This is a genomic window from Escherichia sp. WS1118 (assembly GCF_046487695.1).
Lineage (GTDB): Bacteria > Pseudomonadota > Gammaproteobacteria > Enterobacterales > Enterobacteriaceae > Escherichia > Escherichia coli.
This window is the reverse complement of record NZ_JBJQIZ010000003.1, coordinates 57672-114564: the sequence shown is the minus strand read 5'-3', so window position 1 is coordinate 114564 and position 56893 is coordinate 57672. Positions and strand designations below refer to the sequence as shown.

Here is a 56893-nt window from a genome sequence, read left to right as displayed (position 1 = left end):
TTCCGCAGAATAAAGTCGACTGGGCCTTTGAACCGCAACGTGCCGCGTTGTTAATCCATGATATGCAGGACTATTTTGTCAGCTTCTGGGGTGAGAACTGCCCGATGATGGAGCAGGTGATCGCGAATATTGCGGCACTACGCGACTACTGCAAACAGCACAATATCCCGGTTTATTACACCGCCCAGCCGAAAGAGCAGAGCGATGAAGATCGGGCGCTGTTGAATGATATGTGGGGGCCTGGCCTGACCCGTTCGCCGGAACAGCAAAAGGTGGTGGATCGCCTGACGCCAGATGCCGACGACACGGTGCTGGTGAAATGGCGCTACAGCGCATTTCATCGTTCTCCGCTGGAGCAAATGCTCAAAGAGAGTGGACGTAACCAGCTGATTATTACCGGGGTATATGCCCACATTGGCTGTATGACCACCGCAACGGACGCATTTATGCGCGATATTAAACCGTTTATGGTGGCGGATGCGCTGGCCGATTTCAGCCGTGACGAGCATTTGATGTCGCTGAAATATGTGGCCGGACGTTCTGGTCGGGTGGTGATGACCGAAGAATTGCTGCCAGCACCTATCCCCGCCAGCAAAGCGGCGCTGCGTGAGGTGATCCTGCCGTTGCTGGACGAGTCCGATGAACCCTTCGATGACGACAACCTGATCGACTACGGTCTGGATTCGGTGCGGATGATGGCGCTGGCGGCGCGCTGGCGCAAAGTGCATGGCGATATCGACTTTGTCATGCTGGCGAAAAACCCGACCATCGACGCCTGGTGGAAGCTACTCTCCCGCGAGGTGAAATAATGGATTTCAGCGGTAAAAATGTCTGGATAACTGGCGCGGGGAAAGGTATCGGCTATGCCACGGCGCTGGCATTTGTTGAGGCGGGGGCGAAAGTTACAGGTTTTGATCAAGCGTTTACTCAGGAGCAATATCCTTTTGCGACCGAAGTAATGGATGTTGCCGATGCTGCGCAGGTGGCGCAGGTATGTCAGCGACTGTTAGCTGAAACGGAGCGACTGGACGTGCTGGTCAATGCGGCGGGAATTTTGCGCATGGGCGCGACCGATCAGCTCAGTAAAGAGGACTGGCAGCAGACTTTTGCGGTCAACGTCGGCGGTGCATTTAACCTGTTTCAGCAGACCATGAACCAGTTTCGCCGTCAGCGGGGCGGGGCGATTGTTACTGTTGCGTCCGACGCCGCACACACGCCGCGCATTGGTATGAGTGCTTATGGCGCGTCGAAAGCGGCGCTGAAAAGCCTGGCGTTGAGCGTCGGGCTGGAACTGGCGGGTAGCGGCGTGCGCTGTAATGTGGTTTCGCCGGGCTCCACCGACACTGATATGCAACGCACGCTGTGGGTGAGCGATGACGCCGAAGAGCAGCGTATTCGCGGCTTTGGCGAGCAGTTTAAACTCGGCATTCCGCTGGGGAAAATCGCCCGTCCGCAGGAGATTGCCAATACGATTTTGTTCCTCGCCTCTGACCTCGCCAGCCATATTACCCTACAGGATATTGTGGTCGATGGCGGCTCAACGCTGGGGGCATAAGCATGATCTGGAAACGCCATTTAACGCTCGACGAGCTGAACGCCACCAGCGATAACACAATGGTGGCGCATCTGGGAATTGTGTATACCCGTCTGGGCGATGATGTACTCGAAGCCGAAATGCCGGTTGATACCCGTACTCATCAGCCGTTTGGCCTGCTGCATGGCGGCGCGTCGGCGGCGCTGGCGGAAACGCTGGGATCGATGGCCGGATTTATGATGACCCGCGACGGACAGTGTGTGGTGGGCACGGAACTTAACGCCACACATCATCGCCCGGTGTCTGAGGGAAAGGTGCGCGGTGTCTGCCAGCCGCTGCATCTTGGACGACAAAATCAGAGCTGGGAAATCGTCGTTTTCGATGAACAGGGGCGGCGTTGCTGCACCTGTCGGCTGGGCACAGCGGTTTTGGGATGAACCCGACAGAATAAAATGAGATTGCAGGAAAATTCGGTTAACGGAGTGATCGAGTTAACATTGTTAAGTTAAATATTGGTTTCAACTCCGATTTACATGGTTGCTGTGTTGTTAAATTGTACAAAGATGTTATAGAAACAAAATGTAACATCTCTATGGACACGCACACGGATAACAACTATGAACAAATCAGGGAAATACCTCGTCTGGACAGTGCTCTCTGTAATGGGAGCATTTGCTCTGGGATACATTGCTTTAAATCGTGGGGAACAGATCAACGCGCTGTGGATTGTGGTGGCGTCGGTCTGTATCTATCTGATCGCTTACCGTTTTTATGGGCTGTATATCGCCAAAAATGTGCTGGCGGTTGACCCGACGCGTATGACGCCAGCGGTGCGCCATAACGACGGGCTGGACTATGTGCCGACGGACAAAAAAGTGCTGTTCGGTCACCATTTTGCGGCCATTGCCGGAGCAGGTCCGTTGGTTGGGCCGGTACTGGCGGCGCAAATGGGTTACCTGCCAGGGATGATCTGGCTGCTCGCAGGGGTGGTTCTCGCCGGTGCGGTGCAGGATTTCATGGTGCTGTTTGTTTCCACGCGCCGTGACGGTCGCTCGCTGGGTGAGCTGGTCAAAGAAGAGATGGGGCCAACCGCCGGGGTGATAGCGCTGGTGGCCTGCTTTATGATCATGGTCATTATCCTTGCCGTGCTGGCGATGATCGTGGTTAAAGCCCTGACTCATAGCCCGTGGGGAACGTATACCGTTGCGTTCACCATTCCGCTGGCGCTGTTTATGGGGATCTACTTGCGTTATCTGCGTCCGGGGCGTATTGGCGAAGTGTCGGTGATTGGTCTGGTGTTCCTGATTTTCGCCATTATCTCTGGCGGCTGGGTGGCAGAAAGTCCGACTTGGGCACCGTACTTTGACTTTACCGGCGTGCAGCTGACCTGGATGCTGGTGGGTTACGGTTTTGTGGCGGCGGTGCTGCCGGTGTGGTTGCTGCTGGCTCCGCGTGACTACCTCTCAACCTTCCTGAAAATCGGGACTATCGTCGGTCTGGCGGTGGGCATTTTGATTATGCGCCCGACGCTGACCATGCCTGCGCTAACTAAATTTGTCGATGGCACTGGCCCGGTATGGACCGGTAACCTGTTCCCGTTCCTGTTTATCACCATCGCCTGTGGCGCGGTGTCTGGCTTCCATGCGCTGATCTCTTCCGGCACTACACCGAAGATGCTGGCGAACGAAGGGCAGGCGTGCTTTATCGGCTACGGTGGGATGTTGATGGAATCCTTCGTGGCGATTATGGCGCTGGTTTCCGCCTGTATCATCGATCCGGGTGTGTACTTCGCCATGAACAGCCCGATGGCGGTGCTGGCTCCGGCAGGGACGGCGGATGTGGTTGCTTCTGCCGCGCAGGTGGTGAGTAGCTGGGGCTTTGCGATTACCCCGGATACGCTAAACCAGATTGCCAGCGAAGTGGGTGAACAGTCGATCATTTCTCGTGCGGGCGGTGCGCCGACCCTGGCGGTGGGGATGGCCTACATTCTGCACGGTGCGCTGGGCGGCATGATGGATGTGGCGTTCTGGTATCACTTCGCCATTCTGTTTGAAGCACTGTTTATTCTTACGGCGGTGGATGCGGGTACGCGTGCTGCGCGCTTTATGTTGCAGGATCTGCTGGGCGTGGTGTCTCCGGGCCTGAAACGGACCGATTCACTGCCTGCTAACCTGCTGGCAACGGCGCTGTGCGTGCTGGCGTGGGGCTACTTCCTGCATCAGGGCGTGGTCGATCCGCTGGGCGGTATTAACACCTTGTGGCCGCTGTTTGGTATTGCCAACCAGATGCTGGCAGGGATGGCGCTGATGCTTTGTGCTGTGGTGCTGTTCAAAATGAAACGTCAACGTTACGCCTGGGTGGCGCTGGTACCAACGGCCTGGCTGCTGATTTGTACCTTGACCGCAGGCTGGCAGAAAGCGTTTAGCCCGGATGCGAAAGTCGGCTTCCTGGCGATTGCTAACAAGTTCCAGGCAATGATCGACAGCGGCAATATTCCATCGCAGTATACTGAGTCACAACTGGCGCAACTGGTGTTCAACAACCGTCTTGATGCCGGGTTAACCATCTTCTTTATGGTGGTTGTGGTGGTTCTGGCGCTGTTCTCGATTAAGACGGCACTGGCAGCATTGAAAGAGCCGAAGCCAACGGCGAAAGAAACGCCGTATGAGCCAATGCCGGAAAATGTCGAGGAGATCGTGGCGCAGGCGAAAGGCGCGCACTAAAGTCAGAGTGAGGGGGGATGTTGGCATAGTGCCGAGGGTTCCCCCTCACCCTAACCCTCTCCCCGGTGGGGCGAGGGGACTGACCGAGCGCGTTGATAGCTATTAATGCACTCTCTCAGCAACCTGATTACCGGAGGTATTGATGTTTGATTCACTGGCAAAAGCCGGAAAATATTTAGGTCAGGCGGCGAAGCTGATGATTGGTATGCCTGATTACGACAACTATGTCGAACATATGCGGGTTAACCATCCCGATCAAACGCCGATGACCTACGAGGAGTTTTTCCGTGAGCGGCAGGACGCGCGCTACGGTGGAAAAGGCGGCGCGCGCTGCTGCTAAATTTGTACGTCAGGCTTTAAACGATTCCACTTTTTCGAACGCTGCACGCAAGGTATCTGGTGTCAGCGTGACTGGCAGGTAATGAATGGATTCCACCGGACGTAGGGTGTGGGCAATCATTTTGTCGATCTCCACCTGATTATTGATATCCACTTCCAGCTCCGCCAGCGTAGTCGGCAGATGAAAACGCTGATACGCCCCGGTTAATTGCGCCAGCACATCATCCTGACCCAGCAAGGCGCTTTGCACCAGAATTCCGTAGGCGACTTTGGTGCCGTGGAGAAACTTCTCGGTTTGTGGCAAAACGGTAAGACCGTTATGCACGGCATGGGCCGCCGCCACACGCGTAAAACGATCGCCCAGACCACCGACCATCCCACCACCAGCAATAATGGCATCCACCACATCGCAAAATGATTGCGTTAATTGCTGATTTTGCTGATCGGCAAGCGCCTGTTCGCTACTGTTTAACAAGACGTCGCGAATGGCCTGCGCATTATTGATTCCCAGCCGCACGGTTAGTGGCAACGTTTCTGGTTGCGGAGCCAGCACCACCGCTTCATACCATTTCGCCAGCGTGTCACCGATCCCCGCCAGCAGATATTCTTGCGGCGCATTGAGGATAATCTCTGGCTCCAGCAGCACCATAAAATTGGCGTCGTCGAAAATCTCATAATGCAGCGCCTGTCCGGCATCGTTATACCAGACGGAGAGCGGTGTCCAGGCGGCGCAGGTGGCGGCGATCGTCGGAACGGCAACAAACGGCAGACCGAGACGGCGGGCGAGGGCTTTTGCGGTGTCGAGCAGTGCGCCGCCGCCGACGCCAATCACCACGCTGCGATCGTCACCGGACTCAGCCGCCAGTTGTTGTACATCGCTTTCGCTGCAATGGCCGCGAAACAAAATATGCTTTACCCCTGGCAGTTCAAACGCTGGCGGCAGTTTGGTTTGTGCCGCAGCAATGGCGCGTTCGCCGTAGATCCACACCGCGCGAGAAAGTTGTTCATCAGTGAAAAAATCGTGCAGGTGATTGAAACTTCCGGGATGTGAAAAGTAGTTAGCCGGGCCGACTACCACGCGGATAGGATTGTGAGGCATGTTGTGTTGTCCTTATTGTTTTATTTAGACATCTAAACGTCTTGATTGCCAAATACTAGCATCGTGTTATAGTGCCTTCAACACGCAACCAACACGCAACTTCGTCAGGTACAATAAAAATGACAAATAACCCTCTGATTCCACAAAGCAAACTTCCACAACTTGGCACCACTATTTTCACCCGGATGAGCGCGCTGGCGCAGCAACACCAGGCGATTAACCTTTCGCAAGGCTTTCCTGATTTTGATGGTCCGCGCTATTTACAGGAGCGGCTGGCGTACCACGTTGCCCAGGGGGCAAACCAATACGCGCCCATGACCGGCGTGCAGGCCTTGCGCGAGGCGATTGCTCAGAAAACGGAACGTCTGTATGGCTATCAACCGGATGTCGACAGCAATATCACCGTGACGGCAGGGGCGACGGAGGCGTTATACGCGGCGATAACCGCATTGGTGCGCAATGGCGACGAAGTGATTTGTTTTGATCCCAGCTATGACAGTTACGCCCCCGCCATCGCACTTTCGGGGGGAATAGTGAAACGTATTGCACTGCAACCGCCGCATTTTCGCGTTGACTGGCAGGAATTTGCCGCATTGTTAAGCGAGCGCACCCGACTGGTGATCCTCAACACCCCGCATAACCCCAGTGCAACTGTCTGGCAGCAGACTGATTTCGCCGCTCTGTGGCAGGCGATCGCCGGGCACGAGATTTTTGTCATTAGCGATGAAGTCTACGAGCACATCAATTTTTCACAACAGGGCCATGCCAGCGTGCTGGCGCATCCGCAATTGCGTGAGCGAGCGGTGGCGGTGTCATCGTTTGGCAAGACCTATCATATGACCGGCTGGAAAGTGGGTTATTGCGTTGCGCCTGCGCCCATCAGCGCCGAGATCCGCAAAGTGCATCAGTATCTGACCTTTTCGGTGAATACCCCGGCACAACTGGCGCTTGCCGATATGCTACGTGCAGAACCTGAGCATTATCTTGCGTTACCGGACTTTTATCGCCAGAAGCGCGATATTCTGGTGAATGCCTTAAATGAAAGTCGGCTGGAGATTTTACCGTGCGAAGGTACATACTTTTTGCTGGTGGATTACAGCGCCGTATCTACGATGGATGATGTTGAGTTTTGCCAGTGGCTGACGCGGGAGCACGGTGTAGCGGCGATTCCGCTGTCGGTGTTTTGCGCCGATCCCTTCCCACATAAACTGATTCGTCTCTGTTTTGCCAAGAAGGAATCGACGTTGCTGGCAGCAGCAGAACGCCTGCGCCAGCTGTAGTTATTTAACCGTCCAGGCGCGGGAAAATTGACGGTCGGCAAACAACTCTTGCAGGCCGTTAATTTGCTTCAGGCGCAACACTTCGTCGCTGTCCATTCCCAGCTCTTTGCCAATTTTATTATCGTCCCATCCCAACTGGCTGAGTTCTCGGACGATTTCTGACATGGCAGTGATTTGGTGACGTCCACGAGCGCGATTATGACGAATAGTCGCGGCGATGCGTTGATTACGCGTACCTTCCAGACAGGTCACCGGCAAATAACCTTTTAAGCGTAATTTTAACGATGATGAGCCTTTACCAATTTCATGGCGGTGAAAACCATCTACGATTTCCAGGGCATTTTTATCCGTATGCGTGACCACAATGGGTTGGGTAAAACCATCTATTTCAATGGATTTTTTCAGCAGTTTTTTTTCGGGTGGTGCCACGTTGTTTGGGTTGTAATCATTAGGCATAAGTTGGCTGTTTTTAACCCACAGAACGCAATCCACTGGCTCTTCACGAAAGGGGCTAACCTGATGGATCGCCATGCGGATTTCATTAATCGCTTTGATGCGATCATCTTCCGGCAAGCTGGCGAGAAATTGGGTTAAATCCTGCGTTAATCGTTGTTGCATAGTATCCCCCATTCCTGACGTTTTCCTTTTATCCGTTCGTTATAACGCTGATAGTTCTTCGCTTTCGTAGGACTAAATGATAATGCCCGGCACCAGTAATCGTTATTGAGTAAAACTTTGCATATTCGCCGCCAGGAGGGGATATCTTTCGCGCCAATGTCCCCTTGCTGGGTTTGTGGAACTTCGATGCCTTTTTTCTGATACCAGTGCAAATAAATGGCGATTTTATTGCGGTAATGCTCAGCTGTTTTTTCCGGCATGCTATTGAGCAGCAATAATGCATATTCTTGCCAGTCTAAATGTTCTGGCTTGAGGATTTTCCGATGACCATAAAAATGATTATCATGTCCGGCGTAAATGCCGCCACTTTTTACCCCGCTGACTCGTGCGCACATAGCAGCCCAGCGATCCGGTTCGATAACGTGATAGAGCCATAATCCTTGCCGTTGCTCCGGGCCAAAAGGTTCGCAAATTCGCATATGACGCAGAGGAACGCCTGCCTGATACATTATATTATACAGTGGGTTACAGAGCTGTTGATGGTTAGCATACCAGGTCCAGATATCAGCCACTTTCCAGTCGTAGATGGGGTAAATGTACCAGCTATGACCGCCTGGTGCGGCGGTGGTCCAGGGCTTATCATCGGCAAAACGTTGTTTATTTAAACTGGCGATGGCGACAAAACGGTTGTAGGACTCATCTGCACGGATGCCGATCATCATCGCCGCCGGACGCTTTTGCGAAAACCATTCGGCAAACTCACGCACAAATTGTTCGAAGGTCATACCAGGCTGGTAAAAGGAGAAAAAGTCAGGATCGGTTATCGCATCTTGCGGGGGCTGACGCACCCATTCGACATCAGATTCCCAGCACTGCCATTCGGGTTGGTATTGAGAAAGGGAATTTTGCGTCGTAAGCGGGAGCGCAACCCAGTAAAACTCTTCGATGACATCGGCGTAAAACTCACGTAATGACTGAACATAGTTAATAGTGCATGAGAACTGCGCTTCCCAGTCGATAAACAAAACGCAGATTTTTTTGCCCATTTGTCGGGCAATTTCAGCTGTCAGATGCAGCATTAATCCGGAATCTTTACCACCCGAAAAAGAAACACAGATACGGGGTAGGGTATTAAGTGTCCAGGTAATACGTTCTTTTGCAGCTTCCAGAATATTCAGTGGAAGCGGGATTTTATAAATAGACATCTAAAAACGCTCTCTGAACGTTACGGGGTGACTCGTGAGATGAATCCGCTAATTATAGGATAAACGAAGCAAGATAGAGCACATTATTTTATATTCACACAATGAATTAATTGATGCGTAATATATTATTTGTCAGTGGTAATGAATCAGAAGCTATCATTTAAACGATCTATGAATCGGGAGAAGACAAGGTTGTTCAACGAAGCCTTGTTATAGGAAATATAAAGTTTAACCGCAGGAAGAGGTTGTTCCAGTTTTATTTCTTTTAACTTCAAAAAGTCACGATGTAAATCGTACAGTTCGGTGGGCACAATGCCTAATAAGTCAGTAACAGAAATACTATTAATTATAGTCATCAAAGAAGAACTGCGAAATGAAACTTTACGGTTCATAAAACGTTCATCTATGTCCATTTGAATTTCGTCAATCCCTGCTGATTTAGATATCAACAGGGTGAATTCTTCGGCGATAATTTGTTCATAGTTACTGGTATCAGTAATACGAGGATGTTTGTTGCTACATATAAGGGAATTGCGAATAGTGTGTAACGGCATGCAGATGACAGAGCGACTAATTACTGGTTGCAGCGTAATTGCCAGGTCAGTTTTGCGTTGAACCAACAGTTCTTCGGCATTTTCAGCTGAAAGCAGTATGTCATGGCATTCTATATCGATTGAAGTATCTTGTCTAAGACAGCGGATTAGCATGTTGTTATTAGTACAAGAAATAAGCTGAGGACCGTAGATAATAAAATTTTTCTTTAGTTCAGACTTATTAACGATATTGATCGTTTGTTCAAGGCCTCTGAGATTTTTCTCAAGATGGTGATGCAGGTTTAACCCTGTTGTAGTCGGCGCGATACCTTTCCCTGAGCGAATGAATAACGGGTCATTAAATTGCGCACGTAAACGTTGTAACGACTGACTAACAGCAGAGGGCGTTATATATAATGATTCTGCCGCTTTACTAATGCTGAGATGTTGATAAATACATTCAAATATGACCAGTAAATTGAGGTCAAATTTTTTTAGATCATAAAGATTAGCCATAACATACTCCGTTGTATTGTCTCTTCCATAAATCATTCACTTGATCAATAATGTTGTTGTATTTATATGTATTATGTTTTTCTGCTTAACTTTGGATTAAGATTTTCTAAAATAGCATAGCTGTCAGGTGGGTTACGAGCAATTCATGCGTTTTTAGGATGGTTGAAAAGCAGAGAGAGATTTCAACCATCGATGAATTATATTCTATTTATTCCCCATAATGATATTAAGTGTTTTCTGATCGGGTAATCCGACGGCTTGTTGCAGGGTATTTTCCTTACTCATGTAATAGATAGCTGGTGTGACATTTGCCCCCAGATCGTCCATGAGTTTCTCGTTGTCGCTTAACACTTTCATTTGCTCTGTGCTTACGTTTGCAGGCACGCTTAGCTTAAGCTTGCCACCAGAGGCTTCATATTGTTGCCAGGTTTTTGCGGGATCTTTGGAGGCAAGAATTGCCGCTGCTGTCGCCGGGCTTTCTGGCTTGATAACCCCAACCAACAATGTTCTCAATTGCACTTTGCCAGAATCTACCCACGGACGAGCCTGCTGCCAGAACTGTTTACAATATGGGCAGAACGGATCGGCGAAGACGTAGACAATGACCGGCGCGTCTTTTTTACCGTCGAGGAGCCAGTGGGATTGTTCCATCCGTTGCCACATTTCACGTCCGGCGGGTGCGTAAATTTCTTTTTCGATAAGCGTGTTACTCAGGTTTTCACCTTTTTCGTTGTACATGTAACCAGAGATAGCGTGCTTACCATCTGGAGTCAGGTAGATGGTGACGCCCATATCCTGATACTTACCGAGATAACCTTTCATTCCTCCAGGGGCATCGAACGTTTTGATGATTGTAATACCCTGTTTTTCAATCGCTTTTACTGGGGCAGGAAGTTCCTCTGCGAAGGCGATTGCAGGAAGCAGAGCCAGTAAAAGTATCTTTTTTAACATTAATTTGTCCTTTTCAGTCAGTGCAAAAGTCGAGTAAAAGGCATAACCTATCACTGTCATAGGTAAGAGCTTAGATCAGGTGATTGCCCTTTGTTTATGAGGGTGTTGTAATCCATGTCGTTGTTGCATTTGTAAGGGCAACACCTCAGCCTGCAGGCAGGCGCTGAAGATACCAAAGGGTAGTTCAGATTACACGGTCACCTGGAAAGGGGGCCATTTTACTTTTTATCGCCGCTGGCGGTGCAAAGTTCACAAAGTTGTCTTACGAAGGTTGTAAGGTAAAACTTATCGATTTGATAATGGAAACGCATTAGCCGAATCGGCAAAAATTGGTTACCTTACATCTCATCGAAAACACGGAGGAAGTATAGATGTCCTTGATTAACACCAAAATTAAACCTTTTAAAAACCAGGCATTCAAAAACGGCGAATTCATCGAAATCACCGAAAAAGATACCGAAGGCCGCTGGAGCGTCTTCTTCTTCTACCCGGCTGACTTTACTTTCGTATGCCCGACCGAACTGGGTGACGTTGCTGACCATTACGAAGAATTGCAGAAACTGGGCGTAGACGTATACGCAGTATCTACCGATACTCACTTCACCCACAAAGCATGGCACAGCAGCTCTGAAACCATCGCTAAAATCAAATATGCGATGATCGGCGACCCGACTGGCGCCCTGACCCGTAACTTCGACAACATGCGTGAAGATGAAGGTCTGGCTGACCGTGCGACCTTCGTTGTTGACCCGCAGGGTATCATCCAGGCAATCGAAGTTACCGCTGAAGGCATTGGCCGTGACGCGTCTGACCTGCTGCGTAAAATCAAAGCAGCACAGTACGTAGCTTCTCACCCAGGTGAAGTTTGCCCGGCTAAATGGAAAGAAGGTGAAGCAACTCTGGCTCCGTCTCTGGACCTGGTTGGTAAAATCTAAATTTCCTTTGTCTTTCGCGCTACTAACTCCGGCGCGAGATACTTCGGAAATTCACCTAATTCTTCGGGTGCTGCGGCACCCGATTTTCTTCCCCGCACCATGATGCAAGCTGCATCCAGCTAGCCGCAGAGGCCGCTTGCATGATGATGTTTAAAGCCCAGGAGATAAACATGCTCGACACAAATATGAAAACTCAACTCAAGGCTTACCTTGAGAAATTGACCAAGCCTGTTGAGTTAATTGCCACGCTGGATGACAGCGCTAAATCGGCAGAAATCAAGGAACTGTTGGCTGAAATCGCAGAACTGTCAGACAAAGTCACCTTTAAAGAAGATAACAGCTTGCCGGTGCGTAAGCCGTCTTTCCTGATCACCAACCCAGGTTCCAACCAGGGACCACGTTTTGCAGGCTCCCCGCTGGGCCACGAGTTCACCTCGCTGGTACTGGCGTTGCTGTGGACCGGTGGTCATCCGTCGAAAGAAGCGCAGTCTCTGCTGGAGCAGATTCGCCATATTGACGGTGATTTTGAATTCGAAACCTATTACTCGCTCTCTTGCCACAACTGCCCTGACGTGGTGCAGGCGCTGAACCTGATGAGCGTACTGAACCCGCGCATCAAGCACACTGCAATTGACGGCGGCACCTTCCAGAACGAAATCACCGATCGCAACGTGATGGGCGTTCCGGCAGTGTTCGTAAACGGGAAAGAGTTTGGTCAGGGCCGCATGACGTTGACTGAAATCGTTGCCAAAATTGATACTGGTGCGGAAAAACGTGCGGCAGAAGAGCTGAACAAGCGTGATGCTTATGACGTATTAATCGTTGGTTCCGGCCCGGCGGGTGCAGCGGCAGCAATTTACTCCGCACGTAAAGGCATCCGTACCGGTCTGATGGGCGAACGTTTTGGTGGTCAGATCCTCGATACCGTTGATATCGAAAACTACATTTCTGTACCGAAGACCGAAGGCCAGAAACTGGCAGGTGCGCTGAAAGTTCATGTTGATGAATACGACGTTGATGTGATCGACAGCCAGAGCGCGAGCAAACTGATCCCGGCAGCGGTTGAAGGCGGCCTGCATCAGATTGAAACAGCTTCTGGCGCGGTACTGAAAGCACGCAGCATTATCGTGGCGACTGGTGCAAAATGGCGCAACATGAACGTTCCTGGCGAAGATCAGTATCGCACCAAAGGCGTGACCTACTGCCCGCACTGCGACGGCCCGCTGTTTAAAGGCAAACGCGTAGCGGTTATCGGCGGCGGTAACTCCGGCGTGGAAGCGGCAATTGACCTGGCGGGTATCGTTGAGCACGTAACGCTGCTGGAATTTGCGCCAGAAATGAAAGCCGACCAGGTTCTGCAGGACAAACTACGCAGCCTGAAAAACGTCGACATTATTCTGAATGCGCAAACCACGGAAGTGAAAGGCGACGGTAGCAAAGTCGTAGGTCTGGAATATCGCGATCGTGTCAGCGGCAATATTCACAACATCGAACTGGCCGGTATTTTCGTCCAGATTGGTCTGCTGCCGAACACCAACTGGCTGGAAGGCGCAGTCGAACGTAATCGCATGGGCGAGATTATCATTGATGCGAAATGCGAAACCAACGTCAAAGGCGTGTTCGCAGCGGGTGACTGTACGACGGTTCCGTACAAGCAGATCATCATCGCCACTGGCGAAGGTGCCAAAGCCTCTCTGAGTGCTTTTGACTACCTGATTCGCACCAAAACTGCATAAGAAGAAGTAAGATTCACCTGTAATTGCTTAGCCGCCGGGGTCAAACCTGGCGGCTTTTTTATTGCATTAAAAAGCCCTGCAGGGATGGCTCCGGGCAGGGCGGGAGACTTATTCTGGCAATTAACGCACAACCAGCACCGGCAAATTGGCGTGGCGGATCACGCTCGAGGCGTTAGAACCCAACAGATGAGTTGAAATTGATGGGTTACGCGAACCAATCACTACTACATCTGCATCAAGTTCTTTCGCTAACTCGTTAACTTCATCCCGCACACTACCAAAACGGACATGTTGCTTAATGCGGGAAGGATCGATGGTGAAGTGGCTGACCATCGTTTGTAAACGTTCTTCTGCTTCATGTTGCAGATGCTCTTCAAAACGACGTACATCAGCGGCAAAACGGTGCAGGCTCAGGCTGGCTGACCCCGGTAGTACGTGAAGTAGATGAATAACTCCGTCATCCTGGGCGAGGAATTCAGCGTGGCGAATCGCTTTGTCGCTCAATTCCATTTCGAAAACATCCACTGGCATGATGATTGTTTTGTACATAAGCATTCTCTCCTTGTTTTTGCATGTATACATAACAGCACATTATTGGTTATGAATCTATGATTTGCGAGGCTGATTTGATCTGAATTTGCTATTGAGCTGGAAAATAAATAAAACCAGGCGCTACCAGCGTTGTTCAAGGTATAGCACTGCAGCAACAATAATTGCGGCTATGAATATATAAAATGCAGTGATACCGAGAGCTTCGCTCATATGAGGTTCCGCAGATGAATAACCAGTTCAGATTAGAATGCTGCGCTTAAGCGCAAAATGATAAATCTGGTTGATATTTGAGCGGAAAGAGGATGCGAGTGCATCCTCTGGGCAAAGCGAGTTATCGCTTGTGCAGATGGGATTAAAGCAGGTAGTCGCCAGCAGCTTCTGGCTGGTATTCGAGTTCCAGCACTTCAAGGTGGGTTGCAACGCCGCCCGGAAGTTCCCAGTGAATGGAATCGCCAACGCGCAGCCCCAGCAGTGCGGCACCTACCGGAGCCATAACGGAAAGCTGAGTATTGCTGTCGGTCATTTTTGCCGGATACACCAGCGTGCGCACACGCACTTCGCCATCGCTAAGATTGCGGAATTTAACCCGGCTGTTCATTGTCACCACGTCGTGTGGCATCTCTTCTGGCGAACACATTTGGGCGCGATCCAACTCTGCGTTTAACGCGTCGGCGATTGGCAAACCAGCATAGGCGGGTTGCTCCAGCAGAATATCGATGCGTTCGGCATCCAGGTCGTTAATGATGATAGTTGGTCTGGACATTTTTACTCCATGTCGTCGGTACTGCGAGTGTCGCAGATAAACATACCCAAAAGAAAACCCTCACCGTCAGGCGGCGAGGGTTTAACTCACATGATGATACTGACTGTTGCTCACTCTTTGAAGTGATTTGCGTCACATTCAGGGAATTCCTCAATGTAGCGCATTATGTATAAATCTTAATCGTCATGGTTTATGGAAGACGAATTAGCGTGTTTTGTAAATCAGAGGATTAATAACCTGCTTTATCAATCACAAAGGTTTTGCCACAGTTGCCTGGGTGTGGTTGTGGCAAGAATGAGTTGGCAGAAAGCGGAGCGTTGATGGCGTCAGCTTTGATCGAGATCTGAATTTCAGTTAAATACGCAGGGTTACCCTGGCACGTTAGCTTAACTGCTTTCACGTTCTCTTTTCCCCAGCTTTTGGCAAAGGCGGCATCAAAGTCACGGCGGCTCACTGTTTTACCGTAATTATCCGCAAGGAATTTTCCGGCTTCGCTCTCTTTAATTTCTTGATTCAGGCGTACCATCGTACCGAAGTATGCGTCCGGATCAAAACCAAAGCAGGCACCGTGTTTGGCATATTCGTAGCGTTCCAGGCAGGAACGTCCGCCAGCTCCTGGCATGACTTCACTTAGTTTAGCGGCCGTTTCCAGTGATAATCCGGTTTCCGGCGATGAACACATCCGGCTGGCGCGCGCTTCTGGTAGATTCGGGATTGGGCGAGTAGCGCAACCGAAGCGCATCCAGCGGCGTTCATCAACACCACGGGCAGCAACCGATTTAGGCAATCCTGGCCACAGACCATGTACGGTCAGAAAATCAGCTTTGTTGGCCGTTTCGGTTTGCAGGCGACATTCATCTCGTTCGTTACGATTTCGATCGTGTTGACTCTGGCAAAATCCGGTTTGCCAGGAGAGGGCCAGGACATAGCGATCAAAATCGCCATACTGTTTTGCCTGCAACGCTACGGCGTTGGCAGAAGAGAAGGGAAGCAGAGAAACCGCGAGCAACGCGGCGTTACGCCAGAATGCTTTCATAATGGGTGTGGAACTCATACATACACTGAATATTATCTATTAAATCATAAAAAAGCCCGCCAGGTGGGCTTACCTGGCGGGCGTGATGATTTATTCAGCGTTTGGCGAACGTATTAGTTCCACATGGCGAGAATCGGCCAGCCAACCAACAGCAGCATAGAGATGTAAATCACCCCGAAGATTGCGCCAAGACGCCAGTAATCTTTTGATTTCACATAGCCACAGCCGTAAATAATCACCCCAGGACCGGTTGCATACGGCGTCAGACAGCCCATGATACCGATAGACAGCACCAGCAGGATACACAGTTGTTCCATTGGTACGCCCGGAATCCCTTTACCGACGGCCAGAATAACCGGCAGCATGGTTGCGGTGTGCGCAGACAGGCTGGCAAACAGGTAGTGTGCAAAGTAGAACACCAGAACCAGTACAATCACCGTTGCGTTTGGTGAGAAGCCTTCCAGGTGTGTACTCATCGTGTTGGCGAACCAGTCGATAAAGCCAGAACGGGTCAGGCCATTCGCCATAACAACCAGCGTTGCCAGGTTGACCAGCGTGTTCCATGCGCTGTTATAGCGAGTAATGTCTTTCCACGGCACAACGTGCAGCGCCAGCATCAGCGAAACTGCCAGCAGACCTACCGCAGTAGCATTAATGACTTCACTGCCAAATACCCACAAACCTAAGCTGAGCAATACAAGGCCAATCAGCGTCCACTCTCTGCGCGTCAGCGCACCCATGGTTTTTAGTTCATCACCCGCCCAGGTTGCCACTTCTTCACTGTGTGTGATTTCCGGTTTGTACAGCACGTAGGAAAGCCACGGCGCAATGATAAGCAAGATAACCCCAACCGGCAGGAAGCAGAGGAACCACTGCAACCAGCTAATCTGGATACCGGCAATTTTGCTGACGAACTCCAGACCCAGCACGTTTGGTGCCGCACCGGTGACAAACATGGACGAACTCAGACTGGTACTAATGACCATCATCCACATCAAATAGCCGCCAATACGACGCGCGGACGGATCGTTCGGGAATGATTTAAACAGCGGCGGCAGGTTTTTAATGACCGGAAAAACCGTACCCCCGGTACGCGCGGTGTTGGACGGTGTAAACGGTGCCAGCAGAATGTCGATAATGACAATCGCATAACCCAACGTCAGCGTGCGTTTGCCCATGAATTTCACCAGGAAAAGGGCAATACGACGGCCTAACCCGGAAACTTCATACCCTAATGCAAAAATAAATGCGCCAAATACCAGCCATACCGTGGTGCTGGAAAAACCAGCCAGACCCCATTTCAGCGCCTGTTTTTGCGCATTAAACGCTGGGTCAGCTAATTCTTTGGCATCAAAGAGCAGGTAATTACTGCCAATAACGCAAATAGTAACCGCAATAAAACTGATCGCCGTTGCCGGAATTGGCTCGAGGATCATGCCGACAATCATTGCCACAAACACTGCAAAGTAATGCCACGCCTGCGGCGGCATACCGTCAGGTACAGGGATAAGAAACATGACACCCATCACCACCAGGGGCGCCAATAATTTCCATATATTATCTTTTGCTAAAGACATACGGGTTCTCCGAAAATTAATATTTCCAAATTTATCAAGTGCTTAAATAATTAAATCTGTGCTAAAAACCAGGTAAGGATCAGCAGGTCGGCACTGCCGCCTGGACTGAGATTTCGTTCGATACACTCCCTGTCGAACTGCCGGAGATAATCGAGATCGGCGGGGGTTCGAATGCCCCCTTTTTGCAATAATGTTTGCGCCTCGCGCTGTAGCCAGCGCAGGCCCCCCTCGCCACCGCGCGATGCAACGTTGGTATCGCCGTTGGTAGCCATCAGTAGGAGCAAGGTATCGAGCAATGCCAGCTCAGGATCTAACCCCTGATCCAGCAGAGTGAGGTAATGCGGCAAGGCGTGGTTGATTACCAGTGGATAACCCGCTTCGGCTTCACCGCGTGCGCCGGTAAGGCCAAGCTGCTGGTACAACCGTTGACCTGCCGTCAGTCGTGAATTATTGGTACGCAGTTCGCGATCGGTCAGGCCATGGCAGAAACTTGCCGCCGTAGAACAAACGGTTGTTGGCGTTACCGGCTGGTTGAGCTGAAGCAAACGGCCAATTGCCGCACACAGTAGCCCTAAAGAAAAAATGCTTCCTTTATGCGTGTTTACGCCCGCAGTGGCGCGGAACATATCACCTTCGCAAGCCATACCAATTGGGCGTAATCCGTTGAGTACCGCTTCCGGTGCCATTTCTGCACTACAGGCACCAAATTCAATGAAACGGGGTAACCAGCCCTGAATCGCCAGCGCGCTGCGGTGGAAATCTTCCAGCGCCATATCTTTGTGCGCACCGCAGTTAATGCGATCCACGAGGCCTGGTTTCGGTGACAGGTTGACTTCAGTCAGCATGGCGCGCCAGCCCAGCAGGGCGTACTCATCGATTAATGACGTCGCAAGCTTTGTGGTTTTAGTTGACGTTGCAGGCATCGACATCGTTTAGCAGCGCCTCCATGCGGTTGAGTAAATCGGTCAGTTGATGGGTTTTTCCACGCGCGCAAACAGCTGCGCTTTGCTCGCACAACAGGCAGCGGCGAGGCGGCAGTGAATAATCGCGGCGGGAGAGAATGTCGCCTTCGGGCGTCAGGACATCGATATCCCATAACCGCCCGAGAGGATGACTATGTTCAAGCTCAATGGTGGCGAGCTTGAGGTCGCGAGCCGGGGCGGCAATGCTCAACATGCCCTCCGGCCCGCTGGCGGAAACCAGTGCAGCCTGCTCCTGAATTTGCCAGCCCTGTTTTGCGGCTAAGGCACGCAAGGCTGTCACGCCATGATTAAAAATTCGGCGTGTGACCTCGCTGTCTTTAATCGGCCCAGGCGCAACCACGGTAAAGGAGACCAGTGGAACAGGATGGCGCTTGAGCCAGGCGTGTTGCCGTGCTTGCCTTTCATCCCGGCTGACGAGCAGCTCGGGAATTGACACCGCATGGTGGCTGGCGAGTTCAGGAAGCAGGTGCATGGCTTATTCCTTCACCTGATGCACAACATCGATCACCGAGCCATCGCGGTAACGCACAACGGCAACGACGCGGTCGGTGAATTCAATCGGCTGTGGTTCACCGGTCAGCAGACGCGCACGTTCACGCAGCCACTCAATAGAAACCACTTTGATCCCCGCTTCCTGCAGACGTTCTGCCAGCTCCGGACGTGCCGGGTTAACAGCGATGCCGTGGTCTGTGACCAGAATATCGACACTGGAGCCCGGGGTGATGCAGGTCAGCACGTTATCCACCAGCGTCGGAATACGACCGCGTACCAGCGGCGCGACGATGATGGAAAGCGCAGAAGCAATCGCGGTATCGCAGTGACCACCGGAAGCACCACGCAGTACGCCGTCAGAGCCGGTCAGCACGTTAACGTTGAACTGGGTGTCAATTTCCAGCGCGCTCAGTACCACCACGTCGAGACGATCAACCGCTGCGCCTTTCGACCCCCAGTTAGCGTACTGGTTGGCGCTGATTTCGATGTGATTGGGGTTACGGGCCAGCGATTGCGCAGCATGGCTGTCAAAGCTCTGCACATCCAGCAGTTTGCGGATCAAACCTTTTTCGTGCAGATCAACCATCGTTGCGGTAATACCGCCGAGGGCGAAGTCGGCGCGAATATCGCGGCTACGCATTTTGTCTTCCAGGAAACGGGTTACCGCCAGCGAAGCGCCGCCGGTGCCGGTCTGCATGGAGAAACCTTCTTTGAAGTAGCCAGAGTTAACAATCACATCCGCAGCGCTACGGGCAATAAGCAGTTCGCGCGGGTTAGTGGTCATACGGGTAGCACCAGCGCCGATTTTTGCAGCATCGCCAACGCGATCAACTTTGACGATCAGATCAACCTGATCTTGCTCAATGCTTGCCGGATTATGCGGATAAGGCAGCAGTTCTTCGGTAAGCATCACGACCTGTTTTGCGTTGTCGGCATCAACCATTGCATAGCCGAGGGAGCCGCAGCAGGCTTTACCGGAGTAGCCGTTGGCATTACCGAATTCATCACAGGACGGGACGCCGAGGAAAGCCACATCGATATTCAGTTCGCCGCTCTGTACCAGATGCACACGTCCGCCGTGAGAGTGGATTTGCACCGGTTCCGCCAGCAGACCACGGGAGATTTCTTCCGCCAGTGGACCGCGCAGGCCAGAGGTATAAATGCGGGTAACCACGCCCTGGCGAATGTGTTCTACCAGCGGCGCATGGCAATCACTCAGGGAGCTGGAGGCCAGAGTCAGGTTTTTAAAGCCCATCTTCGCGATGACGTCCATCACCATATTGACGGTCAGGTCACCGCCACGGAAAGCGTGATGGAAGGAAACCGTCATGCCGTCCTGTAAACCAGAGCGACGAATCGCTTCTTCCAGGTTGGCGCACAGTTTGCGATCGCGCGCTTTTTCAGCCTGGTAGGTTTGCTTTGGCGAGTTCTGGAAAGCGGCAAGATCGCATTCAGCGCGACGATTCCAGGCCGCTACCCGTTCTTGTCGTTGAGATTGTTCAATTTTCTGCGTCATTTTGATTGCCTTATTCTTCGCGGATGCCGGAAAGTTCTGCGCGGGAGAGCACCAGACGGGCGCGATCGATAACCGGACCGTCCACCATCTTGCCGTTCAGGGAAACCACGCCGAGGCCTTCGCGAGCGGCGGCTTCAGCGGCTTCTACGACGCGGCGGGCGTGATCCACTTCTTTCTGGGTCGGTGCGTAGAGGTTGTGCAGCAGATCAATCTGACGCGGGTTGATCAGCGATTTGCCGTCAAAGCCCAGCTGTTTGATGTGGGCGGCTTCTTGCAGGAATCCGGCTTCGTTGTTAGCGTCGGAATAGACGGTATCGAACGCCTGAATACCCGCAGAACGCGCGGCCTGCAAAATGGAGCAGCGAGCGAACAGCAGTTCAGTTCCTTCCGGGGAGCGTTCTGTACGCAGGTTGCGCACATAGTCTTCTGCACCGAGGGCGATACCGATCAAACGCTCGGAAGCGTGAGCGATTTCTACCGCGCGGGTAATGCCCAGCGGAGATTCAATCGCCGCCAGCAGGCCGGTACTGCCGGGTTCACGACCACAGGCTTTTTCGATACGCAGGATCTCTTTTTCGATATCCAGAACATCCTGAGCGGTATCGGTTTTCGGCAGACGCACAACGTCCGCACCACCGCGAACGACGGCTTCCAGGTCGTTAACACCCCATTCGGAATCCAGCGCGTTTACACGCACAATGGTTTCAATATCGCGATAAAGCGGATGTTGCAGCGCGTGGTAAACCATGCGGCGGGCGGTGTCTTTTTCACGCAATGCAACGGAGTCTTCGAGGTCAAACATCAGGGCATCAGCCGGGTAGATGAAGGAGTTGCTGACCATCGCGGCATTAGCACCAGGCACAAACAACATACTGCGGCGGGTGCGAGTTTTACGTTGTTGCAGCGAAGCGGAAATCATTGGCAATCCTCCCATGGCAGAGCCGGGATACCGCTGGCGCGTGCCAGCAGGGCTTCCAGTCGTGCACGTAAAATGCAGTCCAGTGCGCCTTTGTCATCGACATTCAGCTGTACGCCGCGCACGTTGTAGCGGGCGAGAACGTCCAGAATGGTGGTGCGAATTGCATCGCCAAACTGTTTCTCAACGCTGCTGTTGATTTGCAGGTCGATATCCTGCGTATCGAGTGGGGCGATGCGTATCATCACATCCCCAGACTCAAGGGTGCCTGCAACGGCGGGCTGGTTTATTTTCATTTTTCACCTGTTTCTCATGCGGGGGTCTTTTGACGAGCTGCCGCGTCCTGGCGGGAGTGCTCAAGCAGGTTCTGCAAATAATGCAGCGTGACTGCAGGGACCAGCGGCGCGATAGCCGTGAGATCGTTTTTCGCCAGCAGTTGACGTACCCGGGAAGCGGATATCGGCATCTCCTGGTAACGCAGCCGCTCAATTTCAACCAGTTCGATGGGCGGTGCGGAGATAGTCGGCGTTTCCAGCCAGTAGCGCATATCCTGGTTGTACTGGGCGGTAACGCGACAAAAGGGTTCAGTACCGACAAAGCGGTGAGTTACACCCAGCGCGGGAGCGAGGTACTGACGGAAAATCTTCAGATCAATTTCGGTGTAACAATGGTTAATGACGCTCTGTTCTTTAATGAAGTAGCAAGGGAACGTAGCGCGGGAGATGATGTATTCGGAGCCGCGATGCACGGTCAGGCGTGGAATATCGGCGGTGCCTTTTAACACCAGATCCAGCCGGTCTTCATAGGGGAAGCGTGAAGAATCTTCTTTGACTAAAAACAGATGCAACCAGTCGCACTGTGCCGCAGCCTGTTGAATCAGATAACGGTGACCATTCGTAAAGGGATTGGCGTTCATCACAATGCAGCCAATCTTGTTCCCTGGATGACGAAATTTTTTCAGCGATTCGGCATAGCGTTTCAGTCGCGTGGCGCTGTTTTCCATCAGCACCATCACGCCGGGTACGCTGGTCAGCGTGGAAAAACCGCACTGGCGGAACAGCGCCTCGTATTCGGTTTTGGTATAAATAAACAGATGCGTGCTATGCCGCTCATAGGCGAGGTTTATCAGTTCAGTGGCTAATGTCAGCGCCAGTCCTTCACCGCGAACGGATTCACTGATAGCAACGCATTTAATAATATTTCCGGCAATTCCACCGCACGCGATAAGCTTTTCATCGCGGGTTACGGTAATAAATACTTCGACTGTGGTGTCAACGCTCAAATCATTTTCATGCAGGAATTGGGCGATTTCCGCCATTTTTTTATTTTCTGAACGTTTTACGCGGGTGAAAATATCATTGCCGAACATAATAAATAGTATCCTGAAGGTGCATGTTGTTATCGATTTGCAACGAATGTTGTTCAATGTTGCAAATTGATAACCTTTTATTTTCACTTGGGAGAAAGGGGGCGATCGAGGTATATCTTTTTCTCCTTTCGCTATACATCCTAAGGAGTATTTCGGCGTGAAATTTTGATTTATTTCACATAGAGTTAGTGGTTTTTTATTTATTTAATGGTTTTAAGTTTTTTAACTAATGTAATTACGAAATAACCCGCAGGTTTAAGTGATTTAATTGATTTAATGAATAAAATTTGCCACGATCATATTTAATATCTATGTATTTTGATTCAACATTTTAATTACATCCGTCAAAGAGGCTCGGGACAACCCGCAAGGAAAACAATGTTGCAGCTTAAAGAGAATAAACAGTTTGCATTTTTCCAAAGACTGGCATTTCCGCTGCGTATCTTTTTGCTGATTCTGGTGTTCTCAATATTTGTCATTGCAGCCCTGGCGCAATATTTTACAGCCAGTTTTGAGGACTATTTAACGCTTCATGTGCGCGACATGGCAATGAATCAGGCAAAAATTATTGCTTCTAATGACAGTATCATCAGTGCAGTGAAAACGCGTGACTACAAGAGGCTGGCGACCATCGCTGACAAATTACAAAGAGATACTGATTTCGATTATGTGGTGATTGGCGATCGGCACTCGATTCGTCTTTACCATCCTAATCCGGAGAAAATTGGTTATCCTATGCAGTTCACCAAACCGGGCGCGCTGGAGAAAGGGGAGAGCTACTTCATCACCGGGAAAGGGTCAATTGGCATGGCGATGCGTGCCAAAACGCCAATCTTTGATGACGATGGAAAAGTCATCGGCGTGGTGTCGATTGGCTACCTGGTGAGTAAAATCGATAGCTGGCGGGCTGAGTTTTTATTACCGATGGCAGGCGTGTTTGTCGTGCTGTTAGGGATTTTGATGTTGCTGTCGTGGTTCCTGGCCGCGCATATCCGTCGGCAGATGATGGGCATGGAGCCAAAGCAAATCGCTCGCGTAGTCCGTCAGCAAGAGGCGCTGTTTAGTTCGGTTTATGAAGGGCTGATTGCGGTGGATCCGCACGGGTACATTACCGCCATCAATCGTAACGCAAGAAAGATGCTGGGGCTGAGCTCCCCCGGACGGCAATGGTTGGGTAAACCCATTGCTGAAGTGGTCAGGCCCGCCGATTTCTTTACCGAACAGATTGATGAAAAACGTCAGGATGTGGTGGCGAACTTTAACGGTCTGAGCGTTATTGCCAACCGGGAAGCTATTCGTTCTGGCGATGATTTACTGGGGGCCATTATTAGCTTTCGTAGTAAAGACGAAATTTCCACCCTCAATGCGCAACTGACGCAAATTAAACAATACGTCGAGAGCCTTCGTACATTGCGACACGAGCATCTCAATTGGATGTCGACGCTCAATGGTCTGTTGCAGATGAAAGAGTATGATCGCGTGCTGGCGATGGTGCAGGGGGAGTCTCAGGCCCAGCAACAGCTTATTGACAGCCTGCGTGAGGCGTTTGCCGATCGCCAGGTGGCGGGGCTGCTTTTTGGTAAAGTGCAGCGCGCCCGCGAACTGGGGCTAAAAATGGTCATCGTCCCCGGTAGCCAGCTTTCGCAACTGCCGCCAGGACTGGACAGCACCGAGTTTGCAGCCATTGTTGGCAATTTACTTGATAACGCCTTCGAAGCAAGCCTGCGTAGCGATGAAGGAAACAAGATCGTTGAATTATTCCTCAGCGATGAAGGCGATGATGTGGTGATTGAAGTCGCCGATCAGGGCTGCGGCGTTCCAGAGTCTCTACGAGACAAAATATTTGAGCAGGGTGTCAGTACGCGTGCTGACGAGCCCGGTGAACATGGCATTGGGTTGTACTTGATTGCCAGCTACGTAACGCGCTGCGGTGGTGTTATCACTCTCGAAGATAATGATCCCTGCGGTACCTTATTTTCAATCTATATTCCGAAAGTGAAACCTAATGACAGCTCCATTAACCCTATTGATCGTTGAGGACGAAACGCCGCTGGCAGAGATGCATGCGGAATATATTCGTCACATTCCCGGATTCAGTCAGATATTACTGGCGGGAAACCTGGCGCAGGCCCGAATGATGATCGAGCGTTTTAAGCCGGGGCTAATCTTGCTCGATAACTATCTTCCTGACGGTAGAGGGATTAATTTACTGCATGAACTGGTGCAGGCGCATTATCCCGGCGACGTGGTGTTTACCACTGCAGCCAGCGATATGGAAACGGTGTCTGAAGCCGTACGTTGTGGTGTATTTGATTATCTCATTAAGCCCATTGCCTATGAACGGTTGGGGCAAACGCTAACCCGTTTCCGCCAGCGTAAACATATGCTGGAAAGTATTGATAGCGCCAGCCAGAAGCAAATTGATGAGATGTTTAATGCCTATGCTCGCGGTGAACCCAAAGACGAACTGCCGACCGGCATTGACCCCTTGACGCTAAACGCGGTGCGAAAACTGTTCAAAGAGCCTGGTGTGCAACATACGGCAGAAACGGTGGCGCAGGCACTGACCATCAGCCGCACCACTGCCAGGCGTTATCTTGAATATTGCGCCAGCCGCCATCTGATTATTGCTGAAATTGTTCACGGCAAAGTTGGCAGACCGCAACGCATATACCACAGTGGGTGACATGATAAAGCCGGAGGAAACTTGCCTCCGGCATTACTATTTACTTGCCTGTGACCGCTGCTGCCGTTCCTGGCACCATCAGCTCTGTAGCAACGATAACAATCACCAAACCAACAAGCACCGGCACCGAGGTGCGTTTTACGACTTCAAACGGCGAGATCTTCGCCATCCCGGCAACCGCAACGACTACGCCAGAAACGGGTGATAGGGTACGACCCAGGTTTGACGCCTGCAGCATCGGGATAGTCAAATACGCCGGGTTAATGCCGGAGGAGTGCGCCAGTTTCGGGATCATCTCAACAAACGCATAAAACGGCGCATTGCCTGAACCGGTCGTGACTGCCGCCAGCATTGTCAGGATCACCAATACCAGCATCAGGATGATACTCGCCGAACCAAACGAGGTAGCGATAGAAATCAGACTTTGAATAAAGCCGATGGTGCTAAGCCCCTGAGCGAATACCCCAGCGGCAACCAGCAGCATCACCACGTTAGCAAATGCATCTGCCATACCGCGATAAGCCACTTCCAGACCAGAGAAAACTTTCTGGGTATTAAAGCTGCGGATGAACTCCAGAATGGAGGCAATTAGCATACAAATCACCAGAATAGTGATGATGTGTAATTGCGGACCCCATTTGCCGTCAAAAATCAGCACTCCGATGATCGGCGTGAACGGCAAAATGGCATAAAACGCAGGGGCAGTGGTGGTGATTTCACTGACATCTAACATTTCATGAGAGATGTGCTCTTTTTTATCCAGATAACGTTGCCAGAAGAAGTGGGCGATCGCCATGCCGATAATTGCAGCAATTGAGATAGGCAGCGTTGTTTTGAAGGCGAAGTCAATCAGCGACATTTCGGAAGCCTGCGCTGCCAGCACCACATCCCCTGAAGTCGGTGCGAGAATAATCGCCGCCGGGGAGGCACAAATGGCAGCAGCTGCGCCACGACTGATACCAACGTTTACCATCACCGGAAACAGGGTTGCCATCAGCAAAACACCCAGACCGGTTGCGGAAGAGACGGCCAGTGACATCAGACAGGCAACAAAATAGGCGGCAATCATCAGAAGGTAAGGGGAGTTAATATACTGCAATGGTTTTGACGCCAGCTTGACCACCATATCATTCGCGCCGATATGGGTCATGTAAGCGGCAAAGCCACACAGCATCATAATCATCATGCCGAGGTCGCCGCCGCGGCTCATTAGCAATATTTTAACGTATTCAACGATATCCGTGGCGCTGTAGCCTGTTGAAGCCTGGCTGGACGGTAACACTTTGTGCCCCATAATGGCACTGATAATCAGCAATAACAGGCCACCGACAAATAACACGCCAGTGGCCGAATACCCTTTAATGATGTAGCGAGCTACACCCACAATAACCACAACCCCAATAAGGAGTTCAATGAATGTCAGCATAATTTTTCCTGTCTCCAGGCCCCAAAGTAAATAATAAAAAATTCCTAAAAGTTAAGGAAAAAATATGCCCAATAAATTGGCGGTGAATGCTGATTAAAATCAAGAAAAACTGCCATTAAGACATTGAAGTTGCTGTTTTTATACGTAGATAACAAAACGCATATTTAGCGGTTGGCAAATATCACATAATAATGTGTGTAAATTGATGGTGGATTGATGCAAATTTGTTAATTGTAAGGTGTTAGCTGCGGTTGTGTGCTCAAAAAATAATCTTCCATGAGCATGAGTTGACGATACATAATATATTTTTCGTTAAGATATTTTTATATCTTATTAAAAAATAAAGTAATTTTTATCGGTTGTATTTTGTTATCAGAAACGACTTGGTTTTTCTTTTATGACTATTCCCATCGCAGAAAACGATGCGTCGTCTTTAATCGATGCGCGGAAATATTTATCTTGAACTAGCGGAAATAAATAGGGCAGCTATTCATATTATTCTTCATGTTGGGGCTATTGAGGTTATGTTAATTGTAGCTTTGCTATGTTAGTAGTAGATTTTTGATAAATGTTTAATGGTCACAAATGAACGTGAGTAAATATGTCGCTATATTTTTCTTTGTTTTTATTCAGTTAATCAGTGTTGGTAAAGTTTTTGCTAACGCTGATGAGTGGATGACAACGTTTAGAGAAAATATTGCACAAACCTGGCAACAGCCAGAACATTATGATTTATATATTCCTGCCATCACCTGGCATGCACGTTTTGCTTACGACAAAGAAAAAACCGATCGCTATAACGAGCGACCGTGGGGCGGCGGTTTTGGTCAGTCGCGTTGGGATGAAAAAGGAAACTGGCATGGCCTGTATGCCATGGCATTTAAGGACTCGTGGAACAAATGGGAACCGATTGCCGGATACGGATGGGAAAGTACCTGGCGACCGCTGGCGGATGAAAATTTTCATTTAGGCCTGGGATTTACCGCTGGCGTAACGGCGCGCGAGAACTGGAATTACATCCCTCTTCCGGTTCTACTGCCATTGGCCTCTGTGGGGTATGGCCCCGCGACGTTTCAGATGACCTACATTCCGGGTACCTACAACAATGGCAATGTGTACTTTGCCTGGATGCGCTTTCAGTTTTGAGACAAATGAAGTTTTAGTAAATTCTTTAAAATCAACCACTAAAATAATTAACATCAAAAATAACGCGACTTTTATCACTTTTTAGTAAAGTTGCACTGGACAAAGCGTACCACAATTGGTGTACTGGTAACCGACACAGCATTTGTGTCTATTTTTCATGTAAAGGTAATTTTGATGTCTAAGATTAAAGGTAACGTTAAGTGGTTTAATGAGTCCAAAGGATTCGGTTTCATTACTCCGGAAGACGGCAGCAAAGACGTGTTCGTACACTTCTCTGCAATCCAGACTAATGGTTTTAAAACTCTTGCTGAAGGTCAGCGCGTAGAGTTCGAAATCACTAACGGTGCCAAAGGCCCTTCTGCTGCAAACGTAATCGCTCTGTAAGATACGTCAGCAAGAATTCAAAACCCGCTTAATCAGCGGGTTTTTTTTGGTCTTTAGTGTGTGGTTGAGGCCGAAAACAGCCAGAAAGCCAGTGCGGTCATGGCAAAAGACCCCAAAAGATTGACGAAAACGTTCAGTAACGCCCAGCCAAAGCGGCCCTCTTGTAACAAAAACACCACTTCTGCCGAAAATGTTGAGAAGGTTGTTAGACCGCCACAAAATCCGGTGGTGATTAATACTTTCCACACTGGATCAATGTTCGTCATCCTGCTGAACCAGGCGAATCCCATTCCTATGATGAATGCCCCAATCAGGTTTGCTGCCAGCGTCCCCAACGGAATCGCCTGATGCAGCGGGTTAAATCGCATACTTAACAGCCATCTCGCCACGCTTCCCGTACCACCGCCAATAAAAACTGCTAAAAGAAGTTGTAACACTGCAAAATCCTGCTATTTGATTTGTATGAGTGATAAGTGTAACGCCGAATAATCGCCGTTGGCGAATTTTACGACTCTGACAGGAGGTGGCAATGCTGGTTGCCGCAGGACAGTTTGCTGTTACATCTGTGTGGGAAAAGAACGCTGAGATTTGTGCCTCGTTGATGGTGCAGGCGGCGGAAAACGAGGTTTCGCTGTTTGTCCTGCCGGAAGCATTACTGGCGCGTGATGATCATGATGCGGATCTTTCGGTTAAATCAGCACAGCTGCTGGAAGGCGAATTCCTCGGCCGTTTACGGCGAGAAAGTAAACGTAACATGATGACGACAATTCTGACGATTCATGTTCCTTCAACACCGGGGCGTGCATGGAATATGCTGGTGGCGCTACAGGCAGGAAACATCGTCGCCCGTTATGCCAAACTGCATCTCTATGATGCATTTGCCATTCAGGAATCACGCCATGTTGATGCTGGTGATGAAATAGCTCCGTTACTGGAGGTGGAAGGGATGAAGGTCGGTCTGATGACCTGTTATGACTTACGCTTTCCAGAGCTGGCGCTGGCACAGGCATTACAGGGAGCTGAAATCCTGGTACTTCCTGCCGCCTGGGTTCGTGGGCCGCTCAAAGAGCATCACTGGTCAACGTTGCTTGCCGCTCGTGCGCTGGATACCACCTGTTATATGGTGGCGGCGGGGGAGTGCGGGAACAAAAATATCGGGCAAAGCCGGATTATAGATCCCTTTGGCGTCACCATTGCGGCAGCGTCAGAAATGCCTGCACTCATTATGGCGGAAGTGACGCCCGAACGTGTGCGTCAGGTACGCGCGCAACTGCCCGTCTTAAACAACCGTCGCTTTGCGCCGCCACAATTATTATGATGTTTTTTTACTCGGCGCTTGATTCACCTTGTTACAGATTGCTATTGTGTGCGCGCGTCGAATGACCGTTAATATTCTCTGGTTTTTAAGGCGCGTTCTGTTGCCGGTTATATGTCAAGAAGGTATCTATGGGTGAGATTAGTATTACCAAACTGCTGGTAGTTGCGGCGCTGGTCGTTCTGCTGTTTGGGACTAAGAAGTTACGTACGCTGGGCGGAGACCTTGGAGCGGCCATTAAAGGGTTCAAGAAGGCGATGAATGATGACGATGCTGCGGCGAAAAAAGGCGCAGACGTTGATCTTCAGGCTGAAAAGCTCTCTCATAAAGAGTGACGTGGCGAGCAGGACGCTCCCTCAATATCTTGTTCGATACAAAAACCCGCTTCAAAAAGCGGGTTTTTTATCAGACAGATGTAAGTAATTATTACAGGATTACTTAACTTCCATCCCTTTCGCCTGCAAATCGGCGTGGTAAGAAGAGCGGACAAACGGACCGCATGCAGCATGGGTAAAGCCCATCGCCAGCGCTTCGGCTTTCATTTCGTCGAACTCATCCGGGCTAACGTAACGTTGAACCGGCAGGTGATGGCGGCTTGGCTGCAAATATTGCCCCAGCGTTAGCATCGTCACACCATGACGGCGCAGGTCGCGCATTACCTCAATAATTTCTTCATTGGTTTCACCCAGTCCCACCATCAGACCAGACTTGGTCGGGATTTCCGGATGCGCTTCTTTAAAGCGTTCCAGCAGCTTAAGCGACCAGTTGTAATCTGCGCCAGGCCGTACCTGACGGTAAATACGCGGTACGTTTTCCAGGTTATGGTTGAACACATCTGGTGGCGTTGCAGTCAGAATATCCAGAGCACGATCCATACGACCGCGGAAATCCGGCACCAGAGTTTCAATTTTGATTTGCGGGCTTTTTTCCCGAATGGCAGTAATGCAATCCGCAAAGTGCTGGGCACCGCCATCGCGTAGGTCATCACGGTCAACGGAGGTGATAACCACATAACGCAGCGCCATATCGGCAATGGTCTGCGCCAGTTTCACTGGTTCATTGGCATCAGGAGCTACCGGGCGACCGTGGGCAACGTCACAGAACGGGCAACGGCGGGTACAAATAGCGCCGAGGATCATAAACGTTGCTGTGCCGTGGTTAAAGCATTCCGCCAGGTTAGGGCAGGAGGCTTCCTCGCAGACAGAATGCAGGCCATTTTTGCGCATTGCGGCTTTGATGCCCTGGATACGTGTAGAGTCCGCTGGAAGCTTGATTTTCATCCATTCCGGCTTGCGCAGCAGGGCTTCGCGCTCTGTTGCCACGTTTTTAACCGGGATAAGGGCCATCTTATCGGCATCGCGGTATTTAACACCGCGTTCCATCACAATGGGTTTACTCATAGCGTGCGTGTTCCAGTTGCGAATTACGAAGGAAAGCGTTTCAATTCAATAGATTGTTGTAATTATCAACTATTTTTGAATTAACGACTGGCAGTATATCATTGAAACGGACCTGAAAGCAGCCAAAGCGGTCGCGAAAATGTAAAATTGTTGTTGGATTGTGCCATTTTATCGTTCTGCGCTGTGATCTGGCTGTAACAATACTTTTTCAAAATGCATTACAGATAACATCTATGGTCCTGTGCAAAACATGTTATCGGTGATGAGATCGGTTTGAAACTGACTGAGTTGGTTTTCCGCGCCGCTGATGGGCGGGTTGCGCAGTAAAAGCTGCGGATAGTGAGTTTTAATCGCCCGATAGATGACAGGAAGGACCAGGGCTCCGACCGAGGGGGGGCAGATTAAGCACTTTCGCTGCATTAACGATTCCTTTATGGACATATGCAACTTCAAAATAGTCAGAAGGGTAAGATCAATATTTCGTAAGGTTGTAAATATTTGTGGTTTACCTTCTGACTATTTTCTGCTTAAACAGGGTTCAATTTTATTATTACTATCCACGCACTTACTCCAATTTTATTCATGAAAAAATAATATTTAAAAAAATTACAATAATCTTATGTCTAATTGGGACGGAACGCTTTTGCTCACCATGGTAATTATTTCAATGAGTTAACCAATTGGGTGAGCTACGGAGCAAGGCGTAGCATCGCATTTCTGCAAGTGATAAAGAAAATATACAAACGCGAAGGAGATGTAAAGCATTAGCAGGTATTATGAGTAATGACCCAGTGTAAATTGGGCCATTGATGTATGGAATTAAGCGGTAATATATTCGAAGTCAGGATTGTTTAGTAGCGCTAAAATATTTTCCAGTAAACGTGGTGCAATATTATTAGTCGTCGCTTCGGGTTTCCATTGTGATATTTTAGCCATTTCCATTCCTGCATACCCACAAGGATTAATACGTAAAAATGGTGAAAGATCCATATTGACGTTTAATGCCAGACCGTGGAATGAACAACCGCGTCGAATACGTAAACCCAGTGAGCAAATTTTCTTTTCCCCGACATAGACACCAGGCGCGTCAGCCCGAGGATGCGCTTCTATACCCAGTTCAGCCAGGGTATTCACCACTGTTTGCTCAAGCAAGGTCACCAGTTCACGCACACCGAGTTTACGGCGTTTCAGGTTAAGCAACACATACATCACCTGTTGCCCCGGCCCGTGATAAGTCACCTGCCCACCGCGATCGCTCTGGATCACCGGAATATCACCCGGCATTAAAATATGCTCCGCCTTTCCTGCCTGCCCTTGGGTGAATACCGGATAGTGCTCGACCAGCCAGATTTCATCAAGGGTACTATCATCGCGGGTATCGGTGAATTCATGCATAGCCTGGGAGATTGGCTCGTAAGGCTGAAGACCGAGCTGGCGGACAAGAATTTTATCCTGATACAAAACGGCATCTCCGTGGAGAATGAGTAAAAGTGGGGGAAAAGTATATCACAGCGAGGAGAGGGGAGTTACCCGACCAGGAGCCGGGTAACGGAGAAGCGAGTTACAGAACCATGCGGACAATATCGATTTTGCCCAGTTCTTCATACAGTGTTTCAACCTGCTCGATATGAGTGGCGTTGATAGTGATAGATACCGAGTGGTAGTTGCCTTTGCTGCTTGGTTTTACCGTTGGGGTGTAGTCACCTGGCGCATGGCGCTGTACCACTTCAACCACCTGATCAACCAGCTCAGGTAACGCCTGCCCCATAACTTTGTAAGTAAAAGGAGTAGGGAATTCAAGCAGTTCGTTAAGTTTGGTTTTCATGTCAGCTCCGGCGTAACGTAATTAAATAGCAACTCCCGCCAGAAGGCGGGAGTTTTTTACTGATGCTTAGTATATGGGGACGGAAATTACACTTTCAAGTGTTCAATTTTTAACCAAACCAGTGATGGAACATTAATTTAATGTAATCAATGATTTTGCCGAAGAAGTTACCTTCCGGTATTTCTTGCAGCACAACCAGCGGGCGTTGTTCGATCGTTTTGCCATCAAGCTGGAAGTTGATAGTTCCGACGACCTGATTCTTTTGCAGCGGCGCATGCAATTCACTGCTGTTCAGCACATAGCTGGCTTTCAGATCTTTCATGCGACCACGCGGAATGGTCAGGTACACGTCTTTATCAACCCCTAACGAAGCGCGATCAGAATCACCAAACCAAACCGGTTCAGAGGCGAACTCTTTACCTACTTTCAGTGGGTTAACGGTTTCGAAGAAACGGAAGCCCCAGGTTAGCAATTTTTTACTTTCGGCTTCACGGCCTTTAAAAGTACGTCCGCCCATCACCGCAGAGATCAAGCGCATCTGGCCTTCAGTCGCAGAAGCAACAAGGTTGTACCCTGCTTTGTCAGTGTGTCCGGTTTTGATGCCGTCGACATTCAGGCTGTTATCCCATAACAGGCCGTTACGGTTCAGCTGGCGAATACCGTTAAACGTAAATTCTTTTTCTTTATAGATCGAGTATTCATTCGGTACGTCACGGATCAACGCCTGGCCGATCAGCGCCATATCTCGCGCGGAGCTGTACTGACCATCAGCATCCAGACCGTGTACCGTCTGGAAGTGGGTATTTTTCAGGCCCAGGGCGTTAACGTAGCTGTTCATCAAGCCAACAAAAGCGTCCTGGCTACCAGCGGCAAAATCGGCCATGGCGACACAAGCATCGTTACCCGATTGCAGGTTAATACCGCGGATCAGCTGAGAAACCGGAACCTGCATGCCCGGTTTGAGGAACATCAGCGAAGAACCTTTAAACACCGGGTTACCGGTGGCCCATGCGTCGTTGCCGATAGTGACTAAATCAGTTTCTTTAAATTTACCGGCTTTCATTGCCTGGCCGATAACGTAACTGGTCATCATTTTGGTCAGGCTGGCAGGATCGCGGCGGACATCAGCGTTCTGTTCGGCGAGTACTTTGCCGGAGTTGTAGTCAATCAGGATGTAGGACTCCGCGTCGATCTGCGGTACACCCGGGATCATGGTTTTGATATTCAGGTCATCGGCATGTGCAGCAGAGATAAAGGCTGTGCAAAGAGCCGTGGTGAGCGCCAGGCGCTTCATGATACGAGCGGAAAAAATGGTATTCATGGTCTGAACTACGACATCCGTGATGGAATTAAAAAAAGTGCCCTACTATAGCAAATGCACTACCGGCAGGCATCTGACTTTCCGCGTGACTTTGTTAACGTCATTTACAGAAATTGACACATCAGATGCCTGCTTTACGCTACTGCGCGGTGGTAATAAATGACTGTAATTGGGCTTCGGTTTGCAAACGTTGCTGCAAGGTACTGGCTTCGGCTTTGCTGGCGAATGGGCCAAGCTGGATCCGCCAGACCGCGCCATTTTGAGTTACGCGACCGGGGACGCCGAACTTCTGTCCCAGTTGCTGTTGGTACTGTTGCGCACGAGCCTGATCGCTAACGGCCCCGACTTGCACCATAAAGTTGCCGCTGGCGCTTTGCGAGGCGGCTTGCGGTGTCACCATTGCAGGTGAGGTTGCAGGCGTTGTCGACGGAGCTGTAACAACGGGCTGTGGCGCAGGCGTCGGTTCGCTGCCTTCCAGTACACCAGGCGCTAAGGTCGTTGGTGCGCCGAGGAAACCGCTGCTGGTTACCGGCGCGCCGGTCGGATCTTCGCTTTTTAGCGTCGAATTACTGACCGGAAGAATGTCACCCTGCGGGACAGGCACTGAACTTGTTCCCGCGCCACCGCTTAAATCGGGAGGTGCTGGCAGGGCGTAAGTCTGTTTGGCGACTGTGGTACAAGCCATACCAGGACCAGAAAGCGAACCATCCTGGGCGACAATAATCGGATCGATACGAACTTTGGTGTTGTTTGACGTGTTAAGACGGTCAGCTGCCGCGCGAGAAAGCGAAATCACGCGGTCGTTGCCATAAGGGCCGCGATCATTAATGCGCACCACGATCATTCGCCCGTTAGCCAGGTTAGTGATTCTGGCGTAGCTGGGGATTGGAAGCGTTGGATGGGCCGCCGTCAACTGTGTCGGATCGAAAGCTTCGCCAGAGGCCGTCAGGTTACTGCCGGGTTCGGCATCATAGATTGCCGCCAGTCCCGCCTGGCTAAATCGAGACGGATCCTGCACGATTTTGTAGCTTTTACCGTCGCGCTGGTAATCCTGATTTGCCGTCGCGTTCAGTGGTTCGAAACGCGGGTCTGCCCCGCTAATTTCAACTATGGGGCCGTTACATACCGCAGGCTGCGGTACACTTACCGTCTGTTGCTGACCATCATCGCTTGTACATGCCGCGAGCATTCCTGCCGCGATGCAGATCCCGAGCCACTGCTTACGCATTGCGCACCTCTTACACGCTTTTCGACAACATTTTCCTGTGGGTGTGGATTGACATTACAATCCCGAACCCAGCCATCAGCACAATTAGCGCCGATCCTCCATAACTGACCAGTGGGAGCGGAACCCCTACAACCGGCAGAATACCGCTTACCATACCAATATTTACGAAGACATAAACGAATAATATCAGCATTAAGCCGCCAGCCATGACGCGACCAAAGGTGGTTTGCGCTCTGGCTGCTATCCACAGCCCGCGCATGATCAGCAGAATGTAGAGAGCGAGCAGAATCAAAATGCCCACTAATCCCAGCTCTTCCGCCAGTACCGCGAAGATAAAGTCGGTATGGCGTTCGGGGAGAAATTCAAGCTGTGACTGAGTGCCGTGCAGCCAGCCTTTGCCGCGTAATCCGCCGGAGCCAATAGCAATTTTAGACTGAATAATGTGATAGCCTGCGCCGAGTGGGTCTGATTCCGGGTCCAGGAGCATCATTACGCGCTGGCGCTGGTAATCATGCATCAGGAAGAACCACAGAATCGGAATGAACGCCGCTACCAGCACTACTGCGACGCCAATCAGACGCCAGCTAAGGCCAGAGAGGAACAGTACAAACAGGCCGGAAAGCGCAACGAGGATTGATGTTCCCAGGTCAGGCTGTGCAGCCACCAGCAGCGTGGGCATAAATATCAGCACCAGCGCGATAGCTGTATTCTTCAATGAAGGTGGGCAAACGTCGCGGTTGATAAAGCGTGCAACCATCAACGGTACGGCTATCTTGGCAATTTCCGACGGTTGAAAACGAACAATACCGAGGTCCAGCCAGCGTTGAGCGCCTTTAGAGATGGCACCGAAAGCATCTACCGCCACCAGCAAAATAATACAGATGATATAGAGATAGGGGGCCCAGCCTTCATAAACGCGTGGAGGAATTTGCGCCATCACCACCATGATGACCAGACCCATCGCAATCTGGCCGATTTTACGCTCCATCATGCCAATATCCTGACCGCTGGCGCTCCAGATAACCAGGGCGCTGTAAACCAGCAATGCCAGTAAGATCAGCAGCATTGTGGGATCGAGATGGACTTTATCCCAGAATGTTTTTTTATTCGGATTATCCGTCATGATTAATGGTCCTCCGCTGCGGCAACCGCTGGATTTTCCGCAGGCAGATCGGTGTTGTTATCACCCAGCATAATGTGGTCGAGGATCTGGCGCATCAGCGTACCAACCGCCGGACCCGCGCCGCCGTTCTCCAGAATCATGGCGACAGCCACTTGCGGATTGTTGTATGGCGCAAAGGCGGTCATCAGTTTGTGGTCACGTAAACGCTCGGCAATTTTGTGCGCATTATAGGTTTCGTTCGCTTTCAGACCGAAGACCTGAGCGGTACCGGATTTCGCCGCAATTTTGTACGGTGCGCTGGCAAAATATTTATGCGCCGTACCGTTAGGGCGGTTAGCAACACCGTACATACCGTCTTTCGCCAGCTCCCAGTAACCGGAATGAATATCGCCGACGGGCGGTTCATGCGGTTGTACCCATGGCACCTGTTTGCCGTCTTCGGCGGTGCTCATCAGCAAATGCGGAACCTTCACGATACCGTCATTAATCAGGATCATCAGTGCCTTACTCATCTGGATTGGGGTCGCTGTCCAGTAACCCTGACCGATACCAACCGGAATGGTGTCACCCTGATACCACGGTTTTTTAAAGCGTTTCTGTTTCCATTCGCGGGTAGGCATGTTGCCGGAACGTTCTTCCGCCAGGTCGATACCGGTGTAATGACCATAACCGAATTTCCCCATCCATTCGGAGAGGCGATCGATCCCCATATCGTAGGCCACCTGATAGAAGAAGGTATCCGCAGATTCTTCCAGCGATCTTGTGACATTCAGACGCCCGTGGCCCCATTTTTTCCAGTCACGATAACGTTTTTCCGACCCTGGCAGTTGCCACCAGCCGGGGTCAAACAGCGTCGTATTGCGCGTGATCACCCCGGCACTCAATGCCGAAACCGCCACATAGGGTTTAACTGTAGACGCGGGAGGATAAACCCCCTGTGTGGCGCGGTTCACCAGCGGTGTATTCGGGTCGTTCAGCAAGGCGGAATAATCTTTGCTGGAGATACCGTCAACAAACAGGTTTGGGTCATAACTAGGCGTGGAAACCAGCGCCAACACCCCACCTGTACGCGGATCGGTGACTACCACAGCTGCGCGGCTACCCGCCAGCAGCGTTTCAATATATTGCTGGAGTTTGAGATCCAGCGTCAGGTAAATATCGTGTCCGGCTTGCGGTGGTACTTCTTTTAACTGGCGGATAACACGCCCACGGTTGTTAACTTCAACCTCTTCATAACCGGTCTGACCGTGCAGCACGTCTTCATAGTAACGCTCAATGCCCAGCTTACCGATATCATGCGTTGCCGCATAGTTGGCCAGTTTGCCGTCATTATTCAGGCGTTCGACGTCTTTATCGTTGATTTTCGACACATAGCCGATGACGTGGGTCAACGCTGAACCGTAAGGATAGTAACGACGTTTATAGCCTTTAACTTCGACGCCAGGAAAACGGTACTGGTTGACGGCAAAGCGAGCTACTTGTACTTCGGTCAGGTTAGTTTTCACCGGAATAGAGGTGAAACGGTGTGAACGTGCGCGCTCTTTTCGGAATGCAGCAATATCATCATCGGTCAGATCAACCACGCTGCGCAAAGCGTCCAGCGTTTGCTGCACGTTATCGACTTTCTCCGGCATCATTTCTATCTGGTAGATAGTGCGGTTGAGAGCCAGAGGGATACCGTTACGGTCGTAGATAATGCCGCGGCTGGGTGCGATAGGCACCAGCTTAATGCGGTTTTCATTAGAGCGGGTCTGGTAGTCGGTAAAGCGAACAATTTGCAGATTATACAGGTTGGCGATAAGCACGCCGGTCAGCAGCAAAATCCCCAAAAAGGCGACCAGCGCCCGGCGCACAAACAGCGCGGACTCTGCCGTATAGTCGCGAAAAGAGTTCTGTAGTTTCATCCGCTGCGTTTTCTACTCAAAGCTCACTTATCACTCACGGTGATAAGGATGGTTGGTGGTGATGCTCCACGCCCGGTACAGACTCTCTGCGACCAGCACGCGAACCAGCGGATGGGGAAGGGTAAGTGCCGACAGCGACCAGCTCTGCTCCGCCGCCGCTTTACAGGCAGGCGACAACCCTTCAGGCCCGCCAATCAGTAGACTGACGTCGCGACCATCCAGCTTCCAGCGTTCCAGCTCAGCGGCTAACTGCGGCGTATCCCAGGGCTTGCCTGGAATATCGAGGGTGACAATGCGGTTTTTGCCTGCGGCCGCCAACATCTGCTCACCCTCTTTGTCGAGTATGCGCTTGATGTCCGCATTCTTGCCGCGTTTTCCGGCCGGAATTTCAATCAGCTCGAAGGGCATATCTTTCGGAAAACGACGCAGGTACTCGGTAAAACCGGTTTGTACCCAGTCCGGCATTTTCGTTCCCACGGCGACAAGTTGCAGCTTCACGCATTAACTCCAGAGTTTTTCCAGTTCATACAGGCGACGGCTCTCTTCCTGCATGACATGGACAATCACATCGCCCAAATCCACGACAATCCAGTCGGCGCTGTTTTCACCTTCTACGCCGAGCGGTAACAGGCCCGCTGCGCGAGACTCCTGCACAACGTGATCAGCAATGGACATAACATGGCGGCTGGACGTACCCGTACAGATGATCATGCAGTCGGTGATGCTGGATTTGCCCTGAACGTCTAAGGCGATGATGTCCTGACCTTTGAGGTCATCAATTTTGTCGATAACAAAATCCTGGAGTGCTTTACCCTGCAAGTTTTCCCCCTGGGTGAATCAAATAGATAAAAATGGTCTGTCAGTATACCTGAACCAGAGGCGATTTCGGGACAATTGTCGCCGAATCGGCTTTCGAAAGTGGGCTATCATCCCACCCCGCGCCGCAGATTGCATCGCCATTTTTGTAAAACAATTTCTACAAAGTCGTGTCTGGCGGAAAAAGTCTGGCTGCGGAGAATATCAGCCTGCCCGGGGCTGTCAATGGTCGTTGCGGCTTACCCGTAAAAAAACAGAAAAGTCATGCATTCTCGACCCCGATGGCACGGCTATTGAGGACGCGTAGCGTCGCGAATTTTTGGTTGATATCAATGGCGCTCCAACACCCCTGGTCAACGCGGAAATGCCACATAGACTCGGCAGGCATACCAATTAAACGAGCAATTAACAGACTCAGTACGCCCTGATGGCTGACGACTAAAATATTCTGATAGTGCTGATATTCACTAAGCCTTGCGATAAATCGTTCCACACGTTGCGAAAATGCCTGAAATCCTTCACCGTTCGTGGGGATAGCATGCTGCCAGTCATTGCACCACGCGCTATAGTTTTCGGCATCTTCTTGCATGAGGTCACGATGATGTCGCATCTCCCAGTCGCCAAAAAACATTTCATTGAGTTCAGGGATGATATGAACGGGGTGCTGGCGGTCACTAAGAACCAGTCGCGCGGTATGCTGTGCCCGTTCCAGTTCACTGCATAAAACCAGGTCAAAGGAAACATCATGTAGCAGCGTATGCAGATTTTGCGCTTGCTCAATACCGCGCGCGGTCAGGGGTGTGGGCACATGACCGCTGTACAGACCATCGACATTCGCTTGCGTTTCACCATGACGAATTAACCACAGTCGCATCATGCCCTCCGTAACGACAGGTATCAGCGATACAAGCCTTGTTGGTTAATGTAAGTCAGTACCGGTTCCGGTAATAAATCCTCACACGATTCACCGTTTTGCAAACGTTCGCGGATGATGGTCGCCGAGATGTTAAACCACGGCGTTTCAGCCAGATAAATTTTACCGGCAGGCTGAAGGTGAAGATCTTCCGGGTTATGTGTCAAATGATCCTCCAGCCATTGCTGATATTGTGGTTGTGCCATTTCAAGTGGGTAACCTGGACGCCGACAGACGATCAAATGTGCATTGTCGAGTATCGTTTCGTATTCGTACCAGGTCGGAAAGGTCAGCAATGAATCCTGACCAATAATAAACGCCAGCGGCACGTCCGGTCCTTGCTCCTGCCGCCACTCTTTCAGTGTTTGCGCAGTGTAAGAGGGGGCATTGCGCTTTAGCTCGCGTTCATCAAGGGTAAACAGTGGCTTGTCAGCTATCGCCAGTTCAAGCATGTGTTTACGCTGCGCGCTGTTCGCTTCCGGCTGTGGACGATGCGGAGGAACATTATTAGGGATGATTGTGACCCGCGTCAGACCAATCAAATTCGCCAGCGTTTCCACGGGTTTAAGATGACCATAGTGCACCGGATCAAAGGTGCCGCCAAACAGAGCCTGTAAAGATTTCATATCAACCGTCGATAAATACGTCCGCCAGGGGTTTATGGCACAACAGAAGAGATAACCCTTCCAGCTCTGCCCACACTGACTGACCGTAATCTTGTTTGAGGGTGAGTTCCGTTCGTGTCAGGAGTTGCACGGCCTGACGTAACTGCGGCTGGCTTAAGCGATTTAACGCCTCGCCCATCATGCCCCGGCGGTTCTGCCATACCCGATGCTTATCAAACAACGCACGCAGTGGCGTATGGGCAGACTGGCGTTTCAGGTTAACCAGTAACAACAGTTCACGTTGTAATGTGCGCAACAAAATAACCGGTTCGCTGCCTTCCAGACGCAGTTGCTGAAGAATATGCAACGCGCGCTTACTTTTTCCCATCAACAAAGCATCAACCCAATGAAAAGGGGTGAAATGCGCGGCATCATTCACCGCCTGTTCAACGCGCGGTAATGTCAGTTTGCCGTCCGGCCAGAGTAGCGATAAACGCTCCAGTGCCTGGGCCAGCGCCAGCAGGTTACCTTCATAACAGTAGCAGAGCACCTGATTTGCAGCGTCATCCAGTTCTAAGTTGAGCTGTTTTGCGCGCGCAGCAACCCAGCGGGGCAGCTGAGCCTGCTCCGGTGTCTGACAGGTCACCTGCACGCTGCGATTCGCAAGAGCAGTAAACCAGGCGGCATTTTCTTGCGCTTTGCTTAATTTATTACCGCGGACGATCAACAGCAGGTCGTCATGCAGAAGTCCGGTGAGTGTGAGAAGTTGTTCATTGATCGCCGCATTCGGTCCGTTTTCGGGTAACAACAGCAATAGCGTTTGTCGACTGGCAAACAGGCTCATGGCCTGGCATAACGAAAAAATCGCATTCCAGTCGGTGTTGGGATCAATGGAAAAAGTGTGGTGTTCTTCGAACCCTTGCGCCGCAGCGACCTGACGAACAGCGTCCTGGCTTTCCTGCAATAACAGAGGATCGTTACCAAGTAAAAGATACGCCGCGCGCAGCCCTTCATTGAGCTGCGCGCGGAGTTGTTCCGGGTACAACCGAATCATCAGTTACCCAGCGTGGTGGAGACGCGTGCAGGCGTTGCCGGAGTATCCGTTGTGGTCGACGTCTGTTCTTCGTCGGAACGAATATCCGCAGCACGGATGCTTGGCAGCTTACGAATCAGCTGTTCGGCAGCACGGTCGTACATCTCTTTTACGATCATGTCTTGTTCGTTATCTTTCGCTAACGCCATTTGCGGGTTATCGAAGAACGAACGGAAGACTTTGGCGCTAATCGGGTAGATATCACGGCCGGGGATCAACACGGTCGCATTCACCGTCATGATCATCTGATACTCTGCTGTTTGACCGTTACGGAATACCGATGCGGTATCTTTCGCGATGCTCACTTTACCCAAACGCAAGGATGGAACGTCCTTACGCGTGGTTTCTTTATCAAGCAACTCGACACCATTCAGACGTAACTGATTACGCACCGCACGGCTTAATGGCCCGTTCGGATCGCCTGAGTCCAGGATCATGACCTTCATAGTGGAAGGAACCTGCGTGGTGTCACGCAGATGCCAGCCACACCCGGCGGTGATTAACACCGCCAGAGATAACAACAATGTTGCCAGATATCGCACGCTTCCTCCCGCGCTTAGCCAACGACCAGATTGAGGAGTTTACCGGGTACGTAAATCACTTTACGTACAGTAACGCCATCAAGATATTTTGCTACCAGATGTTCCTGGCCAGCACGTTCGCGAACCTGTTCTTCCGTTGCGTCCACCGGAACGGTGATTTTTGCACGGACTTTACCGTTAACCTGCACCACGACCAGCGTGGAGTCTTCCACCATCGCTTTTTCGTCAGCAACCGGCCACGGCGCGTTGTCGATATCGCCTTCGCCTTTCAGTTCCTGCCACAGCGTGAAGCAGATGTGCGGGGTGAACGGGTTAAGCATACGGACTACCGCCAGCAGCGCTTCCTGCATCAGGGCGCGATCCTGCTCGCCATCGGTCGGTGCTTTCGCCAGTTTGTTCATCAGCTCCATAATCGCCGCAATTGCGGTGTTGAAGGTCTGACGACGGCCGATATCATCGGTTACTTTAGCGATAGTTTTATGCACATCGCGACGCAGCGCTTTCTGATCTTCAGTCAGCGCATCGACGTTCAGTGCCGCAACATCACCTTTTGCTGTGTGCTCGTACACCAGTTTCCAGACACGTTTCAGGAAGCGGTTAGCCCCTTCCACGCCGGATTCCTGCCATTCGAGAGTCATATCAGCCGGAGAAGCAAACATCATAAACAGACGAACGGTGTCCGCGCCGTAACGTTCAACCATCACCTGCGGGTCGATACCGTTGTTCTTCGACTTGGACATTTTGCTCATGCCGGTATAAACCAGTTCATGGCCTGCCGCATCTTTCGCTTTCACGATACGGCCTTTCTCGTCACGTTCAACGATAGCATCAACCGGGGAAACCCAGTTACGTTCGCCGTTTTCACCAACATAGTAGAAGGCATCTGCCAGCACCATACCCTGACACAGCAACTGTTTCGCTGGTTCGTCAGAGTTCACCATGCCTGCATCACGCATCAGTTTGTGGAAGAAGCGGAAGTAGAGCAGGTGCATAATGGCGTGTTCGATACCACCAATGTAAATATCCACCGGCAGCCAATAGTTAGCCGTTTTGGAATCCAGCATACCTTCTTTGTACTCCGGGCAAGTGTAGCGCGCATAGTACCAGGAGGACTCCATAAAGGTGTCGAAAGTGTCGGTTTCACGCAGTGCTGGCATACCGTTAACGGTAGTTTTTGCCCACTCCGGATCTGCTTTAATCGGGCTGGTAATGCCGTCCATCACCACATCTTCCGGCAGGATCACCGGCAGCTGGTCGTCCGGGGTCGGCATTACGGTACCGTCTTCCAGCGTCACCATCGGAATCGGCGCGCCCCAGTAACGCTGACGAGAAACACCCCAGTCGCGCAGGCGGTAGTTCACTTTACGCTCGCCAACGCCCATCGCAGTCAGTTTATCGGCGATGGCGTTGAAGGCCGCTTCATGGTCAAGACCATTAAACTCGCCAGAGTTGAACAGCACGCCTTTTTCAGTCAGGGCTTGCTGAGAAAGATCTGGCTCAGAGCCGTCAGCTGCCAGGATAACCGGTTTGATGTTCAGGCCGTATTTAGAGGCAAACTCGTAGTCGCGCTGGTCGTGACCCGGAACTGCCATAACTGCGCCCGTGCCGTATTCCATCAATACGAAGTTTGCTGCCCAAACGGGAATTTCTTCGCCCGTTAATGGGTGAACCGCTTTAAAGCCAGTATCGACGCCTTTTTTCTCCATCGTCGCCATTTCAGCTTCGGCAACTTTGGTGTTACGGCATTCGTCAATAAAGGCGGCCAGTTCAGGATTATTTTCCGCCGCTTTCTGTGCCAACGGATGACCCGCAGCCACCGCCAGGTAGGTACAACCCATAAAGGTGTCCGGGCGGGTAGTGTAAACGGTCAGCGTGTTGTCATAGTCGTTAACGTTGAAGGTGATTTCCACGCCTTCGGAACGACCGATCCAGTTACGCTGCATTGTTTTAACGGTGTCTGGCCAGTGATCCAGTTTATCCAGATCGTTGAGCAGCTCGTCAGCGTAAGCAGTGATTTTGATAAACCACTGCGGGATCTCTTTACGCTCAACTTTGGTATCGCAGCGCCAGCAGCAGCCGTCGATAACTTGTTCGTTCGCCAGTACGGTCTGGTCGTTCGGGCACCAGTTGACCGCAGAAGTCTTCTTATATACCAGGCCTTTTTTATACAGTTCGGTGAAGAATTTCTGTTCCCAACGGTAGTATTCCGGCGTACAGGTCGCCAGCTCGCGGCTCCAGTCATAACCAAAGCCCAGCATTTTGAGCTGGTTTTTCATATACGCGATGTTGTCGTACGTCCACGGTGCTGGCGCGGTGTTGTTTTTCACCGCCGCGCCTTCCGCAGGCAGACCAAATGCGTCCCAGCCGATTGGCTGCAGGACGTTTTTGCCCAGCATGCGCTGGTAGCGGGCGATCACGTCACCGATGGTGTAGTTGCGAACGTGGCCCATGTGTAGTCGACCAGAAGGATAGGGAAGCATAGACAGGCAGTAATACTTCTCTTTGCTCTCGTCTTCGGTTACTTCAAATGTGCGCTTCTCATCCCAGTGAAGCTGTACTTTGGATTCTATCTCTTCCGGGCGGTATTGCTCTTGCATGGCAGCCAGTGGTCCTGTTTTCAATACGGCTACAAATGTAGCGTTGATGTGGTTTTTCAGATCCGCATAGCATAGCCCAAACGTCCGCGTCAAAACAGCCTTTCGCGCACTCGACGTTGAAATGATGCCCGGATTATTCATACATTAATTTACAGAGTTTGTGGGCGTATTAGCAAAGCAAGGAACAAAGAACGTCTATTATTATAGTCAGTTAACGACCCGGGAGATGAAACGATGAACAAGGTTGCTCAATATTACCGTGAACTGGTCGCGTCACTGAGCGAACGCCTGCGCAATGGCGAACGTGATATCGACGCACTGGTGGAACAGGCGCGCGAGCGCGTAATAAAAACAGGGGAGTTAACGCGAACCGAGGTCGATGAGCTGACGCGAGCTGTCAGACGTGACCTGGAAGAGTTCGCCATGAGCTATGAAGAGAGCCTGAAAGAAGAGTCTGACAGCGTCTTTATGCGGGTGATTAAAGAAAGCTTGTGGCAGGAGCTGGCAGACATCACCGATAAAACGCAGCTTGAATGGCGCGAAGTTTTCCAGGACCTCAATCATCATGGGGTTTATCACAGCGGAGAAGTGGTAGGGCTGGGAAATCTGGTCTGCGAGAAATGTCACTTCCATCTCCCGATCTATACACCGGAAGTGCTGACGCTATGCCCGAAATGTGGTCATGATCAGTTCCAGAGACGTCCGTTCGAGCCGTAATGAAATGAGTGGTGCCGGATGGCGTGATGTCATCCGGCGAGTGATTAAGCGTAAAATTTCAGACGATCAGCCAGTAAATCAACAAAGCCCTGACGATCAACATCGACCATTACGGTGGCATTCGGTTTATTGCCAGTCAGATAATAATAATCAACAACCGTCATACCCTGGGTATATTTCCCTTGTGTTTCCACGCCAACCCAGCGCTCAACAGTGGTAAACAACTCCGGTTTCAACAGCCAGGCGATGGTGCATGGGTCATGCAGTGGTGCGCCGACAAAGCCCCATTTTTCGTCTTTGTGATATTCGAGGAAGAAATCCAGCAGTTCGGCAACAATGGTTGAAACAGGGTTGCCAATCGCGCGGAAACGCTCAGTGTCTTCAACGTGGATTTGTGCTTTGTGAGTAACATCCAGACCGGCCATCACCACCGGAATTCCTGACTGGAAGACAATTTCTGCCGCTTCCGGGTCAACGTAAATATTAAATTCAGCCGCAGGCGTCCAGTTACCAAGCCCCATTGCGCCGCCCATAATCACGATACGGGCAATTTTGCTATGCAGTTCCGGGTGGCTATTGAGCAGCAAGGCAACGTTAGTTTGCGGTCCGGTAGAAACAATGGTGACAGGTTCCTCACTTTCACACAGCGTTTTCGCCATCAGCTCCACTGCCGTGCAGTTTTGCGGTGCAAATGCCGGTTCCGGTAATGCCGGGCCGTCGAGACCGCTTTCGCCGTGCACGTTGTCCGCAATAATCAAATTACGCATTAACGGTTTTACCGCACCGCTTGCTACCGGAATATCGGTGCGATTAAGCAAGGTCAGCATACGCAGAACATTGCGTAAGGTTTTTTCTGGTGTCTGGTTTCCGGCGGAAGACGTAATTGCTTTGACATCAAGCTCTGGTGAGGCGAGGGCGAGAACGATTGCGATAGCGTCGTCATGACCTGGGTCGCAATCTAACAGAATTGGCAGTGCCATTGTTGCTCCTTGTTGTGTGTTTCTTTGCGACAAGGGTAACGCCGGGATGTAACAGATACGAGGGACGAAACGAGAAAGCGTGAGATGGCGCGCAATTGAGTATGCGCGCCAGAGTGATTAATGCAGGATTTTTGCGAGGAAGTCTTTTGCGCGGTCCGATTTCGGATCATCGAAGAAAGCGTCTTTCGGCGAGTCTTCGACAATTTTACCCTCGTCCATAAAGATCACCCGATTCGCCACTTTACGGGCAAAGCCCATTTCGTGAGTCACCACCATCATCGTCATTCCTTCGTTCGCCAGTTCGACCATCACGTCCAGCACTTCGTTGATCATCTCCGGATCCAGCGCCGACGTTGGTTCGTCGAACAGCATGGCAATAGGATCCATGCACAATGCGCGAGCGATCGCCACACGCTGCTGCTGGCCGCCGGAAAGCTGCGCCGGAAACTTATTGGCATGTGCGGAAAGCCCGACGCGCTCCAGCAATTTCAATGCTTTTTCACGAGCCGGCGCTTTATTGCGTTTAAGCACTTTCACCTGCGCCAGGGTCAGGTTTTCGATAATCGACAGATGGGGGAACAGCTCGAAATGCTGAAACACCATCCCGACGCGGGAACGCAGTTTCGCCAGATCGGTTTTCTTGTCGTTAACCACGATGCCATCGACGGTGATTTCACCTTGCTGCACCGGTTCGAGGCCGTTGACGGTTTTAATCAGCGTTGATTTGCCTGAACCAGACGGGCCGCAAACCACCACCACTTCGCCTTTTTTCACTTCGGTTGAGCAGTCGGTCAGCACCTGAAAGTGACCATACCATTTTGAAACATTTTTCAGGGTAATCATTATGCTGTCCTTCTTTTCAAGTAGCTGACCAACAACGACGCGCTAAGGCTAATAACGAAATAAACAAATCCGGCAAACAGGATCATCTCAACCTGCGTACCATCACGCTCACCAATGGTTGAGGCGGTACGGAAGAAATCGGCCAGAGATAACACATACACCAGTGAGGTATCCTGAAACAGTACGATGCCCTGAGTGAGCAACAGCGGCACCATCGCGCGGAACGCCTGCGGCAGAATAATCAGTTTCATCGACTGCCAGTGAGTCATTCCCAACGCCAGCGCGGCGCTCGACTGACCACGAGAAATACTTTGAATACCAGCACGGATAATCTCTGAATAGTACGCCGCTTCAAACATCGAAAACGCCACCATCGCCGAAATTAAACGGATATCATTTTTGGGTGATAATCCCAGCACGTTTTGCAGAAAACCCGGTACGATCAGGTAAAACCACAGCAAAACCATAACTAAAGGAATCGAGCGGAATACGTTAACGTAGGCTTTGGCAAACCACGCTACGGGCGCAAAGCTGGACAAGCGCATCACCGCCAGCATGGTGCCCCACAAAATACCAATCACCACTGCCGTGACGGTGATTTTCAGCGTGATCACCAGCCCGTCGAGCAGATATGGCAGGGAAGGAACAATGGAACTCCAGTCAAACTCGTACATTATTTGCCCCCCATGTTGCCGGGCAGGCGAACTTTACGTTCAACCAGCGTCATCACCAGCATGATAAAAGCGTTAATCAATACATACGCCAGCGTAATGGCGGTAAACGACTCCCAGGCGTGGGCCGAGTAATCGAGCAATTTACCCGCCTGCGCCGCCATATCCACCAGACCGATAGTCGAGGCGATGGCGGAGTTTTTCACCAGGTTCATCATCTCTGAGGTCATCGGCGGGACGATAACGCGATAAGCATTAGGCAGCAGTACGTAGCGGTAAGCCTGCGGTAGCGTCAGACCCATCGCCAGCGCGGCATTTTTTTGCCCACGCGGCAGCGACTGAATAGCGGCGCGTACCTGTTCGCAAACACGGGCGGCGGTAAACAGCCCCAGGCAGAGCATGGATGAAAGGAAAAATTGAATATTAGGGTCCAGTTCCGCCTTAAACCACATGCCGATTTTCTCTGGCAGCAGCTCCGGGATCACCAGATACCAGGTAAAGAATTGCACAATCAACGGCACGTTGCGGAACAGTTCGACATACAACGTACCCAGACCGGAGAGAAAACGGTTTGGAACGGTACGTAAAATGCCGAAAAATGAACCGACGAGGAAAGCGATAATCCAGGCGCAGATCGACAAAGCGATCGTCACCTGAAAGCCACTCCAGATCCAACCAAGATAGGTGGTGTTGCCGAACGGGGCTTGTTGTAAAAAAATACCCCAGTTCCAGTCTATAGACATAAATCTACTCCAGAAAAAAGAGGGTAGCAGCGTTAACTGCTACCCTCGAAGATTGTTACCCAGCGTATTGCGGTTTTCAGGCCCGATGGGGAACGACCACCAGGCGTATAGTCTGTCCGTGCTACGTAACAATCGAGAGGGCTGGAATTTCCGCCCCTGGTTCTTGTAATTAGTTCAGTGCCTTGTCATTCGGTTCTTTGAACAGTGCTTTCATTTCGTCTGACAGTTCGAAATTCATGTTCAGGTTTTTCGGCGGAATTGGATTTTTGAACCACTTATCAAACCATTTTTCCGCTTCACCGGAGGTCTGCACCTGAGCGATGGTGACATCCATCAGCTTTTTGAACTGCGGATCGTCTTTACGCAACATGCAACCGTAGGCTTCCTGAGACTGCGGCTTGCCGACGATTTCCCAGTTGTCTGGTTTCTTCGCTTTCGCACGTTCACCGGCCAGCAGAGCATCATCCATCATAAAGGCAACGGCACGACCGCTTTCCAGGGTACGGAAAGAGTCACCGTGATCTTTGGCGCTGATGATGCGCATATTCATTTTTTGCTCTTCATTCAGTTTGTTGAGCAAAACTTCAGAGGTGGTGCCGGAAGTGACGACTACGGCTTTGCCTTTCAGGTCGGCAAAATCTTTGATATCGCCGCCCTTTTTGGTCAGCAGGCGCGTACCGACCACGAAAATAGTGTCAGAGAAAGCCGCCTGTTTTTGGCGTTCGGCATTGTTGGTGGTAGAACCGCATTCAAAATCGAAAGTGCCGTTTTGCAGCAGTGGAATACGGTTTTGTGAGGTGATCGGAATCAATTTCACCTGTAAGTCTGGTTTGTTGAGTTTCTTTTTCACTGCTTCAACAATGGCGTTGGAGTAATCCTGCGAGTAGCCCACCACTTTTTGCTGATTGTCGTAATAAGAGAAAGGTACTGAAGATTCACGGTGACCGACGACAATCACGCCGTTTTTGGCGATTTTGTCCAGCGTGCTGCCTGCTGCCGGGGCGGCGTCATCTGCCTGTGCCAGTCCTGCGGAAAGCGCCAGGGCCAGGATTGCTGTGGCAGGTTTACGTAATTGCATATCCAACTCCTTTATCTTCTGCGTTAAAAACGCATGGATACCCGTTGTGAGTGTTTGTGTTGTTATCATCTGCGACTTTATTGTGCAGTGTTGTGTTTGTTAGGTAACATTTAGTTTGGATAAATGTAAAGATATTGCTGTTTTATTGTTTATTTTTGCGAGGTGCGCCGCACCATTCCGAAGCAAAATTCTTAAACCGCACCTTTTTGGTGCTACCGCTGATTTGTGGTGGTGCAACCCGGTTGCGTTGCGGCTGATTTCATTGCTTACACAGTAAATAAAGCAACTTACATGCCAAAAAATACTTAGGGGTGAATTAATTACGATTGTAATTTCAGTTTGAAAAAGTCATATTTCGGACAGTGTTAACTTTTCGGTGTGGGACGTTTGCCGGGATGATAACTACACACGGGAAAATGCTTTTTACTAGTCTTTTCAAGGAAGAATCACCTTATGTCTGCATCTTCGGTTAAGCCGTTAAATGTTCAATTACCCGCAATAACCCTGATCCTTTTTGCGCTCTGTGTTGGGATATTTTGTTACCTCGCACAATGGATGAGTTACGAAGAAGTCGATCAATCCGCACTCATCCATCTCGGCGCTAACGTTGCTTCTCTCACGTTGTCGGATGAATCCTGGCGCTTATTGAGCAGTGTTTTTCTGCACAGTAGTTTTTCCCATTTGCTGATGAATATGTTTGCACTCCTGGCGGTGGGGACAGTAGCGGAACGGATACTGGGGAAATGGCGACTCCTGATTATCTGGTTATTCTCCGGCATCTTTGGTGGGCTGATCAGCGCCTGTTATGCGTTACGCGAAAGTGAGCAGATAGTCATCAGCGTTGGGGCATCCGGGGCAATTATGGGAATAGCTGGCGGTGCGATAGCAACACAGCTTGCTTCAGGTGCGGGTACACACCATAAAAACCAGCGGCGAGTATTTTCTCTGTTGGGTATGGTGGCGCTGACACTGTTGTATGGTGCCCGGCAAGCAGGAATAGATAACGCTTGCCACATTGGCGGCCTGATTGCGGGGGGCGCGTTGGGTTGGCTGAGCGCGCGTTTAGTTGGGCAAAACCGATTCGTTACGGAAGGCGGGATTATTGTTGCGGTCACTCTTCTTCTGACCGGGGCTATCTGGCTTGTGCAGCAGCAGATTGATGAATCAGTTTTACAGGTCAGGCAAAGCCTGCGTGAAGCGTTTTATCCGCAGGAGATTGAACAAGAGCGACGACAAAAAAAGCAGCAGTTAGTGGAGGAGCGCAACGCCCTCACGGAAACATTATCCGCTCCGGTAAGTCGTGAGCAGGCCAGTGGTGATTTACTCGCTGAGATTGCCGATATCCATGATATGGCGATCAGTCGGGATGGTAATACGTTGTATGCCGCAATTGAAAACACCAACAGCATTGTTGTTTTCGACCTCGGACAAAAGAAAATCCTGCATATCTTTACAGCGCCCATAGCGAAAGAAAAGTCAGTCAAATATTGTGGTGGCTGTAAAGATCAGGGCGTCAGATCGCTGGCATTAAGCCCGGATGAAACGTTGCTTTATGCAACTTCATTTGAAGCGAATGCATTATCGGTCATTAACGTGGCGACGGGGGAGATTATTCAGTCGATTACCACCGGCGCACATCCTGACAACCTTATCCTCTCGCGTGATGGCACAAAAGCCTGGGTGATGAATCGCACCAGTAATAGTGTGTCAGCGATTGATCTGGTGACTTATCAGCATGTGGCGGATATCCCACTGGAGAAATACGACGGGACGGGGACGAGCGGTAAACCAGGCGCCTGGGTTATGGCACTTTCCCCGGATGAAAAAACATTACTGGTTCCGGGAGCAGGCAGAGGTAACATCGTGCGGATCAATACCATCACGCATCAGAAAGAAGACTTTCCCGCAGGTAATGCGCGTGGTGTCGTTTCTGCGATGGGATTCCGACCAAAAAATGGTGAGGTTATTTTTGCCGATAGCCAGGGGATTTCACGTATAAGAGCTGAGGATCAACAAGCCAGCATTATGACGCAATGGTGTAGCAGGAGCGTTTATTCCGTTGAGGGTATTAGCCCGGACGGTCAGTATTTAGCGTTGGTGTCATATGGCCTGCAAGGTTATGTCATCCTGCTCAATATTAATGCCGGGCAGATTATTGGCGTTTATCCTGCCAGCTACGTTAATAATCTTCGTTTTTCAGCGGATGGTAGAAAGATATTTGTTATGGCGAAGAACGGGCTAATACAATTGGACAGAGAAAGTTCACTTGATCCGCAGGCAATTATTCGTCATCCCCAATATGGCGATGTGGCTTGTATCCCTGAACCGTAAGAAAAAGGGGCATGATAATCATGCCCCACAACTCAATGAGAAAGTATGTTTTGTTGATACCGGATGTGGTGTGAACGGTTTATCTGGCCTGCAAAATTGATGCAATTTTGCAGGCCAGCGCATCATTCACATCAACGTTTACGTCGCTGACGCAGACTCATCAGCACAGCTGCAAAACCAAACAGTGCCGTCAGCACCCACAGTGGCCAGTTGCCGGTACGTGCGTACGGGGTGAGTCCGGTGGTCGGCGTTACGTTAGTGGTTAACACCTCGCGGGTGAACTGCGGGATCATCGCCTGAATCTCACCCTGCGGGCCAATCACCGCCGTAATGCCGTTGTTGGTGCTGCGCAACAGTGGGCGCGCCAGCTCCAGCGCACGCATTCGCGCCATCTGGAAGTGCTGCCATGGACCAATAGACTTACCAAACCACGCATCGTTGGAGATAGTCAGCAGATAGTCTGTATCCGGGCGGAAGTTATCGCGCACTTGCTCGCCGAGAATGATTTCGTAGCAAATGGCCGCAGTAAGTTGAATGCCATTCAACGACAGCGGTGGCTGAATATATGGTCCGCGGCTGAATGAAGACATCGGCAAATCAAAGAACGGTGCTAACGGACGCAGTATCGACTCCAGTGGGACAAACTCGCCAAACGGCACCAGATGGTTTTTGTTATAGCGATCGGCTGATTCATAGCTGTACGGTGCGCCTTTACCCAGTGTGATGATGGTGTTGTAGGTATCGTAGCGGTTCTGTTTATTGAGACGCGCGTCGACAATCCCGGTGACCAGCGAGCTACCTTTATCGCGCAACTCACCGTCCAGAGCTTTAAGGAACGGTTGCTGATTAATTTCCAGATCGGTTATCGCCGACTCCGGCCAGATAATCAGCGATGATTTGCCCATCAGCGGTGCCGTTGCGTTGTAGTAAATCTTCAGCGTATTAAGAAGCTGGCCTTCGTCCCATTTCAGCGATTGCGGAATATCGCCCTGAACCATCGAAACCTGAATGGTTTTCTCCGGTTGCGGGGTAAACCACTGGATGTAACGCAGCGGGAAGGGAAGGGCAAACAGCACGACGGTCACCACCAGCGGACGCCAGTTGCGTTTGACCAACGCCAGTGCCAGCAGGCCACTAACCATCATCAGCAGGAAGTTAATGGCTTCCACGCCCATTATCGGTGCCAGCCCTTTTAACGGGCCATCAATCTGGCTATAGCCGAACTGTAACCACGGGAAGCCAGTCAGCACCCAACCGCGCAGAAACTCGGTCACTTGCCAGAGAGCAGGGGCGGCAATCGCCACGCGCAGCCAGGTGGTTTTCGGCCACAGACGCGACAGCACGCCAGCAAACAGTCCGGTATACAGCGACAAATACGCCGCCAGCAGTACCACCAGGAAGATGTTAACCGGGCCAGGCATTCCGCCAAAGGTCGCGATGCTGACATAGACCCAGTTAATACCGCTGCCAAAGAGGCCAAATCCCCAGCAAAAGCCAATAGCGGCAGACTGGAGTGGACGGCGGTTAAAGGTCAACGCCTGAAGCCCCATCAGCGAAATAATCGCCGCAGGCCAGACGTCGTAAGGAGAGAAGGCCAGCGTTCCGCAGGCACCGAATAATAACGCCAGCAGCAGGCGAATGCGCTGGCGTTCAATTAATGAGGCAAAAGCCATGTAGTTATCTATCCAGTTTCGGTTTTATTCATCCAGCTTCGGCTGGGGTGAGTCATCCGGGATTTTGACATGAACCTGAATAATACGCCGACTGTCGGCCATCGCCACTTTGAACTGGTAACCGTCGATGTCGATGGTTTCGCCACGCGCCGGAAGATGCCCAAATGCCTGCATCACCAGACCACCGATAGTGTCAACCTCTTCATCGCTAAAGTGGGTGCCGAACGCTTCGTTGAAGTCTTCAATAGAAGCCAGTGCGCGCACGGTCCAGGTATGACGACTCAGCTGACGGAAGTCGATATCATCTTCTTCGTCATACTCGTCTTCAATCTCACCAACAATCAGTTCCAGGATGTCTTCAATGGTCACCAGACCGGAAACCCCACCGAATTCGTCAATGACGATCGCCATGTGGTAACGCTGAGAGCGAAACTCTTTCAGCATCCGGTCTACGCGCTTACTTTCAGGAACGACAACCGCCTGACGTAACACTTTGTCCATGCTGAAGGCTTCAGCATCGCTGCGCATAAACGGCAGCAAGTCTTTCGCCATCAGAATCCCTTCAATGTGATCTTTGTCTTCGCTAATCACCGGGAAACGTGAGTGGGCGGACTCAATGATGACATCAAGGCATTCGTCCAGCGTCTGGTTGCGTTTCAGGGTAATCATCTGGGAGCGGGGGATCATGATGTCGCGAACGCGTTGGTCTGCGATGTCCATCACCCCTTCGAGCATATCGCGCGTATCTTCGTCGATAAGGTCGTTCTGCCCGGAATCACGGATCAGCGCCAGCAGTTCGTCACGGTTTTTCGGTTCACCGTGGAAAAGTTGGCTGAGTAACAGGGAGAAAAATCCCTTCTTGTTGCTTATCGTGTCACTACTGTGTGAATTGTCGTCGCTCATGGCGTCGTATGGGTTCTCATGTTAGTTAATCAAAACGCCGTCGTTAATCACCAACGGCGGGGACGTCTGCCAGTCAAATGCCTGGCAAATTATTCTTTCTCGGCAATGTACGGATCCTCATAGCCCAGAGCAAGCATAATCTCTGTTTCGATGGCTTCCATTTCTTCTGCTTCGTCATCTTCGATGTGATCGTAACCTAACAAATGCAGACTGCCGTGCACCACCATATGCGCCCAGTGCGCCTCCAGTGGTTTGCCTTGCTCCTGAGCTTCCTTCTCAACCACCTGACGGCAGATAACCAGATCGCCCAGTAGCGACATTTCCATGCCAGGCGGTACTTCAAACGGGAAGGAGAGCACGTTGGTCGGCTTATCCTTACCGCGATAGGTCAGATTCAGACTGTGGCTTTCGGCGGTATCGACCACGCGAATAGTCACTTCCGATTCTTCCTGAAACTGCGGGATCACCGCATTCAGCCATGTCTGAAACTGGCTCTCTTCCGGTAACCCGGAATTATCTTCACATGCCAGTTGTAAATCGAGGATCACCTGACTCATTTTTGTTCCTGTTCTTCGCGCTTGCGTTCTGCTGCCAGCGCCGCTTTACGTTTTTGTTCGGCTTCTTCCCAGGCTTCATAGGCGTTAACGATACGCGCCACCACCGGGTGACGAACCACGTCTTCGCTGTGGAAGAAGTTAAAGCTGATCTCTTCGACATCGGCCAGCACTTCGATGGCATGACGCAAACCAGACTTGGTATTACGCGGCAGGTCGATCTGTGTGACGTCGCCGGTGATAACCGCTTTTGAGTTAAAACCGATACGGGTCAGGAACATCTTCATCTGTTCGATGGTGGTGTTCTGGCTTTCATCAAGAATGATAAACGCGTCGTTCAGCGTACGACCACGCATATAGGCCAGCGGTGCGACTTCAATAACGTTGCGCTCAATCAGTTTCTCGACTTTCTCAAAGCCCAGCATTTCAAACAGCGCGTCGTACAGCGGGCGCAGATACGGGTCTACTTTCTGGCTTAAATCGCCAGGCAGGAAGCCCAGTTTCTCACCGGCTTCGACCGCCGGACGAGTCAGCAGAATACGGCGAATTTCCTGACGCTCCAGGGCATCAACTGCCGCAGCCACTGCCAGGTAGGTTTTACCCGTACCCGCCGGGCCAACGCCGAAGGTAATGTCATGGTCGAGAATATTGGCGATGTACTGCGCCTGGTTTGGCGTGCGCGGCTTAATTACGCCGCGTTTGGTTTTGATATTGACCGCTTTGCCGTACTCCGGCACGCTCTCCGCGCTTTGCTCCAGTACCCGCGCTTCTTTAATCGCAAGGTGGATCTGTTCCGGTTCGATATCCTGAATCTGACCGCGCATCGGGGCAGTATCGACATACAGGCTACGCAGAATGTCTGCCGCAGCGGTGACGCAAATCGGACGGCCGGTCAGTTTAAAGTGGTTATCGCGGCGATTGATCTCGATGCCGAGACGGCGTTCGAGCTGCTTGATGTTGTCATCAAACGGGCCGCACAGGCTCAACAGACGCGCATTGTCTGCTGGCTCCAGGGTGATTTCGCGAGTGTCTATGTTCAAACCGTTCCTCTTATCTGTATGCCGCCGGAAGCTGAACATTCACCGGCCTATAAGGAAATTATTCACGCCACAGGAAAAAGGCGCAAGCATTGCGATAAAGATGGGGATAAAGAGAGAAAAAACAAGGCCCACCGGAACGGCGGGCCTGAGAATTACGGCTGATAATAACCCACGCCAAGGTCGTTTTCTTTGCGGGTACGGGCAATCACCGATTCCGGTGTTTCTGCCACGCGCAGACCCATTTCATCTTCAGTTCGCACCACTTTACCGCGCAGAGAGTTCGGGTAGACGTCGGTAATTTCTACATCGACGAATTTACCGATCATATCCGGCGTGCCCTCGAAGTTAACCACGCGGTTATTT

The 56893-nt window shown here is 50.9% G+C and carries 58 protein-coding genes and 1 pseudogene (2 of these 59 only partly in view); 16 read left to right on the top strand and 43 right to left on the bottom strand.

What is annotated here, in order from left to right; translation table 11 throughout:
- The 5 genes from entB to ACJHYO_RS06365 form a co-directional block, all read left to right on the top strand.
- Nucleotides 1-809, top strand: the 3' portion of a protein-coding gene (gene entB / locus ACJHYO_RS06385; protein ID WP_001007138.1) for an enterobactin biosynthesis bifunctional isochorismatase/aryl carrier protein EntB. 49 nt of this gene lie to the left of the window's left edge; 809 of the gene's 858 nt are visible here — the last part of the coding sequence; the start codon falls outside the window, past its left edge; the stop codon is at nt 807-809.
- The gene (gene entA, locus ACJHYO_RS06380) at nt 809-1555 is read left to right on the top strand and encodes a 2,3-dihydro-2,3-dihydroxybenzoate dehydrogenase EntA (RefSeq protein WP_000347625.1); all 747 of its coding nucleotides are present in this window, start codon (nt 809-811) and stop codon (nt 1553-1555) included. The genes entB and entA overlap by 1 nt, the downstream gene beginning before the upstream one ends.
- 2 nt (nt 1556-1557) lie before the next feature.
- Nucleotides 1558-1971 carry a proofreading thioesterase EntH gene (entH, locus tag ACJHYO_RS06375; protein ID WP_000637953.1) on the top strand — a complete coding sequence of 138 codons (414 nt, stop codon included), beginning with the start codon at nt 1558-1560 and terminating at the stop codon, nt 1969-1971.
- A gap of 180 nt (nt 1972-2151) precedes the next feature.
- A complete protein-coding gene (gene cstA / locus ACJHYO_RS06370) occupies nt 2152-4257 on the top strand; it encodes a pyruvate/proton symporter CstA (protein WP_001043146.1) in 2106 nt (701 codons plus the stop codon).
- 142 nt (nt 4258-4399) lie between these two features.
- The gene (locus ACJHYO_RS06365; protein WP_000460431.1) at nt 4400-4597 is read left to right on the top strand and encodes a YbdD/YjiX family protein; all 198 of its coding nucleotides are present in this window, start codon (nt 4400-4402) and stop codon (nt 4595-4597) included.
- Nucleotides 4598-4606: 9 nt separating this feature from the next.
- On the opposite strand, the gene hcxA is transcribed toward ACJHYO_RS06365, so the two are convergent.
- Nucleotides 4607-5695, bottom strand: coding sequence for a hydroxycarboxylate dehydrogenase HcxA (hcxA, locus tag ACJHYO_RS06360; RefSeq protein WP_001120419.1), 1089 nt, complete (start codon nt 5693-5695; stop codon nt 4607-4609).
- A 119-nt stretch (nt 5696-5814) separates the two neighbouring features.
- On the opposite strand from hcxA, the gene ybdL reads away from it, so the two are divergent.
- A complete protein-coding gene (gene ybdL, locus ACJHYO_RS06355) occupies nt 5815-6975 on the top strand; it encodes a methionine-oxo-acid transaminase (protein ID WP_000183965.1) in 1161 nt (386 codons plus the stop codon).
- Here ybdL and ACJHYO_RS06350 read toward each other — a convergent pair whose 3' ends face one another.
- The 4 genes from ACJHYO_RS06350 to dsbG all read right to left on the bottom strand — a co-directional run bounded on the left by ACJHYO_RS06350 (nt 6976) and on the right by dsbG (nt 10798).
- Entirely contained in the window at nt 6976-7605 is a 630-nt protein-coding gene (locus ACJHYO_RS06350; RefSeq protein WP_000502940.1) for an IbrB-like domain-containing protein, read from the bottom strand.
- Nucleotides 7578-8798, bottom strand: coding sequence for a phosphoadenosine phosphosulfate reductase (locus tag ACJHYO_RS06345; protein ID WP_085455228.1), 1221 nt, complete (start codon nt 8796-8798; stop codon nt 7578-7580). The genes ACJHYO_RS06350 and ACJHYO_RS06345 overlap by 28 nt, the downstream gene beginning before the upstream one ends.
- Nucleotides 8799-8944: 146 nt before the next feature.
- Nucleotides 8945-9847, bottom strand: a complete 903-nt coding sequence (citR, locus tag ACJHYO_RS06340) for a DNA-binding transcriptional repressor CitR (protein ID WP_001298334.1) — start codon at nt 9845-9847, stop codon at nt 8945-8947.
- Between the two features lie 204 nt (nt 9848-10051).
- A complete protein-coding gene (gene dsbG / locus ACJHYO_RS06335; RefSeq protein WP_001339332.1) occupies nt 10052-10798 on the bottom strand; it encodes a thiol:disulfide interchange protein DsbG in 747 nt (248 codons plus the stop codon).
- 371 nt (nt 10799-11169) lie between these two features.
- Between dsbG and ahpC the strand changes: the two genes are divergently transcribed.
- Both ahpC and ahpF read left to right on the top strand, forming a co-directional pair.
- A complete protein-coding gene (gene ahpC / locus ACJHYO_RS06330) occupies nt 11170-11733 on the top strand; it encodes an alkyl hydroperoxide reductase subunit C (RefSeq protein ID WP_000052796.1) in 564 nt (187 codons plus the stop codon).
- A 170-nt stretch (nt 11734-11903) separates the two neighbouring features.
- Entirely contained in the window at nt 11904-13469 is a 1566-nt protein-coding gene (gene ahpF / locus ACJHYO_RS06325; protein WP_001313644.1) for an alkyl hydroperoxide reductase subunit F, read from the top strand.
- Between the two features lie 120 nt (nt 13470-13589).
- Here the strand turns inward: ahpF and uspG are convergent, their stop codons facing one another.
- From uspG to citC, 11 genes are all read right to left on the bottom strand, one after another.
- Nucleotides 13590-14018, bottom strand: a complete 429-nt coding sequence (gene uspG / locus ACJHYO_RS06320; RefSeq protein ID WP_001295855.1) for a universal stress protein UspG — start codon at nt 14016-14018, stop codon at nt 13590-13592.
- 123 nt (nt 14019-14141) lie between these two features.
- Entirely contained in the window at nt 14142-14231 is a 90-nt protein-coding gene (gene yldA / locus ACJHYO_RS06315) for a small membrane protein YldA (protein WP_001287361.1), read from the bottom strand.
- A 142-nt stretch (nt 14232-14373) separates the two neighbouring features.
- On the bottom strand, nt 14374-14784 hold the full coding sequence (gene rnk, locus ACJHYO_RS06310) for a nucleoside diphosphate kinase regulator (protein WP_000089731.1): 411 nt from the start codon (nt 14782-14784) through the stop codon (nt 14374-14376).
- A 229-nt stretch (nt 14785-15013) separates the two neighbouring features.
- Complete coding sequence (gene rna / locus ACJHYO_RS06305) at nt 15014-15820, bottom strand: ribonuclease I (protein WP_001313645.1); 807 nt, start codon at nt 15818-15820, stop codon at nt 15014-15016.
- Nucleotides 15821-15933: 113 nt separating this feature from the next.
- Nucleotides 15934-17397, bottom strand: a complete 1464-nt coding sequence (gene citT, locus ACJHYO_RS06300) for a citrate/succinate antiporter CitT (RefSeq protein WP_000050328.1) — start codon at nt 17395-17397, stop codon at nt 15934-15936.
- A 50-nt stretch (nt 17398-17447) separates the two neighbouring features.
- Complete coding sequence (gene citG / locus ACJHYO_RS06295; protein ID WP_085455229.1) at nt 17448-18326, bottom strand: triphosphoribosyl-dephospho-CoA synthase CitG; 879 nt, start codon at nt 18324-18326, stop codon at nt 17448-17450.
- Complete coding sequence (citX, locus tag ACJHYO_RS06290; RefSeq protein ID WP_000550407.1) at nt 18301-18852, bottom strand: citrate lyase holo-[acyl-carrier protein] synthase; 552 nt, start codon at nt 18850-18852, stop codon at nt 18301-18303. The genes citG and citX overlap by 26 nt, the downstream gene beginning before the upstream one ends.
- 3 nt (nt 18853-18855) lie before the next feature.
- Nucleotides 18856-20388, bottom strand: coding sequence for a citrate lyase subunit alpha (gene citF, locus ACJHYO_RS06285; RefSeq protein WP_000192238.1), 1533 nt, complete (start codon nt 20386-20388; stop codon nt 18856-18858).
- A 10-nt stretch (nt 20389-20398) separates the two neighbouring features.
- Entirely contained in the window at nt 20399-21307 is a 909-nt protein-coding gene (citE, locus tag ACJHYO_RS06280; protein ID WP_000622357.1) for a citrate (pro-3S)-lyase subunit beta, read from the bottom strand.
- Nucleotides 21304-21600 (bottom strand): citrate lyase acyl carrier protein, encoded by a 297-nt coding sequence (citD, locus tag ACJHYO_RS06275; protein WP_000700703.1) that lies wholly within the window; start codon nt 21598-21600, stop codon nt 21304-21306. Before citD ends, citE begins: the two co-directional genes overlap by 4 nt.
- A 14-nt stretch (nt 21601-21614) precedes the next feature.
- On the bottom strand, nt 21615-22673 hold the full coding sequence (citC, locus tag ACJHYO_RS06270) for a [citrate (pro-3S)-lyase] ligase (RefSeq protein ID WP_000467705.1): 1059 nt from the start codon (nt 22671-22673) through the stop codon (nt 21615-21617).
- Between the two features lie 378 nt (nt 22674-23051).
- On the opposite strand from citC, the gene dpiB reads away from it, so the two are divergent.
- Together dpiB and dpiA are read left to right on the top strand one after the other, a co-directional pair.
- Entirely contained in the window at nt 23052-24710 is a 1659-nt protein-coding gene (gene dpiB, locus ACJHYO_RS06265; protein WP_000939721.1) for a sensor histidine kinase DpiB, read from the top strand.
- Nucleotides 24679-25359, top strand: a complete 681-nt coding sequence (gene dpiA, locus ACJHYO_RS06260; protein ID WP_000126500.1) for a two-component response regulator DpiA — start codon at nt 24679-24681, stop codon at nt 25357-25359. Before dpiB ends, dpiA begins: the two co-directional genes overlap by 32 nt.
- A 40-nt stretch (nt 25360-25399) precedes the next feature.
- On the opposite strand, the gene dcuC is transcribed toward dpiA, so the two are convergent.
- Nucleotides 25400-26785: an anaerobic C4-dicarboxylate transporter DcuC gene (dcuC, locus tag ACJHYO_RS06255; RefSeq protein WP_000955057.1), complete on the bottom strand. Its 1386-nt coding sequence runs from the start codon at nt 26783-26785 to the stop codon at nt 25400-25402.
- Between the two features lie 585 nt (nt 26786-27370).
- Between dcuC and pagP the strand changes: the two genes are divergently transcribed.
- Nucleotides 27371-27931 carry a lipid IV(A) palmitoyltransferase PagP gene (pagP, locus tag ACJHYO_RS06250; protein WP_085455230.1) on the top strand — a complete coding sequence of 187 codons (561 nt, stop codon included), beginning with the start codon at nt 27371-27373 and terminating at the stop codon, nt 27929-27931.
- 174 nt (nt 27932-28105) lie between these two features.
- A complete protein-coding gene (gene cspE, locus ACJHYO_RS06245) occupies nt 28106-28315 on the top strand; it encodes a transcription antiterminator/RNA stability regulator CspE (protein ID WP_000034825.1) in 210 nt (69 codons plus the stop codon).
- A gap of 53 nt (nt 28316-28368) precedes the next feature.
- On the opposite strand, the gene crcB is transcribed toward cspE, so the two are convergent.
- On the bottom strand, nt 28369-28752 hold the full coding sequence (gene crcB, locus ACJHYO_RS06240; protein WP_000939740.1) for a fluoride efflux transporter CrcB: 384 nt from the start codon (nt 28750-28752) through the stop codon (nt 28369-28371).
- A 92-nt stretch (nt 28753-28844) separates the two neighbouring features.
- Here crcB and ACJHYO_RS06235 point away from each other — a divergent pair, with 92 nt between their 5' ends.
- Together ACJHYO_RS06235 and tatE are read left to right on the top strand one after the other, a co-directional pair.
- The gene (locus ACJHYO_RS06235; protein ID WP_001350194.1) at nt 28845-29633 is read left to right on the top strand and encodes a deaminated glutathione amidase; all 789 of its coding nucleotides are present in this window, start codon (nt 28845-28847) and stop codon (nt 29631-29633) included.
- A gap of 128 nt (nt 29634-29761) precedes the next feature.
- Nucleotides 29762-29965 (top strand): twin-arginine translocase subunit TatE, encoded by a 204-nt coding sequence (gene tatE, locus ACJHYO_RS06230; RefSeq protein WP_000503931.1) that lies wholly within the window; start codon nt 29762-29764, stop codon nt 29963-29965.
- Nucleotides 29966-30064: 99 nt separating this feature from the next.
- On the opposite strand, the gene lipA is transcribed toward tatE, so the two are convergent.
- The 15 genes and pseudogenes from lipA to leuS all read right to left on the bottom strand — a co-directional run bounded on the left by lipA (nt 30065) and on the right by leuS (nt 44997).
- Nucleotides 30065-31030, bottom strand: coding sequence for a lipoyl synthase (gene lipA / locus ACJHYO_RS06225; RefSeq protein WP_000042632.1), 966 nt, complete (start codon nt 31028-31030; stop codon nt 30065-30067).
- 240 nt (nt 31031-31270) lie between these two features.
- Nucleotides 31271-31591: pseudogene (locus ACJHYO_RS06220) on the bottom strand (LysR family transcriptional regulator); the annotation flags it as partial.
- Nucleotides 31592-31849: 258 nt separating this feature from the next.
- The gene (gene lipB / locus ACJHYO_RS06215) at nt 31850-32491 is read right to left on the bottom strand and encodes a lipoyl(octanoyl) transferase LipB (RefSeq protein WP_000284027.1); all 642 of its coding nucleotides are present in this window, start codon (nt 32489-32491) and stop codon (nt 31850-31852) included.
- A 100-nt stretch (nt 32492-32591) separates the two neighbouring features.
- Nucleotides 32592-32855: a DUF493 family protein YbeD gene (gene ybeD / locus ACJHYO_RS06210; protein ID WP_000850550.1), complete on the bottom strand. Its 264-nt coding sequence runs from the start codon at nt 32853-32855 to the stop codon at nt 32592-32594.
- A gap of 109 nt (nt 32856-32964) precedes the next feature.
- Nucleotides 32965-34176: a D-alanyl-D-alanine carboxypeptidase DacA gene (gene dacA, locus ACJHYO_RS06205; RefSeq protein WP_001092082.1), complete on the bottom strand. Its 1212-nt coding sequence runs from the start codon at nt 34174-34176 to the stop codon at nt 32965-32967.
- 139 nt (nt 34177-34315) lie between these two features.
- Nucleotides 34316-35404 (bottom strand): endolytic peptidoglycan transglycosylase RlpA, encoded by a 1089-nt coding sequence (rlpA, locus tag ACJHYO_RS06200; RefSeq protein WP_001231421.1) that lies wholly within the window; start codon nt 35402-35404, stop codon nt 34316-34318.
- Between the two features lie 10 nt (nt 35405-35414).
- A complete protein-coding gene (gene mrdB / locus ACJHYO_RS06195; protein ID WP_000131717.1) occupies nt 35415-36527 on the bottom strand; it encodes a peptidoglycan glycosyltransferase MrdB in 1113 nt (370 codons plus the stop codon).
- 2 nt (nt 36528-36529) lie between these two features.
- Nucleotides 36530-38431 (bottom strand): peptidoglycan DD-transpeptidase MrdA, encoded by a 1902-nt coding sequence (mrdA, locus tag ACJHYO_RS06190; protein ID WP_000776191.1) that lies wholly within the window; start codon nt 38429-38431, stop codon nt 36530-36532.
- A 30-nt stretch (nt 38432-38461) separates the two neighbouring features.
- A complete protein-coding gene (gene rlmH / locus ACJHYO_RS06185) occupies nt 38462-38929 on the bottom strand; it encodes a 23S rRNA (pseudouridine(1915)-N(3))-methyltransferase RlmH (protein WP_000776104.1) in 468 nt (155 codons plus the stop codon).
- 3 nt (nt 38930-38932) lie between these two features.
- On the bottom strand, nt 38933-39250 hold the full coding sequence (rsfS, locus tag ACJHYO_RS06180; protein WP_001161664.1) for a ribosome silencing factor: 318 nt from the start codon (nt 39248-39250) through the stop codon (nt 38933-38935).
- A gap of 259 nt (nt 39251-39509) precedes the next feature.
- Nucleotides 39510-40121, bottom strand: a complete 612-nt coding sequence (locus tag ACJHYO_RS06175) for an adenosylcobalamin/alpha-ribazole phosphatase (protein WP_001350192.1) — start codon at nt 40119-40121, stop codon at nt 39510-39512.
- Between the two features lie 23 nt (nt 40122-40144).
- Nucleotides 40145-40786 carry a nicotinate-nucleotide adenylyltransferase gene (gene nadD / locus ACJHYO_RS06170; RefSeq protein WP_000838879.1) on the bottom strand — a complete coding sequence of 214 codons (642 nt, stop codon included), beginning with the start codon at nt 40784-40786 and terminating at the stop codon, nt 40145-40147.
- Between the two features lies 1 nt (nt 40787).
- The gene (gene holA, locus ACJHYO_RS06165; RefSeq protein ID WP_000620532.1) at nt 40788-41819 is read right to left on the bottom strand and encodes a DNA polymerase III subunit delta; all 1032 of its coding nucleotides are present in this window, start codon (nt 41817-41819) and stop codon (nt 40788-40790) included.
- Complete coding sequence (lptE, locus tag ACJHYO_RS06160; RefSeq protein ID WP_001269673.1) at nt 41819-42400, bottom strand: LPS assembly lipoprotein LptE; 582 nt, start codon at nt 42398-42400, stop codon at nt 41819-41821. Before lptE ends, holA begins: the two co-directional genes overlap by 1 nt.
- A 14-nt stretch (nt 42401-42414) precedes the next feature.
- Entirely contained in the window at nt 42415-44997 is a 2583-nt protein-coding gene (gene leuS / locus ACJHYO_RS06155; RefSeq protein ID WP_410232425.1) for a leucine--tRNA ligase, read from the bottom strand.
- Between the two features lie 234 nt (nt 44998-45231).
- On the opposite strand from leuS, the gene ACJHYO_RS06150 reads away from it, so the two are divergent.
- Entirely contained in the window at nt 45232-45714 is a 483-nt protein-coding gene (locus ACJHYO_RS06150) for a zinc ribbon-containing protein (RefSeq protein ID WP_001044880.1), read from the top strand.
- A gap of 44 nt (nt 45715-45758) precedes the next feature.
- Here the strand turns inward: ACJHYO_RS06150 and rihA are convergent, their stop codons facing one another.
- The 5 genes from rihA to gltI all read right to left on the bottom strand — a co-directional run bounded on the left by rihA (nt 45759) and on the right by gltI (nt 50029).
- Nucleotides 45759-46694: a pyrimidine-specific ribonucleoside hydrolase RihA gene (gene rihA, locus ACJHYO_RS06145; protein ID WP_001207534.1), complete on the bottom strand. Its 936-nt coding sequence runs from the start codon at nt 46692-46694 to the stop codon at nt 45759-45761.
- 117 nt (nt 46695-46811) lie between these two features.
- Nucleotides 46812-47537 carry a glutamate/aspartate ABC transporter ATP-binding protein GltL gene (gltL, locus tag ACJHYO_RS06140; RefSeq protein WP_000631389.1) on the bottom strand — a complete coding sequence of 242 codons (726 nt, stop codon included), beginning with the start codon at nt 47535-47537 and terminating at the stop codon, nt 46812-46814.
- A complete protein-coding gene (gene gltK / locus ACJHYO_RS06135; RefSeq protein ID WP_000272824.1) occupies nt 47537-48211 on the bottom strand; it encodes a glutamate/aspartate ABC transporter permease GltK in 675 nt (224 codons plus the stop codon). The genes gltL and gltK overlap by 1 nt, the downstream gene beginning before the upstream one ends.
- On the bottom strand, nt 48211-48951 hold the full coding sequence (gene gltJ, locus ACJHYO_RS06130) for a glutamate/aspartate ABC transporter permease GltJ (RefSeq protein ID WP_000020941.1): 741 nt from the start codon (nt 48949-48951) through the stop codon (nt 48211-48213). The genes gltK and gltJ overlap by 1 nt, the downstream gene beginning before the upstream one ends.
- A 169-nt stretch (nt 48952-49120) precedes the next feature.
- Nucleotides 49121-50029, bottom strand: a complete 909-nt coding sequence (gltI, locus tag ACJHYO_RS06125; protein WP_410232424.1) for a glutamate/aspartate ABC transporter substrate-binding protein GltI — start codon at nt 50027-50029, stop codon at nt 49121-49123.
- 453 nt (nt 50030-50482) lie between these two features.
- Here gltI and ACJHYO_RS06120 point away from each other — a divergent pair, with 453 nt between their 5' ends.
- Nucleotides 50483-52360, top strand: coding sequence for a rhomboid family intramembrane serine protease (locus ACJHYO_RS06120; RefSeq protein ID WP_085455232.1), 1878 nt, complete (start codon nt 50483-50485; stop codon nt 52358-52360).
- Nucleotides 52361-52491: 131 nt separating this feature from the next.
- Here the strand turns inward: ACJHYO_RS06120 and lnt are convergent, their stop codons facing one another.
- The 5 genes from lnt to miaB form a co-directional block, all read right to left on the bottom strand.
- Complete coding sequence (gene lnt, locus ACJHYO_RS06115; protein WP_021540833.1) at nt 52492-54033, bottom strand: apolipoprotein N-acyltransferase; 1542 nt, start codon at nt 54031-54033, stop codon at nt 52492-52494.
- A 24-nt stretch (nt 54034-54057) separates the two neighbouring features.
- Nucleotides 54058-54936 (bottom strand): CNNM family magnesium/cobalt transport protein CorC, encoded by an 879-nt coding sequence (gene corC / locus ACJHYO_RS06110; RefSeq protein ID WP_001278605.1) that lies wholly within the window; start codon nt 54934-54936, stop codon nt 54058-54060.
- Between the two features lie 89 nt (nt 54937-55025).
- Nucleotides 55026-55493 (bottom strand): rRNA maturation RNase YbeY, encoded by a 468-nt coding sequence (gene ybeY, locus ACJHYO_RS06105; RefSeq protein ID WP_000084467.1) that lies wholly within the window; start codon nt 55491-55493, stop codon nt 55026-55028.
- Nucleotides 55490-56530, bottom strand: a complete 1041-nt coding sequence (locus ACJHYO_RS06100; protein ID WP_001018040.1) for a PhoH family protein — start codon at nt 56528-56530, stop codon at nt 55490-55492. Before ACJHYO_RS06100 ends, ybeY begins: the two co-directional genes overlap by 4 nt.
- Nucleotides 56531-56682: 152 nt before the next feature.
- Nucleotides 56683-56893, bottom strand: the 3' portion of a protein-coding gene (miaB, locus tag ACJHYO_RS06095) for a tRNA (N6-isopentenyl adenosine(37)-C2)-methylthiotransferase MiaB (RefSeq protein ID WP_000162740.1). It continues 1214 nt past the right edge of the window; the window shows 211 of its 1425 coding nt (coding positions 1215-1425); the start codon falls outside the window, past its right edge — the gene reads right to left on this strand; its stop codon occupies nt 56683-56685.

What these genes read in the sequence shown, in the direction of transcription:
- entA (WP_000347625.1), top strand. Translation starts at nt 809, where the DNA reads ATGGATTTCAGCGGTAAAAATGTCTGGATAACTGGCGCGGGGAAAGGT.
- entH (WP_000637953.1), top strand. Translation starts at nt 1,558, where the DNA reads ATGATCTGGAAACGCCATTTAACGCTCGACGAGCTGAACGCCACCAGC.
- cstA (WP_001043146.1), top strand. Translation starts at nt 2,152, where the DNA reads ATGAACAAATCAGGGAAATACCTCGTCTGGACAGTGCTCTCTGTAATG.
- ACJHYO_RS06365 (WP_000460431.1), top strand. Translation starts at nt 4,400, where the DNA reads ATGTTTGATTCACTGGCAAAAGCCGGAAAATATTTAGGTCAGGCGGCG.
- hcxA (WP_001120419.1), bottom strand. Translation starts at nt 5,695, where the DNA reads ATGCCTCACAATCCTATCCGCGTGGTAGTCGGCCCGGCTAACTACTTT.
- ybdL (WP_000183965.1), top strand. Translation starts at nt 5,815, where the DNA reads ATGACAAATAACCCTCTGATTCCACAAAGCAAACTTCCACAACTTGGC.
- ACJHYO_RS06350 (WP_000502940.1), bottom strand. Translation starts at nt 7,605, where the DNA reads ATGGGGGATACTATGCAACAACGATTAACGCAGGATTTAACCCAATTT.
- ACJHYO_RS06345 (WP_085455228.1), bottom strand. Translation starts at nt 8,798, where the DNA reads ATGTCTATTTATAAAATCCCGCTTCCACTGAATATTCTGGAAGCTGCA.
- citR (WP_001298334.1), bottom strand. Translation starts at nt 9,847, where the DNA reads ATGGCTAATCTTTATGATCTAAAAAAATTTGACCTCAATTTACTGGTC.
- dsbG (WP_001339332.1), bottom strand. Translation starts at nt 10,798, where the DNA reads ATGTTAAAAAAGATACTTTTACTGGCTCTGCTTCCTGCAATCGCCTTC.
- ahpC (WP_000052796.1), top strand. Translation starts at nt 11,170, where the DNA reads ATGTCCTTGATTAACACCAAAATTAAACCTTTTAAAAACCAGGCATTC.
- ahpF (WP_001313644.1), top strand. Translation starts at nt 11,904, where the DNA reads ATGCTCGACACAAATATGAAAACTCAACTCAAGGCTTACCTTGAGAAA.
- uspG (WP_001295855.1), bottom strand. Translation starts at nt 14,018, where the DNA reads ATGTACAAAACAATCATCATGCCAGTGGATGTTTTCGAAATGGAATTG.
- yldA (WP_001287361.1), bottom strand. Translation starts at nt 14,231, where the DNA reads ATGAGCGAAGCTCTCGGTATCACTGCATTTTATATATTCATAGCCGCA.
- rnk (WP_000089731.1), bottom strand. Translation starts at nt 14,784, where the DNA reads ATGTCCAGACCAACTATCATCATTAACGACCTGGATGCCGAACGCATC.
- rna (WP_001313645.1), bottom strand. Translation starts at nt 15,820, where the DNA reads ATGAAAGCATTCTGGCGTAACGCCGCGTTGCTCGCGGTTTCTCTGCTT.
- citT (WP_000050328.1), bottom strand. Translation starts at nt 17,397, where the DNA reads ATGTCTTTAGCAAAAGATAATATATGGAAATTATTGGCGCCCCTGGTG.
- citG (WP_085455229.1), bottom strand. Translation starts at nt 18,326, where the DNA reads ATGTCGATGCCTGCAACGTCAACTAAAACCACAAAGCTTGCGACGTCA.
- citX (WP_000550407.1), bottom strand. Translation starts at nt 18,852, where the DNA reads ATGCACCTGCTTCCTGAACTCGCCAGCCACCATGCGGTGTCAATTCCC.
- citF (WP_000192238.1), bottom strand. Translation starts at nt 20,388, where the DNA reads ATGACGCAGAAAATTGAACAATCTCAACGACAAGAACGGGTAGCGGCC.
- citE (WP_000622357.1), bottom strand. Translation starts at nt 21,307, where the DNA reads ATGATTTCCGCTTCGCTGCAACAACGTAAAACTCGCACCCGCCGCAGT.
- citD (WP_000700703.1), bottom strand. Translation starts at nt 21,600, where the DNA reads ATGAAAATAAACCAGCCCGCCGTTGCAGGCACCCTTGAGTCTGGGGAT.
- citC (WP_000467705.1), bottom strand. Translation starts at nt 22,673, where the DNA reads ATGTTCGGCAATGATATTTTCACCCGCGTAAAACGTTCAGAAAATAAA.
- dpiB (WP_000939721.1), top strand. Translation starts at nt 23,052, where the DNA reads ATGTTGCAGCTTAAAGAGAATAAACAGTTTGCATTTTTCCAAAGACTG.
- dpiA (WP_000126500.1), top strand. Translation starts at nt 24,679, where the DNA reads ATGACAGCTCCATTAACCCTATTGATCGTTGAGGACGAAACGCCGCTG.
- dcuC (WP_000955057.1), bottom strand. Translation starts at nt 26,785, where the DNA reads ATGCTGACATTCATTGAACTCCTTATTGGGGTTGTGGTTATTGTGGGT.
- pagP (WP_085455230.1), top strand. Translation starts at nt 27,371, where the DNA reads ATGAACGTGAGTAAATATGTCGCTATATTTTTCTTTGTTTTTATTCAG.
- cspE (WP_000034825.1), top strand. Translation starts at nt 28,106, where the DNA reads ATGTCTAAGATTAAAGGTAACGTTAAGTGGTTTAATGAGTCCAAAGGA.
- ACJHYO_RS06235 (WP_001350194.1), top strand. Translation starts at nt 28,845, where the DNA reads ATGCTGGTTGCCGCAGGACAGTTTGCTGTTACATCTGTGTGGGAAAAG.
- tatE (WP_000503931.1), top strand. Translation starts at nt 29,762, where the DNA reads ATGGGTGAGATTAGTATTACCAAACTGCTGGTAGTTGCGGCGCTGGTC.
- lipA (WP_000042632.1), bottom strand. Translation starts at nt 31,030, where the DNA reads ATGAGTAAACCCATTGTGATGGAACGCGGTGTTAAATACCGCGATGCC.
- ybeD (WP_000850550.1), bottom strand. Translation starts at nt 32,855, where the DNA reads ATGAAAACCAAACTTAACGAACTGCTTGAATTCCCTACTCCTTTTACT.
- dacA (WP_001092082.1), bottom strand. Translation starts at nt 34,176, where the DNA reads ATGAATACCATTTTTTCCGCTCGTATCATGAAGCGCCTGGCGCTCACC.
- rlpA (WP_001231421.1), bottom strand. Translation starts at nt 35,404, where the DNA reads ATGCGTAAGCAGTGGCTCGGGATCTGCATCGCGGCAGGAATGCTCGCG.
- mrdB (WP_000131717.1), bottom strand. Translation starts at nt 36,527, where the DNA reads ATGACGGATAATCCGAATAAAAAAACATTCTGGGATAAAGTCCATCTC.
- mrdA (WP_000776191.1), bottom strand. Translation starts at nt 38,431, where the DNA reads ATGAAACTACAGAACTCTTTTCGCGACTATACGGCAGAGTCCGCGCTG.
- ACJHYO_RS06175 (WP_001350192.1), bottom strand. Translation starts at nt 40,121, where the DNA reads ATGCGACTGTGGTTAATTCGTCATGGTGAAACGCAAGCGAATGTCGAT.
- nadD (WP_000838879.1), bottom strand. Translation starts at nt 40,786, where the DNA reads ATGAAATCTTTACAGGCTCTGTTTGGCGGCACCTTTGATCCGGTGCAC.
- holA (WP_000620532.1), bottom strand. Translation starts at nt 41,819, where the DNA reads ATGATTCGGTTGTACCCGGAACAACTCCGCGCGCAGCTCAATGAAGGG.
- leuS (WP_410232425.1), bottom strand. Translation starts at nt 44,997, where the DNA reads ATGCAAGAGCAATACCGCCCGGAAGAGATAGAATCCAAAGTACAGCTT.
- ACJHYO_RS06150 (WP_001044880.1), top strand. Translation starts at nt 45,232, where the DNA reads ATGAACAAGGTTGCTCAATATTACCGTGAACTGGTCGCGTCACTGAGC.
- rihA (WP_001207534.1), bottom strand. Translation starts at nt 46,694, where the DNA reads ATGGCACTGCCAATTCTGTTAGATTGCGACCCAGGTCATGACGACGCT.
- gltL (WP_000631389.1), bottom strand. Translation starts at nt 47,537, where the DNA reads ATGATTACCCTGAAAAATGTTTCAAAATGGTATGGTCACTTTCAGGTG.
- gltK (WP_000272824.1), bottom strand. Translation starts at nt 48,211, where the DNA reads ATGTACGAGTTTGACTGGAGTTCCATTGTTCCTTCCCTGCCATATCTG.
- gltJ (WP_000020941.1), bottom strand. Translation starts at nt 48,951, where the DNA reads ATGTCTATAGACTGGAACTGGGGTATTTTTTTACAACAAGCCCCGTTC.
- gltI (WP_410232424.1), bottom strand. Translation starts at nt 50,029, where the DNA reads ATGCAATTACGTAAACCTGCCACAGCAATCCTGGCCCTGGCGCTTTCC.
- ACJHYO_RS06120 (WP_085455232.1), top strand. Translation starts at nt 50,483, where the DNA reads ATGTCTGCATCTTCGGTTAAGCCGTTAAATGTTCAATTACCCGCAATA.
- lnt (WP_021540833.1), bottom strand. Translation starts at nt 54,033, where the DNA reads ATGGCTTTTGCCTCATTAATTGAACGCCAGCGCATTCGCCTGCTGCTG.
- corC (WP_001278605.1), bottom strand. Translation starts at nt 54,936, where the DNA reads ATGAGCGACGACAATTCACACAGTAGTGACACGATAAGCAACAAGAAG.
- ybeY (WP_000084467.1), bottom strand. Translation starts at nt 55,493, where the DNA reads ATGAGTCAGGTGATCCTCGATTTACAACTGGCATGTGAAGATAATTCC.